At 56.5% G+C, this 57,365-nt stretch carries 50 protein-coding genes, 4 pseudogenes and 1 riboswitch; of the genes and pseudogenes, 31 read left to right on the top strand and 23 right to left on the bottom strand.

What is annotated here, in order from left to right; all coding sequences use genetic code 11:
• Positions 1-213 precede the first annotated feature (213 nt).
• The 3 genes from FHC51_RS15195 to FHC51_RS15205 all read left to right on the top strand — a co-directional run bounded on the left by FHC51_RS15195 (position 214) and on the right by FHC51_RS15205 (position 1,901).
• Complete coding sequence (locus FHC51_RS15195; RefSeq protein ID WP_220435934.1) at positions 214-978, top strand: SDR family NAD(P)-dependent oxidoreductase; 765 nt, start codon at positions 214-216, stop codon at positions 976-978.
• Between the two features lie 145 nt (positions 979-1,123).
• Positions 1,124-1,420 carry a nitroreductase gene (locus FHC51_RS15200; RefSeq protein ID WP_103179448.1) on the top strand — a complete coding sequence of 99 codons (297 nt, stop codon included), beginning with the start codon at positions 1,124-1,126 and terminating at the stop codon, positions 1,418-1,420.
• A gap of 259 nt (positions 1,421-1,679) precedes the next feature.
• On the top strand, positions 1,680-1,901 hold the full coding sequence (locus FHC51_RS15205; RefSeq protein ID WP_220435935.1) for a hypothetical protein: 222 nt from the start codon (positions 1,680-1,682) through the stop codon (positions 1,899-1,901).
• Positions 1,902-1,939: 38 nt separating this feature from the next.
• On the opposite strand, the gene rclA is transcribed toward FHC51_RS15205, so the two are convergent.
• The 4 genes from rclA to FHC51_RS15225 form a co-directional block, all read right to left on the bottom strand.
• The gene (rclA, locus tag FHC51_RS15210; RefSeq protein WP_220435936.1) at positions 1,940-3,265 is read right to left on the bottom strand and encodes a reactive chlorine resistance oxidoreductase RclA; all 1,326 of its coding nucleotides are present in this window, start codon (positions 3,263-3,265) and stop codon (positions 1,940-1,942) included.
• A gap of 44 nt (positions 3,266-3,309) precedes the next feature.
• Positions 3,310-4,326 carry an NAD(P)-dependent alcohol dehydrogenase gene (locus FHC51_RS15215; RefSeq protein ID WP_220435937.1) on the bottom strand — a complete coding sequence of 339 codons (1,017 nt, stop codon included), beginning with the start codon at positions 4,324-4,326 and terminating at the stop codon, positions 3,310-3,312.
• A gap of 79 nt (positions 4,327-4,405) precedes the next feature.
• Positions 4,406-5,428 (bottom strand): alpha/beta hydrolase, encoded by a 1,023-nt coding sequence (locus FHC51_RS15220; RefSeq protein WP_220435938.1) that lies wholly within the window; start codon positions 5,426-5,428, stop codon positions 4,406-4,408.
• Positions 5,429-5,499: 71 nt separating this feature from the next.
• Positions 5,500-6,306, bottom strand: coding sequence for an SDR family oxidoreductase (locus tag FHC51_RS15225; protein ID WP_220435939.1), 807 nt, complete (start codon positions 6,304-6,306; stop codon positions 5,500-5,502).
• A gap of 278 nt (positions 6,307-6,584) precedes the next feature.
• On the opposite strand from FHC51_RS15225, the gene FHC51_RS15230 reads away from it, so the two are divergent.
• Complete coding sequence (locus FHC51_RS15230; protein WP_103824497.1) at positions 6,585-7,535, top strand: GlxA family transcriptional regulator; 951 nt, start codon at positions 6,585-6,587, stop codon at positions 7,533-7,535.
• A gap of 3 nt (positions 7,536-7,538) precedes the next feature.
• Here the strand turns inward: FHC51_RS15230 and FHC51_RS15235 are convergent, their stop codons facing one another.
• On the bottom strand, positions 7,539-8,711 hold the full coding sequence (locus FHC51_RS15235) for an MFS transporter (RefSeq protein ID WP_220435940.1): 1,173 nt from the start codon (positions 8,709-8,711) through the stop codon (positions 7,539-7,541).
• 60 nt (positions 8,712-8,771) lie between these two features.
• Positions 8,772-9,905: an alpha/beta hydrolase gene (locus tag FHC51_RS15240; protein ID WP_220435941.1), complete on the bottom strand. Its 1,134-nt coding sequence runs from the start codon at positions 9,903-9,905 to the stop codon at positions 8,772-8,774.
• A 117-nt stretch (positions 9,906-10,022) separates the two neighbouring features.
• Here FHC51_RS15240 and FHC51_RS15245 point away from each other — a divergent pair, with 117 nt between their 5' ends.
• The 3 genes from FHC51_RS15245 (at position 10,023) to FHC51_RS15255 (ending at position 12,638) form a co-directional block, all read left to right on the top strand.
• Entirely contained in the window at positions 10,023-10,907 is an 885-nt protein-coding gene (locus FHC51_RS15245) for a LysR family transcriptional regulator (protein ID WP_220435942.1), read from the top strand.
• Between the two features lie 353 nt (positions 10,908-11,260).
• Positions 11,261-11,716, top strand: coding sequence for a hypothetical protein (locus tag FHC51_RS15250; protein ID WP_220436700.1), 456 nt, complete (start codon positions 11,261-11,263; stop codon positions 11,714-11,716).
• 448 nt (positions 11,717-12,164) lie between these two features.
• The gene (locus FHC51_RS15255) at positions 12,165-12,638 is read left to right on the top strand and encodes a hypothetical protein (protein WP_220435943.1); all 474 of its coding nucleotides are present in this window, start codon (positions 12,165-12,167) and stop codon (positions 12,636-12,638) included.
• Between the two features lie 115 nt (positions 12,639-12,753).
• Here FHC51_RS15255 and FHC51_RS15260 read toward each other — a convergent pair whose 3' ends face one another.
• From FHC51_RS15260 to FHC51_RS15295, 8 genes are all read right to left on the bottom strand, one after another.
• On the bottom strand, positions 12,754-12,993 hold the full coding sequence (locus FHC51_RS15260; protein WP_103179457.1) for a DinI family protein: 240 nt from the start codon (positions 12,991-12,993) through the stop codon (positions 12,754-12,756).
• A gap of 85 nt (positions 12,994-13,078) precedes the next feature.
• Positions 13,079-13,867, bottom strand: coding sequence for a phosphotransferase family protein (locus FHC51_RS15265; RefSeq protein ID WP_220435944.1), 789 nt, complete (start codon positions 13,865-13,867; stop codon positions 13,079-13,081).
• A gap of 97 nt (positions 13,868-13,964) precedes the next feature.
• Positions 13,965-16,154 (bottom strand): TonB-dependent siderophore receptor, encoded by a 2,190-nt coding sequence (locus FHC51_RS15270; protein ID WP_220435945.1) that lies wholly within the window; start codon positions 16,152-16,154, stop codon positions 13,965-13,967.
• Positions 16,155-16,478: 324 nt separating this feature from the next.
• The gene (locus tag FHC51_RS15275) at positions 16,479-17,681 is read right to left on the bottom strand and encodes an MFS transporter (RefSeq protein WP_220435946.1); all 1,203 of its coding nucleotides are present in this window, start codon (positions 17,679-17,681) and stop codon (positions 16,479-16,481) included.
• Between the two features lie 45 nt (positions 17,682-17,726).
• Positions 17,727-18,488: an SDR family oxidoreductase gene (locus FHC51_RS15280; protein ID WP_220435947.1), complete on the bottom strand. Its 762-nt coding sequence runs from the start codon at positions 18,486-18,488 to the stop codon at positions 17,727-17,729.
• A gap of 4 nt (positions 18,489-18,492) precedes the next feature.
• Complete coding sequence (locus tag FHC51_RS15285; RefSeq protein WP_114387145.1) at positions 18,493-18,681, bottom strand: hypothetical protein; 189 nt, start codon at positions 18,679-18,681, stop codon at positions 18,493-18,495.
• Between the two features lie 151 nt (positions 18,682-18,832).
• Complete coding sequence (locus FHC51_RS15290) at positions 18,833-19,771, bottom strand: GlxA family transcriptional regulator (RefSeq protein ID WP_220436701.1); 939 nt, start codon at positions 19,769-19,771, stop codon at positions 18,833-18,835.
• A gap of 239 nt (positions 19,772-20,010) precedes the next feature.
• A complete protein-coding gene (locus FHC51_RS15295; protein WP_220435948.1) occupies positions 20,011-20,973 on the bottom strand; it encodes a LysR family transcriptional regulator in 963 nt (320 codons plus the stop codon).
• A 127-nt stretch (positions 20,974-21,100) separates the two neighbouring features.
• Here FHC51_RS15295 and FHC51_RS15300 point away from each other — a divergent pair, with 127 nt between their 5' ends.
• Entirely contained in the window at positions 21,101-21,499 is a 399-nt protein-coding gene (locus tag FHC51_RS15300; protein ID WP_220435949.1) for a hypothetical protein, read from the top strand.
• Positions 21,500-21,511: 12 nt separating this feature from the next.
• Here FHC51_RS15300 and FHC51_RS15305 read toward each other — a convergent pair whose 3' ends face one another.
• On the bottom strand, positions 21,512-22,048 hold the full coding sequence (locus FHC51_RS15305; protein ID WP_220435950.1) for a carboxymuconolactone decarboxylase family protein: 537 nt from the start codon (positions 22,046-22,048) through the stop codon (positions 21,512-21,514).
• A gap of 396 nt (positions 22,049-22,444) precedes the next feature.
• Between FHC51_RS15305 and FHC51_RS15310 the strand changes: the two genes are divergently transcribed.
• The 8 genes from FHC51_RS15310 (at position 22,445) to atzF (ending at position 32,958) form a co-directional block, all read left to right on the top strand.
• Positions 22,445-23,035 (top strand): DUF4142 domain-containing protein, encoded by a 591-nt coding sequence (locus tag FHC51_RS15310; protein ID WP_114315103.1) that lies wholly within the window; start codon positions 22,445-22,447, stop codon positions 23,033-23,035.
• 194 nt (positions 23,036-23,229) lie between these two features.
• Positions 23,230-23,328: riboswitch (guanidine-I (ykkC/yxkD leader) on the top strand.
• A gap of 56 nt (positions 23,329-23,384) precedes the next feature.
• On the top strand, positions 23,385-24,443 hold the full coding sequence (locus FHC51_RS15315) for a putative urea ABC transporter substrate-binding protein (RefSeq protein WP_220435951.1): 1,059 nt from the start codon (positions 23,385-23,387) through the stop codon (positions 24,441-24,443).
• Between the two features lie 17 nt (positions 24,444-24,460).
• Complete coding sequence (locus FHC51_RS15320; RefSeq protein ID WP_103179469.1) at positions 24,461-25,276, top strand: ABC transporter permease; 816 nt, start codon at positions 24,461-24,463, stop codon at positions 25,274-25,276.
• On the top strand, positions 25,273-26,049 hold the full coding sequence (locus tag FHC51_RS15325) for an ABC transporter ATP-binding protein (RefSeq protein WP_220435952.1): 777 nt from the start codon (positions 25,273-25,275) through the stop codon (positions 26,047-26,049). The genes FHC51_RS15320 and FHC51_RS15325 overlap by 4 nt, the downstream gene beginning before the upstream one ends.
• A 4-nt stretch (positions 26,050-26,053) precedes the next feature.
• Positions 26,054-26,764 carry an urea amidolyase associated protein UAAP1 gene (locus FHC51_RS15330; protein WP_220435953.1) on the top strand — a complete coding sequence of 237 codons (711 nt, stop codon included), beginning with the start codon at positions 26,054-26,056 and terminating at the stop codon, positions 26,762-26,764.
• Positions 26,765-26,772: 8 nt separating this feature from the next.
• Positions 26,773-27,408, top strand: a complete 636-nt coding sequence (locus FHC51_RS15335) for an urea amidolyase associated protein UAAP2 (RefSeq protein WP_220435954.1) — start codon at positions 26,773-26,775, stop codon at positions 27,406-27,408.
• A gap of 151 nt (positions 27,409-27,559) precedes the next feature.
• Positions 27,560-31,162, top strand: a complete 3,603-nt coding sequence (gene uca / locus FHC51_RS15340; RefSeq protein WP_220435955.1) for an urea carboxylase — start codon at positions 27,560-27,562, stop codon at positions 31,160-31,162.
• Positions 31,159-32,958 (top strand): allophanate hydrolase, encoded by a 1,800-nt coding sequence (atzF, locus tag FHC51_RS15345; RefSeq protein WP_220435956.1) that lies wholly within the window; start codon positions 31,159-31,161, stop codon positions 32,956-32,958. The genes uca and atzF overlap by 4 nt, the downstream gene beginning before the upstream one ends.
• A 12-nt stretch (positions 32,959-32,970) precedes the next feature.
• Here the strand turns inward: atzF and dmsD are convergent, their stop codons facing one another.
• The gene (dmsD, locus tag FHC51_RS15350; RefSeq protein WP_220435957.1) at positions 32,971-33,585 is read right to left on the bottom strand and encodes a Tat proofreading chaperone DmsD; all 615 of its coding nucleotides are present in this window, start codon (positions 33,583-33,585) and stop codon (positions 32,971-32,973) included.
• A 35-nt stretch (positions 33,586-33,620) separates the two neighbouring features.
• Positions 33,621-34,646 (bottom strand): annotated as a pseudogene (locus FHC51_RS15355) (molybdopterin dinucleotide binding domain-containing protein); the annotation flags it as partial.
• Positions 34,647-34,712: 66 nt separating this feature from the next.
• Between FHC51_RS15355 and FHC51_RS15360 the strand changes: the two are divergent.
• From FHC51_RS15360 to FHC51_RS15380, 5 genes are all read left to right on the top strand, one after another.
• Complete coding sequence (locus FHC51_RS15360) at positions 34,713-36,305, top strand: site-specific integrase (RefSeq protein WP_220435959.1); 1,593 nt, start codon at positions 34,713-34,715, stop codon at positions 36,303-36,305.
• Between the two features lie 453 nt (positions 36,306-36,758).
• Positions 36,759-37,475: an HNH endonuclease gene (locus FHC51_RS15365; protein WP_052686864.1), complete on the top strand. Its 717-nt coding sequence runs from the start codon at positions 36,759-36,761 to the stop codon at positions 37,473-37,475.
• Between the two features lie 703 nt (positions 37,476-38,178).
• Positions 38,179-38,880, top strand: coding sequence for a Rha family transcriptional regulator (locus FHC51_RS15370; protein WP_060682233.1), 702 nt, complete (start codon positions 38,179-38,181; stop codon positions 38,878-38,880).
• Between the two features lie 314 nt (positions 38,881-39,194).
• Positions 39,195-39,686 carry a hypothetical protein gene (locus FHC51_RS15375; protein ID WP_023311542.1) on the top strand — a complete coding sequence of 164 codons (492 nt, stop codon included), beginning with the start codon at positions 39,195-39,197 and terminating at the stop codon, positions 39,684-39,686.
• Positions 39,687-39,761: 75 nt separating this feature from the next.
• Positions 39,762-40,751, top strand: a complete 990-nt coding sequence (locus FHC51_RS15380) for a hypothetical protein (RefSeq protein WP_032617955.1) — start codon at positions 39,762-39,764, stop codon at positions 40,749-40,751.
• A gap of 851 nt (positions 40,752-41,602) precedes the next feature.
• Here FHC51_RS15380 and FHC51_RS15385 read toward each other — a convergent pair.
• Both FHC51_RS15385 and FHC51_RS15390 read right to left on the bottom strand, forming a co-directional pair.
• Positions 41,603-43,018: pseudogene (locus tag FHC51_RS15385) on the bottom strand (molybdopterin-dependent oxidoreductase); the annotation flags it as partial.
• A 148-nt stretch (positions 43,019-43,166) separates the two neighbouring features.
• Positions 43,167-43,472: a DUF1161 domain-containing protein gene (locus tag FHC51_RS15390; RefSeq protein WP_103824474.1), complete on the bottom strand. Its 306-nt coding sequence runs from the start codon at positions 43,470-43,472 to the stop codon at positions 43,167-43,169.
• 105 nt (positions 43,473-43,577) lie between these two features.
• On the opposite strand from FHC51_RS15390, the gene FHC51_RS15395 reads away from it, so the two are divergent.
• Positions 43,578-44,288 carry a YnfC family lipoprotein gene (locus FHC51_RS15395; RefSeq protein WP_220435960.1) on the top strand — a complete coding sequence of 237 codons (711 nt, stop codon included), beginning with the start codon at positions 43,578-43,580 and terminating at the stop codon, positions 44,286-44,288.
• A 38-nt stretch (positions 44,289-44,326) separates the two neighbouring features.
• On the opposite strand, the gene FHC51_RS15400 is transcribed toward FHC51_RS15395, so the two are convergent.
• On the bottom strand, positions 44,327-44,656 hold the full coding sequence (locus tag FHC51_RS15400; protein ID WP_114315083.1) for a DUF1283 family protein: 330 nt from the start codon (positions 44,654-44,656) through the stop codon (positions 44,327-44,329).
• 149 nt (positions 44,657-44,805) lie between these two features.
• Between FHC51_RS15400 and FHC51_RS15405 the strand changes: the two genes are divergently transcribed.
• The 6 genes from FHC51_RS15405 to FHC51_RS15430 all read left to right on the top strand — a co-directional run bounded on the left by FHC51_RS15405 (position 44,806) and on the right by FHC51_RS15430 (position 52,278).
• Positions 44,806-45,132, top strand: a complete 327-nt coding sequence (locus FHC51_RS15405; RefSeq protein WP_103824473.1) for a YnfA family protein — start codon at positions 44,806-44,808, stop codon at positions 45,130-45,132.
• A 109-nt stretch (positions 45,133-45,241) separates the two neighbouring features.
• Complete coding sequence (gene rspA, locus FHC51_RS15410; protein ID WP_103824472.1) at positions 45,242-46,456, top strand: starvation-sensing protein RspA; 1,215 nt, start codon at positions 45,242-45,244, stop codon at positions 46,454-46,456.
• A gap of 11 nt (positions 46,457-46,467) precedes the next feature.
• Entirely contained in the window at positions 46,468-47,484 is a 1,017-nt protein-coding gene (locus tag FHC51_RS15415; protein ID WP_103824471.1) for a Zn-dependent oxidoreductase, read from the top strand.
• 56 nt (positions 47,485-47,540) lie between these two features.
• On the top strand, positions 47,541-48,920 hold the full coding sequence (locus FHC51_RS15420; RefSeq protein WP_220435961.1) for an MFS transporter: 1,380 nt from the start codon (positions 47,541-47,543) through the stop codon (positions 48,918-48,920).
• Positions 48,921-49,045: 125 nt separating this feature from the next.
• Positions 49,046-50,590, top strand: coding sequence for an MFS transporter (locus FHC51_RS15425; RefSeq protein ID WP_220435962.1), 1,545 nt, complete (start codon positions 49,046-49,048; stop codon positions 50,588-50,590).
• Between the two features lie 227 nt (positions 50,591-50,817).
• Positions 50,818-52,278 carry a mannitol dehydrogenase family protein gene (locus FHC51_RS15430; RefSeq protein ID WP_220435963.1) on the top strand — a complete coding sequence of 487 codons (1,461 nt, stop codon included), beginning with the start codon at positions 50,818-50,820 and terminating at the stop codon, positions 52,276-52,278.
• Positions 52,279-52,317: 39 nt separating this feature from the next.
• Here FHC51_RS15430 and FHC51_RS15435 read toward each other — a convergent pair whose 3' ends face one another.
• Positions 52,318-53,004, bottom strand: a complete 687-nt coding sequence (locus tag FHC51_RS15435) for a GntR family transcriptional regulator (RefSeq protein ID WP_103824467.1) — start codon at positions 53,002-53,004, stop codon at positions 52,318-52,320.
• 91 nt (positions 53,005-53,095) lie between these two features.
• Entirely contained in the window at positions 53,096-53,842 is a 747-nt protein-coding gene (gene ydfG, locus FHC51_RS15440) for a bifunctional NADP-dependent 3-hydroxy acid dehydrogenase/3-hydroxypropionate dehydrogenase YdfG (protein WP_114315029.1), read from the bottom strand.
• A gap of 153 nt (positions 53,843-53,995) precedes the next feature.
• On the opposite strand from ydfG, the gene dcp reads away from it, so the two are divergent.
• The gene (gene dcp / locus FHC51_RS15445) at positions 53,996-56,041 is read left to right on the top strand and encodes a peptidyl-dipeptidase Dcp (protein WP_220435964.1); all 2,046 of its coding nucleotides are present in this window, start codon (positions 53,996-53,998) and stop codon (positions 56,039-56,041) included.
• A gap of 140 nt (positions 56,042-56,181) precedes the next feature.
• Here the strand turns inward: dcp and FHC51_RS22965 are convergent.
• Positions 56,182-56,298: pseudogene (locus FHC51_RS22965) on the bottom strand (integrase); the annotation flags it as partial.
• On the opposite strand from FHC51_RS22965, the pseudogene FHC51_RS15450 reads away from it, so the two are divergent.
• Together FHC51_RS15450 and FHC51_RS15455 are read left to right on the top strand one after the other, a co-directional pair.
• Positions 56,296-56,757: pseudogene (locus FHC51_RS15450) on the top strand (glycoside hydrolase family 108 protein); the annotation flags it as partial. The pseudogenes FHC51_RS22965 and FHC51_RS15450 overlap by 3 nt on opposite strands.
• A complete protein-coding gene (locus FHC51_RS15455) occupies positions 56,754-57,023 on the top strand; it encodes a hypothetical protein (protein WP_220435965.1) in 270 nt (89 codons plus the stop codon). The pseudogene FHC51_RS15450 and the gene FHC51_RS15455, both read left to right, overlap by 4 nt.
• The last annotated feature ends 342 nt before the right edge of the window (positions 57,024-57,365 follow it).

The raw sequence follows: 57,365 nt of genomic DNA on the forward strand, positions 1-57,365 counted from the left end.
TTACGCACCACGCCTTCAGTAGCGGAGCAGGAAGGACATCTGATGGAAATGGAAGCCACGCAAGCACCTTAAAATCACCATCATACACTAAATCAGTAAGTTGGCAGCATTACCGACAAGCCGCAGTACGTCACTCCGGCGGTGGATAAACTCGCTGCGTTCTTCGGTAAAAATCTTTAACAGCCAGCTTAGTATTTAAACAGGAAAAATATTATGACCTATTCACTCAATAATAAAATTGCCTTAGTGACAGGAGCCGCTTCGGGTATTGGTCTCGCCACCGCCCAGGCCTATGCTGCGGCGGGTGCATCCGTCGTGCTGGCTGATATTAACGCCGGGGCGGTGACGCAGGCCGCTGAATCGCTGGTGGCTTCCGGCTATACCGCTAAAGCGGTGACCTGTAACGCGGCGGATCTGGATGACGTCGCCGCGATGGTGCAAGAGACCGTCGCGACCTTTGGCCGCCTCGATATCGCCTTCAACAACGCCGGGATCCAGAATGTACTGGCAGAGATTGCGGATGCGACAGCAGAAGATTTCGACCGCGTCACGGCGGTCAACCTGCGCGGCGTCTGGGGCTGCATGAAGTACGAACTGCAGCAGATGCGTAAGCAGGGAAGCGGCGTGATCGTGAACTGCTCATCTATCGGCGGGATTGTGGGCGGTGCAGAACGCGCTAACTACCACGCCGCCAAGCATGGCGTGCTGGGCCTGACCAAAAGTGCTGCGCTCGAGTATGCCGCGCGCAATATTCGCGTCAATGCCGTCTGCCCGGGGCTTATCTGGACACCAATGGTTGACGCCATGGTTGCCTCAGGCCAGAAAGAGGCGCTGGAGGCGATGGTGCAGGGCGTTCCTATGCAACGTCATGGCAGGGCTGAAGAAATTGCGGATGTGGTGCTTTGGCTCTCCAGCGATGCGTCATCCTACGTGACAGGCCAGTCCATATCCATTGATGGCGGCCTGACCATGCGTTAAGCCATCATCTGGCCAGATGCCAAAGCAGGCGCTGGCCGCTTCAAGCTTAAGAATGTCTTACTATTTAAGTGGTGATCTATTCATTTATTATATTTGTTGCAATATGACCGATTTTTAAAGTTTCTAACCTTCTTGAGGGACAATAATGGAAAAAAATTTCACGCCAGAACAGATAGAAATGATCAATCGTATTGTCTTTGCACATATTGATCGGATGAACGAGAAAGCTGCTGAAATTGTTGAAGAAACAGAGAGAGCAGCACACCATGAACTCCAGGAGAGCGGGATTGATATGACTGATTTCTCTCCTGCTAATAAGAGTTTTTTGATGGTTACGCTCATCCAGAACCTGATAGATCGTGTTCACGGCGGCGATATGACGGTTGCCCAAAAGTTAATAACGATGGAAGCCAAAAGGCTGAATGTCAGCGTAAATGAATAATGTCCACTTCAGGTAGATAGAGAGATGGTATGCCTGTTTCATTTAAAAAGGCATTCAATTATTCCTCTGACACCCACATGACTAAAGTGAGCACGATAGGTACTGCATCCCAGCGCACTGAGCAGCACCACATCTGCCAGAGTGGCTTGCCGGATTTATAGCATCATAAGCTCCCGTCCTGATGAAATTCACGATTCAGGCACTAGACCAAAACAGCCAGTGATAAAGTGGCAGGCAAACATATTAAAGGATTATAAATATGCAGATTATTTTTGTGCCCGCCTTAATCGTCGTCCTGATTGATAAAGAGCAGGAACTGGGGCGGGCGTTAACCCGGGAAGAGGTAGAGGCGATCCGCGATGGCGCTACGGCCATCCGGCTGCCGGACGAGGCGGCCAAGGACATGATCAGAGAGCGCGGCTACCGCGATATTGACCCAGAAAATGTCTGGCAAGAGTGGGTGGCGTATAAAGCAGGCTGACGCCATCACGTCAGGTCAGCCTGTCTGAGGGATAGCGCCTATTTCACCAGAGCAAACAGATCGTTCAGCGATTCGCTCATGGTGGGGTGGGTGAAGATCTGATCGCGCAGCACCGTGTACGGCAGCCCGGCATCCATGACCGTTTTTACGATGTTGATCACCTCATGCGAATCTGCAGCCAGTAACGACACGCCCAGTATCTGCTGAGTGTCATTATCGACCACGGCTTTCAACATTCCCCGGGTATCGTTGATAACGCGTGCCCGCGGGATCACCGCCACCGGCAGTGACACCACCTGAATATTTTTTCCCTGCTCCCGCGCCTGCGCTTCCGTTAAGCCGATACGCGACAACGTAGGGGTCATAAATACCGAATAAGGGATATTCAGCCGATCGTCCGTGGTACGCGTTCCTTCACCCAGCAGCTGATCGTACACGATGCGGTAATCATCGAGGGAGACATAGGTAAACTGCGGCCCGCCGGTGACATCACCCATCGCCCAGATGTGGTCTGTCGAGGTTTTCAGTCTCTTATCAACCTGGATGGCGCCGCGCGCGTCCGTTAAGACTCCGGCATTTTCCAGCTTCAGCGTCCCGGTGGCAGGGCGGCGGCCAGTGGCGGCCAGCAGGAGATCCATCTGGCGATCGCCCTGCGAGGTGTGCAGCGTAACGCCCTCACTGCTGCTGGTAACGGCGTCAACCACCGCGTTCAGCTCTATTTTGACACCCTGATCCTGCAGGATTGTGGCGACCGCCGCGCTGATGTCGCTGTCTTCCCGCGCCAGAAATTGCGATGCGGTTTCAAACAGCGTGACTTTGCTGCCGAAACGCGCAAACATCGACGCAAATTCAACGCCAATATAGCCGCCACCCAAAATACCCAGACGCTTTGGCAAGCTGGATAAATTCAGAATGCCGGTGCTGTCAACAATGCGTGGCCCGGCGATCAACCCTTCAATCTGCGGAAAGCGGGCTTCAGCGCCGGTATTAATGAAAATACGGTCCGCACTAAGCGTGCGGATCGCCTCTCCTGACGTGATTTTCAACGTATGAGGATCAAGAAATTCCGCCTGCCCGTCGATGACATCCACTGACTCGAGATTCGCCAGATTGAGATAATTTTTTTCACGCAGGAATTCAACCACTGATGCTTTCCGCTGCGCAGCCTCAGTAAAGTCAGTGGCGGCCTGCGCATCATGTACCAGCGCTTTGGTGGGAATACAGCCGATGTTAATGCAGGTGCCGCCATACATGGTTTTCGATTTTTCCACGATCGCCACACGCCAGCCAGCGCGGCCCAGCGCCGCCGCCAGCGTTTTGCCCGCTTTACCAAATCCGATGATTGCTGCCTGATAATGGTTCATCTTACTCTCCGCGATAGAAGCGTTAACCGGGTTTTCGCCTCTGGCTACCATTCAACAGTGATTTTCCCGAAGTGCTTTCTGCCGGCCATATGGCTGAATGCTTCACCAACAGAAGCCAGACCTTCAAAACAGTCGGAGATGACGGGACGGATGCCGGTTTGATTCAGGGCTCTGACAAACTCCTGTTGCATACGATTGCTGCCGACCACCAGCCCCTGAAGACGGGCCTGTTTTGCCATTAGCATCGCGGTCGGTATAACGCCTTCCATACCCGTCAGGACGCCAATCAAAGCAATATGGCCCCCAATGCGCACTGCTTCTATCGACTGCGCCAGCGTACCCGGCCCACCGAGTTCAATGACAACATCCGCACCGCGGCCACCCGTGATCTCCTGGACCCTTTCTCCCCACTGCGGCGTTGAGCGATAATTGATGACGTGATCGGCTCCCAGCGCTTTTACCCGCGCCAGCTTCTCATCAGAAGAAGAGGTGACAATCACGTTCGCCCCCATACTTTTGGCAATCTGTAGAGCGGTAATCGACACGCCGCCGGTCCCTAACGTCAGGACCGTATCGCCCGCCTTTAATCCTGCATCGACGACCAGGGCTCGCCATGCCGTCAGGCCAGAGGTGGTCAGCGTGGCGGCTTCAGCATGACTCCATCCGGCAGGCGCAAGGGTAAAATGCGAGGCCGGGCGCACAACATATTCCGCGGCAAATCCCTGGGCGCCATCGCCTGGGGTTTGCCCGAAGTCACCGACTGACGCTATGACATCACCTTCTGTCCACTGAGGGAAAAAGGTGGATACAACCCTGTCGCCCGGTTTGAAATCAGTGACACCTTCGCCGGTCGCGTCTACCACGCCAGCGCCGTCAGCCATCAGGATGCGCCGATCGGCGGTCGGCACCTTGCCGCTGGCGACGAGTAAGTCGTGGAAGTTTAAAGAGGTGGCATGGATTGCCACGCGGATCTGGCCCGGACCAGGTTGTCCAGGATCGGGCAAATCGGTTAATGAAATATGATCGAGCCCACCGGGGGCGTTCAGCACTATCGCCTTCATAATATCGCTCCGAACAGAAGACGGTTCAGTCACCGTCATAGCCGTAAATGAAGGCCAGCGACCCTGGCTGGCCACGGAATTACTGCAGATGGATTTTGAGCTGGGAAGCCGCCTGGTTGATTGCGGTTCTCACCGCTGGTTCTTCGCTCAGGGCATTCAACAGGCCATAGTCATGGATCAACCCGTTATAGCGCGTGACGGTAACCGGCACCCCCGCCTTATCGAGATTGCGCCCGAACGCTTCACCTTCATCACGCAGCACGTCCAGCTCGGCGGTCTGAATAAGGGTAGGCGGCAGCCCCTTAAGCTCTTCAGCCGTCGCGCGTAAAGGCGAGGCCAGAATCTTATTTCGCTCTTTATCCGAGGTGGTGTAGTTATCCCAGAACCATTTCATCATGTTCCGGGTAAGGAAATAGCCGTCAGCGAATTCATTATAGGAAGCGGTATCAAAGTGCGCGTCCGTTACCGGCCACAGCATGACGTTATAACGGATCGCTGGGGTGTTAAATTGTTTTGCCTGCAGCGCGACGGCAGCCACCATATTGCCGCCGACGCTGTTTCCTGCCAGCGCCAGGCGTTTTCCGTCAACGCCGATTTCTGCGCCATGTTCAGCCACCCATTTCGTGGCCTCATAAGCCTGCGTGATGGCAACAGGATAGTGCGATTCAGGCGAAGGATCGTAATTGACGAAAACAGCCGCCGCCCCCGAAGCGTTTACAAGATCCCGGACCAGTCGTTCATGTGTTGGATAGTCTCCCAGCACCCAGCCACCCCCGTGAAAAAACATGAACACAGGCAGCGTCTGCGTTCCGCTGTTTTCGGGTTTTACCACCGTCAGATTCAGGGGCTTGCCGAGAACGGTAATCGTTTTTTCGCTTACCTGCGCCGCTGGCAGTTTAGCCCCTTGCTGGGCTGAGACCAGCACCTGGCGCGCTTCCTGCGGGGTTAAGGCCTCCATCGGTTTTCCGCCGCTGCTGTTCAGCACCTTGAGAAATGAAGCCACCCCGGCAGTAGGTTCTGGCCTGTTTTGTACGGATGCTGCCCATGCGGCGGTGACCTGCGTCGCTAATAACAGGGCACTGACACTCAGTTTCGCTTTCATTATTTTTTCCTGGGGAATAGTTGATGGTGAATATGCGATGAAAAATACTGATCACTCTGTTTCTTCAGGCATTACACCTTTGAAGAAGGCCGATAGCGCGCCGCAGGTACATTGTGAGAGAAGTCTTCAATGATCGCCTGACGCGCCTGCTCCCACTGCTGAAGACGGTTTTCGTCATGCAGCGAAGGGATAGTGATAAGCTCCCCGCGCTGGAACCCGACCAGCGCCGCATTAACCATATCTTCGGCCTGCATAACGATATCCGGGTCGAGTTGGCTCAGCGGGAGGCCTCCGTTATCCCAGAATGGCGTCGCCGTTGCGCTGGGCAGTACAGCCTGAACCTGAATACCTTTGCCGGCTAACTCCCGGTGCAGAGAGCGGGTGAATGCCAGAACATAGGCTTTACTGCCGCCATATACGCCGTTCAGCACTTCAGGCGCGATACCCACAATGGAGCCAATATTGATGATGGCTCCCCGGCCACGCTTAACGAAGCCGGGAACCACAGCGTAAGTCAGTCGGGTAAGGGCAATGATGTTCAGGTTGATCATGCTCGTCATCTGCTCAACGTTACTGTCAACGAGCTGAGTATGGGTGCCCATTCCCGCGTTATTCACCAGCAGCGTGATGCTCGCGTCATTACGCAGTTTCTCCTCGAGGGTGGCCAGCTGCCGCGGATCGTTCAGGTCCGCCGCCACGACCTCCACGTTACGTTCGCTGTCGGCGGTGATATGGCTTGCCATCTGATTGAGCCGGTTATGATTGCGGGCAACAATGATCAGGTCGTAACCCATTCTTGCAAGCCGGGCAGCATACAGCGCGCCCATGCCGGTTGATGCACCTGTTACGACCGCCGTTCCTTTCACTGAATCACTCATTTAAATCACCTCGATAGGGTGTAAGGGATGAATTGAGATTACGTAAAGACGCCAGGGAGAAAATGACGTAAACGGGCACGATTTCGGACATTTTGCGTCGGTGTGTTTAAAATCCAGTAAAAACTGCGTCGCGCCAGGTAATTAACGTATTGCCTGATGAATCGTTTTTTTGGTAAATCTTCCGGGTGAGAAAATAATGACAACAGACGTCCAGCCAGCGGGCTGGGAGCCCACTATAGACAGGGTGATTGAGATTTTACTGAAGAAGGATTAATGACATGCATCGGGTAGGGCTCCTTATTTCCGACCAGTTCCAGTCTCTCGCATTATCGACGCTGACAATTTTTGAATTTGCTAACCTGGTATTAGGCGAACCCTTCTACCACTGCACGGTATATTCAGAAAAGGGAGGAGAGGTGGCCTCGTCTTATGGGATAAATGTCATCACCCAGCCTCTGTCTGAAGAGAGCCAGGTTGATACCTGGCTTGTGGGTGGCGTACTCACCCCCGTCGCCTTACCGGCAACCGCGGGGGTGATACATTTTTTGCAAAATCATGCGTCCGGCGCGCGCCGTATTGCCGGAATTTGTACCGGCGCCTTCGTGCTGGCTCAGGCCGGGCTATTGCAGGAGAAACGCGCCACGACACACTGGGCTTATACCCACAGCCTGAAAGTCCTTCACCCCACCATACGAACCGAAGAGGACCTGATCTACATTATCGACGATCAGATCTGGACGTCGGCTGGCATGACCGCCGGGTTTGATATGGTCCTGGCGATGGTTGAAAAAGATCAGGGTACCGATGTTGCACGCAATATTGCCCACCGTATGGTCATGAATCAGCGCCGGACGGGAGGGCAGCGCCAGCATTCAGAACTGCTTGCCATATCCCCTAAAAGCGACCGCCTGCAGCTGGCGATTGAGTATGTCCGGCAAAATCTGAGCAAAACGCTTACCGTTGAGCATCTTGCCCATGCTGTACATCTGAGTGCCCGTCAGCTCAATCGCCTGTTTTTAAATGAAACGGGTAAATCCCCGGCGCGGGTGATAGAACGATTGCGGCTTGAGGCTGCACGACTGATGATTGAGAAGAGCCGCTTACCGCTGGAGGTGATCGCCCGTGAGTCAGGCTTCCGGGACCGGCGTCATATGCGCAATGTCTTTATGCGCGGATACGGTATTCCACCGCAGTCGTTACGCACAGGGAAAGGCACGCTGGCCTCCTGATGTTCAGCGCTTACGTGCCGTGAAAAACGTCAGCACGACCGCGCTCAGCAGCAAAATAGCACTCATGCCAAAGGTGCTTTGCCAGCCAACGTTATCGAACACCATGCCGCCCGCCGTGGAGCCCAGGGCAATTGAGAGCTGGATCACCGCCACCATTAGCCCGCCACCGGCCTCTGCATCCTCGGGCAGAGTACGGGCGAGCCACGTCCACCATCCCGTTGGCGCTGCGGTTGCCAGCAGACCCCAGAGACCCAACAGCAGGGCGACGATCCAGACGCTGTGCCCGGTCAGGATCAACATTCCGGCAATGATGGCCATCAGCAGGGGAATCGCCATTAACGTCTGGTAAAAACGCGCATTTAAAAAGGCGGCGATAATCAGCGTGCCAACAAATCCCGCGATACCGATGGTAAGCAGGATTAGCGACAAGCCGGAGGCGCTGACCTGGGTGACGGTTTCCAGGAATGGGCGCACGTAGGTGAATAACGCGAACTGTCCCATAAAGAACAGGCCGCAGGCTAACAGGCCCACGCGCACCACAGGCTGGCGGAAAAGGCGCAATACCGTACCCTGTGCCGCCCGGTCATTCTCCATCTTCGGCAGGCTAAAGCACTGCCAGATGAATGCGATCGTTGCCACCGGAACCAGGCACAGGAAGGCTCCGCGCCAGCCGATGGTGGCTCCGAGATAGCTGCCGAGCGGGGCGGCTACCACCGTTGCCAGGGCATTACCGCCGTTGAAAATCGCCAGCGCACGGGAGACCTGATGTTGCGGCACCAGGCGGATGGCTGTTGCGGCAGACATGGACCAGAAGCCACCGATGGCGATCCCAATCAGGGCGCGCCCGACCATATAGACCAGGTAGCTGGAGGCAAAGGCAATAAGCAGCCCGGACGCCGCCATCAGCGCCGTCATACCCAGCAGAAGCGTTTTACGGTTCATATTCCCGGCAATACGGGTCAGGCTCAGGCTGGTCAGGACCGCCAGCGCGCCGGAGATGGCAATCCCCTGGCCGGCCAGACCCTCAGTGACCCCTAAATCGCGGGCAATGGGCGTCAGCAGGCTGACCGGCATAAACTCCGAGGCAATCAGGACAAATACGCACAGGGTCATGGCAAAAATACCGCCCCAGTACGCGCGTTCGTTACTCTGTGTGGTTTGGCTCAGTGTGGACATAATCAGATTTCACGAAGGGGGAAAACAACGCCACCTGCCAGGGACAGGTGGCGGAGAGGATTACTTCAGGCTGGTTTTGAAGAACTGCTCAAACTGCGCAAACGGGATCTTACCGGCGACGTTGTCGTAGAGATCGACATGGTTAGCGCCCGGGACAACCACCAGCTCTTTCTGCTTGCTGCCGACGGCTTTGTAGGCATCTTCAGCAAAGTAGCGCGAGTGCGCCTTTTCACCAGTGACGATAAGTGTCGGGATGGTGATCTCTTTGGCATAGCTCAACAGCGGCATGTTCATGAACGACAGTGGCATGGTCGCGGTCCATGCGCCGGTGGAGTTTACGGAGCGCTCATGGAAACCACGCGGCACCCGGTAGTAATCAAAGAACTCTTTCAGTACCGGATGCGGATCGGCAGGTAACGCTTCCGGCAGAATACGTTCAGCGGCGGTCGCTTTGCCGTTTTCGACATAAATATCATGTCCGGCATGGGCAAAGGTGCCGCTCTCTGCGTCTTTCCAGCGCTGCTCGTTCAGATACTCGAGAACAGCATGGCGATCGGCTGCCGAGTAGCGGTCTTTACCATCGCCCACGCCGTGGCCCATCGCCCGGCTCATGTCGTACATGACGCTGGTGGCGACCGCTTTCACGCGGGTGTCCATGGAGGCTGCGTTCAGCGCCATGCCGCCCCAGCCGCAGATGCCAAGGATACCGATGCGGTTACGATCCACCTCCTTTTGTAATCCGAGGAAGTCCACCGCGGCACTGAAATCTTCGGTGTTGATATCGGGAGAAGCGACGTTACGTGGCTGGCCGCCACTTTCGCCGGTGTAAGAGGGATCGAATGCCAGGGTGACAAAGCCCTTCTCCGCCAGGGTCTGGGCATAGAGGCCGCTGGACTGCTCTTTCACCGCGCCGAACGGTCCGCTGACCGCGATCGCCGCCAGCTTGCGATCGCCCCGGTCTTTCGGCAGATAGAGATCGCCCACGAGCGTAATGCCGTAGCGGGTCTGGAAGGTGACTTTACGGTGATCGACCTTTTTGCTTTCAGCAAAAGTTTTGTCCCATGTGGTGACCATCGATACCGGGGCGTTCGGATTGGTTGTCTCTGCATAACTCATGGCTGTTACTCCACTTAAAGAGGCGCATAGCAGCATTGCAGGCATGGCCGCTGACAGTTTTTGGGTGAATGTTTTCATAAGAGGTACCGGGCTGTGTTGTGATGTTGAGGCCAGTATAGTTAGCAGAAATAGTGATGATTAGAGGGCGAAAGCTGCTAGGATTCATACCATATTGTTATAAATTGGTGGAGCATGATGGCGAAGCGGGAAAATTACAACGAACTGTATCTGTTTATGCAGGTGGCGCGAGAGGGCAGCTTTACCGCTGCCGCCCAGCGGCTGGGGCTGGCGCAGTCGGGGATCAGCCGCTCAGTTCGCGAGCTGGAAGAGCGGCTGGGCGTGCAGCTGCTGGTGCGCACCACGCGCAGACTCTCCCTGACCCAGGCGGGGGAGCAGCTTTATCAGGCGACAGAATCTGCCTTCGATGCTCTGGATACCGGGCTTGCCACACTGGCGCACTACCGCGAAACGCCTTCCGGGACGGTACGCATTAACGCCAGCCAGCATGCCATTGATAAATGTCTGTTGCCAAAGCTGGCGGTATTTAAGCAGCGCTACCCGGATATCCGGCTGGAGCTGATGAATGAGAGCCGCTTCGTCGACATCATTGCCGAACGATTCGACGCCGGGGTCCGGCTTGGGCCGGAGGTGGGGCAGGGGATGGTCGCGGTGCGCATTACGCCCGACATGGAGATGGCGGTGGTTGGTACTCCCGATCATTTGCGTCGCTACGGCTTTCCGCAAACGCCTGCGGATTTAGCGGCCCACCCCTGCATTGCCTACCAGTTTGCCGACGGCAGCCTTTACCAGTGGGAACTGGTTCAGGAGGGTAAGAGCGTCAGGCATCGTCCCGAGGGGCAGTGGGCTCTGTCCGACAGCTACATGGAAGCCGAGGCCGCCCGGCTGGGCCTGGGACTGGCTTACGTGCCAGTTGAGCTGGTGGCAGATGATTTAGAACGCGGGACGCTGATTCGGGTGTTGCAGCGCTACAGCCTGCGCATGGACGGGCTCTTCCTCTATTATCCCCATCGCAACGTATCGCCCGCTTTAAGAGCGGTGATCGATACGCTGAGAATGTAGATTTCCAGGCCGGGGTTGCGAAGCGCCGCCGGCAAACCATTTCTGGAAGGCGCCTCGCAAACCCTAAATTAACCCTGAGTAATTCAGGGTTAACTCTTTTCTTCACGTAATCAGGGCCGTAAAGTCTTTGCATTGCGGCATATCCGCAACCGGGCGTAGGAACCCGTGGGCATAAAGCGATCGTGTTTTGTCGCCACAGCGCATTCCCCTTTTAAAATTATGGTGGCGCTGGCGGAGCAGCTGTATGGCTGGCCGTTTTCTATGTGGGCGGTATTCCTACCTCCGTCAGCGCTACCCCCGAGCGTAGGAACTAACGGGTGGTTAACAAAACAACATGTAGAGGAAGTTTTATGATGGCTACTGTTCCAACCCTGACTCATTTGCAGTCTGACGAAAGCGTTATTCAGCAACTTATTACCCACCCGGTGCCGGCTGATGCGGACCTTTTCGCAACCGTCGATCATTGCGCCGCCCTGGTGAGCGTGCTGCTCGAAACCGATGATACCGCGACCCGCGCTGCACTCTGTGAACGCCTGCTGCAAACCCTTCGTCAGCTGCGACACCTCAGTGATGCCGACCTTCCGCCGCACCTGATAGCCCAACTGATCGAAGGGGAAAAACTCACCTCCTGCGTGCCGGACTGCTGGCCGGAGACCGCGATCCAGGTGGATTATGCTCTGGACCTGACGCAAGCGATTATGGGTGGAACCCTTCCTGCCAGCGTCGCGAAAGGGCTGACCGGTCTGCTGCACGATCTGGTCTGGTTGCTGGCTGCGTTTGTGAAAGAGCCCTATATTACGACGCACTGATTGCAGGCATGTCTTAGGGGCTTGCCGCCCCTTTGATGACACTATTCAACACTTCCCAAACGTTTATTACTGTGTCGAGCAATAACCCTAAAGCGCAGGCAAATAACGATTATGCGCGAAGTAAAGCGCAACACCTTATGAGGTTATTGTCCAGTCATCCAGTACGGTTCTACGATGCCGGGCAGGTAGCCAATGCTGAGCATAATGCTCTGGCACATAAGCTAACTAATCAGAGCTGATATCTCCAGGGAATCGGCTATATCAGGCCGTTCATCTATAATGACTATTGCAGTTGAAATTGCACAGGAAGCTGCACCCTGGTCAACACTCAGCTGAAAGCGTTCAAATAACGTGGCCATATAAATAAGTCAGTGAGGCCGAGAGGGACTGACTTCCCCCCAATAACACTTAAGAATTAATAAAATTCTGTTTATCCGGGAGATTGATAATGAAAATAACCAGGTTTTTATATTCCGCTTTAATTGGCGTTGTCGCCAGCTGTCGTTCTATGACGCCGATGGCGGCCCTCGCAGCAGCACGCCTTGCCAGGCGCGACACACCGGGGAGCCTCATGCTGTTGGACCGTCCGTTATTCAGATTTGGCGCGTTAGCGATGGGGGTAGGTGAGCTGTTTGGCGACAAGATGAAGTCAGCGCCAGACCGCACCGTGTTTTTGGGCTTGTCAGCGCGTGTGGCCAGTGCAGGAATTGCGGGCGCCGCGTTGGCACCCAAGGGAGAAGAAAAAACCGGGGCAGCAATCGCTATCTCTGCCGCTGTGCCACTTGCCTATGCCACACTTGCGGCCCGCAAAAAAGCCATAGCAGAAATTGGGCAGACCAGAAGTGGTATAATTGAAGATACGCTCATCGTCGCTATCGGAGCAGCGGTTGTCTACTTCGCAACACGGCCAAAACGTCTTTAGACGTTCTCAATCTTAAAAGGTTTATCCCCGGCAGGTCATAATGAAGGGGCCAGTAACGGCTTCTGGCACGAAGCGGTCTCCGGCACCTGTTATGATTATGCGCGGCTTTCTGAGCTTAATCCGCAACCAGCCACATATCGGCTTCTTCAAACATCTCTTCGAGCATACGGTTCAGCTTTTCCCGATCGCTTTTACTGGCATCGCTATTCAGGCCATTCGCCTGCATCGGCTTAACCTTTACCTCGGCATCCGGAAAGATCCGATGCACTCGCTTCGTCAGTTCAGCCAGGATGATCTCTCTGGCGCCCGGAAGCCCGGCAACATTTCGTTTGTCGTACACCAGTTCAACGAACATCACATACCCCTTATAAATACTGTTTTAATGTACAGCATTTTCACCGGGGTAATGATGCCTGTCAAGGTCGCCCGTATGACTGTATTCATAATCGTCGTGCGGTATCCTCTAACCAGTCAGGGAGGTGTGATTGATACCAGGTTTGATACAAGGAGAACGCGCTCTTTTGCCGCTCGTAAAGTAACACAATGACTTCGGTGACAATCCATGCCTTAGCGATGGCAATTTCTCTCGTTAATTCATTGACACTATGGTGATAAGTTAACGTGTAGTAGCGTTCAGCGAGGTCCGTATACGCTCGCATCGTCCCCATTCCCTTTATAAGTGGGGCAAGGTCGATAGCAGGACTCCCTTTTCCAAACCGTTCCCAGTCGAACAGCACGACCTCACCATTTTCTCTTCTTCCCCAGTTACCCGCATTGCTGTCCCCTGAAATCAGACGGTGGCCGCTAAACAGCACATCACTACGCTGCTGAAATTGCTGAAGCTGCCGTGCGCTTTTCTCAAGTAACGCCAGCAGGATGAGCGCTTTTTCGAGCGTCCTCTCTGACCATGAGTGCGGGTGGTAGTGCCATGCGGTATTCACCGGATAACGGTGCAGACGTGCCAGCATCGTGAGAACCTCATCACTGGCGACATCAGACTGTTCAACCGGGTAAGGAATATACTCCATGCATAATTTGCGCAGGGTGGCATCGGCGAAAAAGAGCGCCGGGGTCGCAATGCCCGCCTCGTTAAGCGACGACGCAGCGTTCTGATAGAAACCAAACTCCACCGCGCCAACAGGAGACTTTTCAATAACGGCCTGACCGCTATGGCTGACCGTTAGCGCCACGTTGGCGGCACCCATTCTGGATAAATCCCGTGCAGGCATACACGATCCTCTCAGCAGTAGCGGGTGGGTTGCTCAGGATCCAGAGTGTAACGTAAAAGGGCCGAACTGCCGCCCGCATTGCAGGCGGCATTTACTATCAGAACAGAACCGAGTAGTTCAGGCCAAAGGTACGGCCACGGCCTTTGTAGGTATAGAGGTTTTCAGCACCGTAGGTTGGGCTGTAGAGACCCGGTGCGCGCTGGCCCCATGCGGTGGTGTAATCTTCATCCAGCAGGTTTTCGACGCTGAAGCTCAGCTTACCGACCGGCAGAAGATAACTGCCCAGGAAGTCCACGGTGTTATAACCATCGATCTTCTTACCGGCTTCATCAGACAGATCGAACGTCTGGGTGCTTTGCACACGCAACGTCCAGTCGCCCGGCGCCCAGGTGACCCATGCGCTCATTTTGGACGGGCTGGCGCTGTCTACTGTCAGCTTCTCCCATTTTCCGTCAACGCGGGTTTCCGATTTGATGACGTTGAAGTTTGTGCCGGTGCTCCACTCGCTGTCAGTGAAGAAATAGTCGATCTGGCCTTCAACACCGTAGATGCGACGTTCGTCATCTTCTACGTTGATGGTCATGTCGCTTTTATTAATGTTGATGGTTTTGTCAGACAGAGAGTAATACCCGGCAATCTGCGTGCGCAGATTATCCCCGGTGTAACGCCAGCCCAGCTCGTAGGCATCAACCTTGATCCCGTCGAGTTTTGAGTCGTTCACGTTCACGCTGTTGACCAGACGATAATGGCCGTTCACCAGCTGATAGGTGCCGGAGCCGTAATATTTCGCCAGATCCGGGATCTCAAAGCCCTGGGAGAAGTTAAACCACAGCTGCTGGCGTTCGGTCAGATGACCCAGAATACCGGCGTTAAACAGCAGGTTGTTGTAATCCGTCTTGCCGCCCGGCACGGCGTCTGCGGAGGTCGCTCTGCCTGTGGCAATGGCCTGCTGCTGCGTGTAGCCAATAAAATCATCGACCTTGTTTTCCGTGTACTGATAGCGCACGCCACCGCTCAGGGTGATCGCGGAGAAGTCGTAGCTACTTTGCAGGAATGGGGCGAGGTTAGTGATGCTGTAGCCCGGATAGCGTCCTACGTTATAGGCATTATCCAGCTTCATTCCCCCGCTGGCCGCCGCTTTGTTGAGGTCGAAAAATTGCTGGTTGGCGTCGAAAGTTTCATGCTCGGCATCCACACCCCATGTCAGCGTCAACGCCTCCACCGGCTTGCTGTTGATGGTGAGCTTGCCGCCGTAGAAATCGGTTTTTTGCTGCGACGCGCCAATGCTGGTGACCCGACCGCCGGAAAGGGTAGGGAAGGGGTAATAGGTCAGGCTCTCATCGCGGTAGTAAATCTGGGCGAGCAGATCCTGGCCCCAGAAATCGGTATTGGAATATTGCAGGTTAATCAGGTGACGTTCGGTGCCGGGAATACGGTCGGAGTCGAGATTGTTTTTGTTATAGGCGTTGCCCGCGCCCGTTACTGCCGAGAAGTTCTCGCCCAGATAAAGGCCGTGCTTACCGTCAGATTCACTTTTGTAATACTGGGTGGTGAGCTGCAACTGCTGATGATCGTCGATATTCAGCGTGCCGGTGCCCATCACGTCCAGACGGTCAGAGTATTGCAAACCGGTCTGGGTGTTATCAATGATCACCTCATCGCCATTGCCATCGTACCAGCCGCCAAAGCGCTGATAAGCCACTGAAAGACGTCCGGAAGCGTTATCGTTACCACCGCTGACCGCCGCTGCGACGTTCTCGTCATTATCGTTATGGCTGTTAAAGCCCGTTTTCAGGCCGGTCTGGAACTCCACTTCCGTTTCCGGCTGGCCCTTTTTGGTCACGATATTGATTAAGCCGCCGGTGCTGCCACCGCCGTAGAGGGAGGTGGCGCCGGAAATGACTTCGATGCGGGAAATATTAAACGGATCGATAGAATCCAGCTGGCGGCTGTCGCTGCGCGAGGAGTTTAAACGCACGCCGTCCACCATCACCATCATGGATCGACCACGCATATTCATCCCGTAGTTGGTGCGCCCCTGGCTGCTGACGTCCATGCCGGGAATTAACTGCGCCAGCACCTCTTTGAGCTCCTTACCCCCCTGAACCTGCTGTTCAATTTCAGCCTGTTCCACAACCCAGGTGGTCTGTGCCATGTCGGCGATGCTGTGATTTGTACGGCTGGCAGAGACCACCAGCGTCTCATCTTTTTGTACTTCGGCAAAGGCATTGGCGGCTAATGTCATGAATAAACATGAGCTTAGCGCGCGATAACTGTGCGATTTCATTATTGTGATCATCCTGATTTTTCAACGTGCCGGAGGCATGGACGCCCCGTAGCGCAAAAGCATCACCGCAAAGGTGATAGTGATTATCAAGATGATATGAATAATCATTTCAATGTAAACAGGTAATGTTAAAAATTGTTTCTATAATGGCATGATATTTATGGGGTTTTTGTGGGTGAATGGAAGCCCGAACCCCTGCTTAAGTGGGCAATATCAGAGGTTGACCCACGCGTGTCGCCGTCGTCACGACAGTAACCGCTTCCTATGGTGATGAATCATCCCCGCCATTATCTGGAAGGGATCTCAGCATCGCTGATCCTGCGCTCAGGCTTCATTTTTACAGGGCTCAGCGATTACCACAGGTTTTCTGAGCTTTTCTGACAGCCGCAGGCTCATCAGCGCCAGCAAAATAAAGGAGATTGATATGCCGACCAGCCCGTAAAACCCCGCCAGGGGATAAACCCACGAAGCTACTGCCGAGCCAAAGCCGATGCCGCCGAACATAAAGGCGCTGGTCAGCGCCAGAGCGATACCACGGTGTCGGACAGACGACAGTTCAACGATCCTGCGTTGCTGACTGGGCCAGAGCAGATCGGTGGCAAAGGCCCAGACAACGAGCATCACCAGCAATACGCCCAGCATTTTCGGCAGCAGGGTAATCAGCACGGTGTCTACAACCAGCAGCGTCATGCCCGCCATCAACAACCTTTCAGACGTAAAGCGCGCGGCGGCTCGGGTGACCCAGAGGTTGCCCAGCACGCCAGCGATGCCCAGTACCGCAAGCGCTGCGGAGAGAGCCTGCGTCCCGCCGGTGTAGGTATCGCGTATAAGCGGGGCGATAAACGAATAAAAGCTGTAAACGCCGGAGGTAATGAAAAACACCACCAGGAATGCCGTCAGGTATTTGCCTTGTGACAGGACGCTGACCATTTCAGTGAGTCGGATGCGCGACCCTGCGCTCTCATCCGGCACTGTCAGGAGAATATTCAGCCCGCTCAGCAGGCTTACCACACCCACCAGGGCAAAAAGCGCTTTTGCTCCCCACAGGCTGGCAATCCACGCGGCGAGGGGAATACCGGCGAGGCTCGCCATCGATACCCCAAGCAGCACCATCCCGATCGCGCGACCGCGTTGCTCTTCATGAACCAGCTCTGAACCCAGCGCAACCAGCACCGGGCCGATAAATCCTGCCCCTGCGCCCATCAGTATGCGGGAGGCGAGGAGCACATCGTAAGAGGGTGACAGCGCAAACGCGAAGGCGCCAGAGCCAAAAAGCCCGATGCCCGTGAGCACCAGCTGACGGCGGTGCCAGTGACCAAACATCACCTGAACCAGCGGGGCGGCCAGGGCAAAGGTCAGGCCGAAAATACTCAGTAAGCGTGCGCTCTGTGCATCGGTCAGCTGCCAGGCGGCGGAAATAGCGGGCAGGCTGCCCGCGACAGAGAGCGCACCGGTCGCCTGGACAAAATAGGCGATGCTCAGCGCGCGCAGGGCGCGGCGCTGGGAAGCGGTGATAACAGCGTTCATGATCCATCTCCGGAAAAGAACAGGGGCGCGAGGCCCCTGCAGAGCTTACTGAACAGGGATTGGGTTATCCGCGACTGACTGGTTGAACTGGTTCACCAGAGCATGTTCGTTTGCACCCGGGTTATCGCGCACAGGCAGCACACGATCGACGATAGCTTCAATGGTGTCTGTGCCGAGCTTGTCAAACGTCTCGCTGATGAATGCATCCAGCGGCATGGCGCGCGGGTCACCGCTCTTGTAAATCAGATCCGTATCCACCCACGGCGGGGAAATTTCGATGACCTGCACGCTGGTGTCGCGCAGCAGGAAGCGCTGGGAAAGGGTGTAGGAGTGAATCGCGGCTTTCGTCGCCGAATAGAGCGCGTTGGTGGCCAGCGGCAGGAAGGCCAGCACCGAGCTGTTGTTGATCAATACGGCGTCCGGCTGCTGTTTGAGGTGCTCAATAAACGCCGCACTGACGCGCACCGGCCCCAGAATATTGGTGTTCAGCAGCGTAACCGCCTGGGCGTCATCCAGCTCGCCTGCCGCGTTGTCAAACGGCATGATACCGGCATTATTGATGACCACGTTCAGGGCCGGATAGCGCTTCAGCACCTGCTCTGCGGCGGCCTGAATCCTGTCGGCGCGGGTCACATCCAGCACCACATAATCCATGCCCGGACTGGCGGCGGTGACATCTTTCAGCAGCGCCTCCCGGCGCCCGGAGATGATCACCTGGTTACCCAGCTGATGGAATTTTTCTGCCATCGCGCGGCCAATGCCCGAGGTACCGCCGGTAATGAAGATAGTGTTATTGGTCAGTTTCATGGTCTTACTCCTTCGCAGAATCGTTAAGGGACGGAATGGTCATGCGTGGGTCGCGAGCAAATCCGATGAGTGCCGCGTCAACCATATGCCGGGCGCTCATGACGATATTTGGATCGCGCGGGTCAACCGACAGACCGCCATTGTCACAGCACGGCGTGGCGGTGGCGCGGACCAGGTGGGTGTGCTGCGTCATGTTGTTCACCTTGTCAGTTATCGGGTTGGTGAATACATAGTACGCAGTCAGATGCTGGCGCGGCTGACGAGAAAGGTCGTGATTTCGGACATCATGATGGCCGGGGATCGGCCATCATGCGTGGTGAGGGAGAGGAGTCAAAAGAAGACGATCAGGCTTTGCCGGTACGCAGCGACTGGGGCGGAATGCCGTAACCCCGGATGAAGACCTCGCGCATATGACGGCGATCGCGGAAGCCGGACTCACGGGCAATGACCTCCATCGACAGCTTGCTCTGCTCGATCAGCAGTCGGGCATTTTCCAGCCGTAGCCCTTCAATTGCTTTGGCTGGCGATTTTCCCGTTTCAGTGCGGAACAGGCGGCTGAGCTGCCGCGCGCTGACGTGGACCGCATCCGCAATGCTCTCGATGGTCAGGGGTTTGCTGAGGTTGTTGCGCGCATACTCCAGGGCTGACTGCAGACGGTCGCTGCGGGGGGCGAGCATCAGCATCTCAGAGTGCTGCGTCTGCCCGCCGGAGCGACGGTGGTGCATAACCAGTAGGTGTGCCACGGAGCGGGCCACTTCGGCACCGAGATCTTTCTCAACCATGCCCAGCGCCATATCCAGCCCGGCGGTAAGCCCCGCTGATGTCCAGATTGCATCGTCAATAATAAAGATGCGGTCCTCTTCGACGCGGGTAGTGGGATGCAGGGTCTTGAGACTCTGCGCATGCATCCAGTGGGTAGTGGCGCGACGGTCAGATAACAGGCCCGCCTGACCCAGCACGAATGCCCCGGTACAGATCCCTGCCATCCGACGCGCCCGGGGAGCGTGCTTCTGCAGAAACTCAACGATACCCGGTGACGCGGGCAGCTCCAGGGGCGTCAACACGCCCGCCACCAGCCAGGTGTCAATCTCCATGTTGGTAGTGACTGGCTGGCTGTCAACGCCGAAGCCGTAAGAGGTTTTCACAGAACCGCCGCGCTCTGAATAAACGTTACAATCATAAAAAGGTTCGCCAGCCACCTGATTGGCAAACTCAAAGATACTCAGCGTGGACAACCCCAGAACCTGAAAATGATCGGAAATCAGTAAGCCTACCCGGTGCATCATTGTCTCCTGATACTTCTTTGACCAATACGCATCTGCGGTCAGTCTGGACGAAACCAGGATGAACACAGACGTTGACTGCGTGTTTCTGGATGATGCGGAAGCACACATTGCCCGCCAGGCACAGCGGGCAGGGCCGAATATAAAATCACCGCAAGCGATAGCGGCAATCAGGTTGATATGACCGCAACGCTGTCAAAATAAGCCCGGTAAGGCCATTTCCCTGAAATGGCCTTTTATCAGGCGCTGTCCGCGGGTTGCGCATCCTGAGCACCTGGCAAAAAAGCAGGATGAGTGTGCATCAGCGCCGTGACAGCTTTGAGTTTTTCACGCAGCTGCGCATGTAGCTCGCGTATCGCAGGCGAGAACTGTTTACGGTGAGGGCAGATAAGGTTAAGTGGCACCCCCTCCCCAGGCTGTTCCGGCAGCAACACCTCAAGCCGGCCTGCCAGCACGTCTGCGCTGACATCGATCCATGATTTATAGGCAATACCCATTCCTGCCACGGCCCAGCGACGGGCAAGATCCGCATCGTCACACAGCATCCGGCTGCTCACCGTCAGCTGGCGTCTGCCGCCCTTTTCCGGGAAGGTCCATCTGTCATAAACGTGACCGTTCAGCGTATAAAGCAGACAGTGATGCAGAGCCAGATCGTCGAGCTGTCGTGGGCGGCCCTTCTTATTCAGATAGGCGGGAGAGGCGACCAGCACGCGCCGGTTATCTTCCGCCAGAGGCAAAGCAACGTAGCTGCTGTTTTCCAGAACCCCGTAGCGGATAGCCACGTCCACCGGATCGCGAAACACATCGCTGACGTTATCGGACATGAATATGCGCAGCGATACTCCGGGATGCTTCTCGCAGAACGCGGTGATCACCGGCAGTAAAACGTTACGCCCGAGATCTGAGGGGACGGAAATTTTTAGCTCACCCTGGATTTCATTTTCTCCGCTCTGAAGTCGCTCCGCGCCCGCCTGCAGAATATTCAGCATCTCCTGCGCATAGGGCAGCCAGGCTTCCCCTTCGGCGGTGAGACGCAGGCTGCGGGTTGAGCGGGCAAACAGCCGTTTATTCAGATCCCGCTCAAGGCGATTGACCGCCGCGCTGACCTGGCCGGGGAGAATATCGGCCTCACGGGCGGCGCTGGAAAAACTGCCCAGCGCGGCGGAACGGACGAACAAGGTCACATCTTCAAGACGTATCATGCAGGCTCCAGAGTAGGAAAGGTTTTCTGTTTCACGCTGACAGAGGGCTTATCGTTAGCGGGCAGGGTAGACCAGATAATGTCAGCCATCACGTCGCGGTTCTCTCCGGCGTCCTCTTCAGGAATGTTTGCGCCACAACTGCGCTGCGGAAGTTGCGCACAAGGGTCAGCGCTTCGACAGGCTCGCGGGAGGCGTTAACCAGAAAACAGCCGTCAAAGGCGGAATTGTTGAAGGGCGCTGCCCTCAATATTGTCCCAGCCATGCGGTTGTTTTTGCAGCAAAAACCAATCGTTTTAATATGCGTTCTGCGCGTCAAAAAAGCCAGACTGCGGAAAATAAAAAAACCGATCGGTTTAAAATGCCTTGCTTGTTGAGCAAGGCCGCGCCGGGCCTGGCAAAACCTGTTGCAGGGGGCGCACCCGCCGCATCTTCGTTAACGAATAAAGGCCCGGCGCTTCACGCACCGGGCCCGTTAAAAAGTAAAAAATCAGGAGAGGCGCGGGGTTACGCTCTCCAGCGTCGCTGACGTTATGAAACCTCAGCTCACTTTGGGAAAATCGACAACGGTGTCGTTCACGCGGTTAATCATATTGGTAAACAGGATGGCGCTAACGGCACCGATAGTTTCCACGACCTGCTGGTCGCTGAACCCCGCCTGACGGAAGGTCTCGACGTGCTCAGCCGCCACGGTACCGCGGGATGAAACCAGATACTGAACAAACTTCACCAGCGCATCAATGTGCGCATCCTCGCTGAAGCGGGCTTCGCGTAATTCATGCGTCTGATCGTCAGTGTATCCGGCCTTTTTTGCCATCAGCGTATGGGCGGAGAGACAATAGTCACAGCCAGACTCTTCGCTTACCGCCAGGTTAATGGCTTCCAGTTCACGCGCACTGAGACTCCCCTTATGCAAGGTGGCGTTCAGTTGCAGCATCTGGCCCAGTATTTCCGGGGAATGCGTGCCAATGGTCAGATAAGCATTCGGTACTTTACCCATGCTGCCTTTGATAGCGCTGAACAGCTGTGCGGTTTTACCGGTTGCTTCGCCTTCGGTGATGGCATGTAAGCGGCTCATCATTGCTCCTGATTTCATTGCGATAAGTGTCAGGTGACAGAACGCGAATTGTTTTGTCACGCCGGGTTCAGGAGCACACTACTGCGCCAGAAGAAGAGGAAAAAGACCGCAGCCGAATTAAGACTTTCTCTCGAGGAGGTTAAATGGAGCTGATTACAGCGTCATAAGCATTACGTTGCATCTTATCGTACACCGTCAGTAAGACCCCAGGCAGCTTGAGCCAGCAGCGTAATCGTTGCTATACACCCGTAAACCCGGCTGCGGTAAATATTCCCATTAAATCAGGGGGAGGAGAATCATCCCCTATACTGACAACTGCGGTTGTCATTTCCACAGGAGGCGACGCGCGGTTAATGACCTGACATCAATCTTACCTATGACCATCAGGAGAACTGTATGCAGAAACGTAATAACCTGAAAATGCTGCTGACCGCATCGGCAGTAGCCGCGATGTTCTGCACCGTCGGTGTGCAGGCCCAGTCGACAAGCGCCGCCCAGAGCAGCGCCACAAGCCAGACTGCAGCGGGCGAAAAGCTCAGCTCGGGTGACGAAAAAGCGTTGAAGGATATGGCCCAGGCCAATATCAATGAGGTTGCCGCCGCTAAAATCGCGCTAAGCAAGGCGCAGAGCAGCGACGTTAAAGCCTTCGCCCAGAAGATGGTCGACGACCACGGTAATGCCCTGACTAAAGTGCAGGGGGTCGCCGAGAAAAAAGGTGTGACCCTGCCGACCGAGCCTGACGCGCAACATAAGGCGATGGCGGATAAGCTGGAAAAAGCGAGCGGCGATGACTTTGACAAGATGTATATGGAAAACGCCGGCACCAAGGATCATAAGATGGTGCTCTCTAAGCTGCAAAGTGACGCCAAAAACATCAAGGATCCCGATGTGAAGGCCCTGGCCGACGAGCACACCCCGGTGGTGGAGCAGCACCTTAAGTCAGCCGAACAAATGATGATGGACTCCGATAAGAAAGATAACAAGTAACCCGATTGTCCGGAGGGCGCGGCTATCCAGCGCCCTCCAGGGCACCACCACAGTGCACCATCCCCGTACGTCCTCCCCAAAACGGTGAAGCCTGAGGCTTACAAAACGCCAACCTGTTAATAAACCTCATAAAAAATTTCTGGCACACCCTTTGCTTTAACCAATGTGAAAGGGCAGTGCACCACACAAACTGAAAAATAGCTGGCTAGGGTTCCGGTTCACGTAAGTGGATGACTGGTCCAAGAGCTGGCGACCTCTGAGAGGTTACACGGCGGGACAAAAGCCCGGGAGACAGCAGCACCCACGGTGTCGCGCTGCCCCCTAATTTTGTGCCACTCAGAGGTCAAGCATGAAGAAAACGCCATTACTCCGCACCCTTGTATTGTCGCTGGTGATGCTGGTCAGTCTCCCCACCTTTGCCGCCGTCAAAAAAGAGTTCAATGTCTGCTGGACCATCTACGCCGGGTGGATGCCCTGGGGCACTATCAGTACCAGCAAAATCATCGATAAATGGGCCGATAAATACGGCATCAAGATCAACGTCGTACAGCTCAACGACTACATCGAATCCATCAACCAGTACACCGCCGGCCAGTTTGACGGCTGCACCATGACCAATATGGACGCCCTGACCATTCCTGCTGCGGGCGGGGTCGATACCACGGCGCTGATCCTCGGCAGCTACTCGGAAGGCAACGATGGCGTGGTGATGAAAGGCGAGGGCAAAACCCTTAATGACCTGAAAGGGATGAAAATCTACCTGCCGGAACTCTCCGTTTCCCACTATCTGCTGGTGCGCGGGCTGGAGAAGGCCGGGCTGGCAGAGAAAGATGTCACCGTGGTCAACACCTCGGATGCGGATATCGTCTCCGCCTTCGGCACCGACAGCGTAAAGGCCGCCGTCGCCTGGAATCCGCAGCTCTCTGTTATCAAAGGTACGCCAAAAACCACCGAGGTGTTTAGCTCCTCCCAGGTGCCGGGTGAGCTGATTGACATGATGGTGGTTAACAGCGAAACCCTGAAGGACAACCCGGCGCTGGGCAAAGCCCTTACCGGGGCGTGGTACGAGATGATGGGGTTGATGAAAGCCCAGGATGCGAACGCCCTGAATGCGATGGCGGCGGCGTCCGGTACCGATCTGACGGGCTATCAGGCGCAGCTTAAAACCACCCACCTGTTCTACACCCCGCAGGAGAACCTGGCGTTTGTCACCTCACCGGATCTGGCAAAAACCATGCAGCGCGTGGCGGCGTTCTCCTTTGATAAAGGGCTGCTGGGTGAGGGGGCACAGAGCGCCGATTTCATCGGCATGCGTTTCCCGGGGGACGTTACTCAGGGCGATGCGGGCAACGTAAAGCTGCGCTTTGATGACAGCTTCGTGAAAATGGCCGCCGCAGGCCAGCTGTGATGACAGACGGAGTCTCCATGCGACAGATTAATCGTCATCCCACCTCTGGCATGCGGCTGATGCTTGTGATGTTGCCGTTTGTCCTGCTGCTGGCGGCCTACTTTTTTGGCTCGGCGGTGCGGCTGGACGCCAACCCACACGACAAGCTGCTGCCCGGCCTGCAACAGATGCTGGATGCGATCTCCCGGATGGCCTTCACCCCGGACAAGCGCAGCGGCGAGTACCTGTTCTGGGTCGATACCCTGGTGAGTCTGGCCCGGCTGCTGGTGGGGCTGGCGATTGCGTCGCTTATTGGCCTCTGCATTGGCGTGACCGCCGGAGTCTTCCCCATGTGGCGCGCCTCGCTCTCGCCGCTAATGACGGTGCTGTCGATGATCCCGCCTCTGGCGATTTTGCCGGTGCTGTTTATCGTCTTCGGCCTGGATGAGCTGTCGAAAATAATGCTGATTGTGATCGGCATTACCCCGATGCTGGCCCGGGATCTGGAGCACCGCGCCTGTGAAATCCCCCCGGAAATTCTGATCAAAGCCCAGACGCTGGGGGCCAACAGCTGGACCCTGGTGCTGCGGGTAGTACTGCCGCAGCTGCTCTCGCGCCTGCTCACCTCCCTGCGCCTGCTCCTCGGTTCCGCGTGGTTATTCCTTATCTCAGCGGAGGCCATCTCTTCGACTGCCGGGCTGGGATACCGCATTTTCCTCGTGCGCCGCTATATGGCCATGGATGTGATTATCCCTTACGTCCTGTGGATCACGCTGCTGGCCTGGCTGATGGATCTGGCCCTGCGCCAGCTGCACAAGCGCTGTTTCCCGTGGGCAGAAGGAGGCAAAGCATGAGTTTTATCACTATCGACAATATCTGGCAGGAGTATGGCGACCACGTGGTGCTGGAGCGCCTGAATCTGCAGATCAAAGAGGGCGAGTTCTGCTCGATGGTCGGCGCGTCCGGCTGCGGGAAATCGACTTTTCTGCGCCTGCTCCTCGGTCAGGAAAAACCGAGCCGGGGCACTATCACCCTCGACGGTAAACGCCTGGTCGCCGAGCCGGACAGTCACCGGGGTGTGGTGTTCCAGCGTTACTCCGTCTTTCCGCACCTCAGCGTACTGGATAACGTCGCCATCGGCCTCGAACTGCCGCAATCTCCGCTACTCGGACGGCTGTTTGGTGCGAAAAAACGCGCTGCGCGGGAACAGGCGGCAGAGATGCTGAAAAAAGTGGGGCTTGGCCATGCGCTGGATAAATACCCGGCGCAGCTCTCCGGCGGGATGCAGCAGCGCCTCGCCATCGCCCAGGCCTTCATCATGCAGCCCCGCGTCCTGCTGCTGGATGAGCCCTTTGGCGCGCTGGATCCCGGCATCCGCAAAGAGATGCATGCGCTGCTGCTGCAGCTGTGGGGCGAAACCCGCATGACGGTCTTCATGGTCACCCACGATCTCTCCGAAGGTTTCAACCTCGGCACCCGTCTGCTGGTGTTCGACAAAGTGCGCCTCGATCCGCAGGCCCCGAACGCCTACGGGGCGCGCATTACCTACGACATTCCGCTCAACGAGACACGACTCTCCAGCCTGAGCGGAACGACTCCCGACAACGTTTATGCCTTAAGGGGTTAACGCTATGACGACGACTTTACGTGAAGAGATCCTGCCGGGCGGCGGCCACCTCTCCTTTGTGCTTAAGCGCGGGCAGATCCTGCGCATGACCGACCTCGACGGCGGGGCGAACGTCAGCCTGATGATGCTCAACGCCCATGAGAAGAGCGAGCGCCTGAACCTGCCGGATACCCTGAAAGGCCAGCATACCGCGCGCCTGACCGCCGGACACTGCTTCTACTCCGACATGGGCCGCGTCCTGGCGGGCATCATTGCCGATACCTGCGGCTGGCACGACCCGTTTGGCGGCGTACTCAACGCCGCCGAAGCCACCGAGAAATATGGCCAGGGGCGCTATCAGGAGCTGCGCAACGGCTTCTTCCGCAACGGCACCGACAACCTGCTGGTGGAGATGGGCAAGTGGGATCTCAACCTCGAAGATCTGCTGATGGTGGTCAACTTCTTCAGCAAAGTGACGGTGGACGACCACGGCCAGTTCAGCTTCCACAGCGGCCATTCACAGCCAGGCAGCTACGTGGAGCTGTTCGCCCCGATGGACACCCTGGTGGTGATGACTGCGCTGCAACATCCGATGGACCCGTCCAGAGAGTACGCTCCGCGTCCGGTGCAGCTGAGCTGGCGACAGGCGGAAGATGAAGAAGCGGCGATAAATGCGCTGCTGACGCGTCCGGAAAACGGCCGCGCCATCACCAACACCCAACTTTTCGCCCTGTAAGGAGCCTGATGATGACCGTAGCCAGCGAAAAAGAGGCGCAACATGCCAGCTTCCGCCATGTGATCCCGGCGGGGGAGCCCTACCTGTTTGAAGTGAAAAAAGGCCAGACCCTGCGCCTGCTGGATCTGGAGGGCAATCAGGCGGTGGATACGCTGTTCTATAACGCCGATAACCCGCGGGAGCGCTACGACGCCCAGCGCACCCTGCGGCGGCAGAACAACGCCTATCTGACCAGCGGGAGCGTGCTCTACTCCAACCTCGGCAACCCGCTGCTGACCATCGTGGCGGATACCTGCGGACGGCACGACACCCTCGGCGGCGCCTGCGCCCAGGAGAGCAATACCGTGCGTTACTCCCTCGACAAGCGCCATATGCACAGCTGCCGGGATAACTTCCTCTGTGCCTGTCTGCACGATGGCCGCCTGCAAAAGCGCGATATCGGGGCCAACATCAACTTCTTTATGAACGTGCCGGTAACCCCCGAGGGCGGGCTGACCTTTGCCGACGGCATCTCCGCGCCGGGGAAATATGTTGAGCTGAAGGCAGAGTGCAACGTCATCGTGCTGATCTCCAACTGCCCGCAGCTGAACAACCCCTGCAATGGCTGGAACCCGACCCCTGCGGAGGTGCTGATATGGAACTGACGCCGACACGCTGGCAGCGCCTGCGCCAGACGATCTATCGCCTGTTTGAACTGCGTGCCGGACGGATCCTGCCGTAAATCTTTTTCCCCGTGGACGACCATGCGGTGAGCCAGTTTCCGGCGGGACGACCCGCCACCATTGAGTCTTTACTATGTTGACGAAACTCCTGATTGCCAACCGCGGGGCGATTGCCTGCCGCATCCTGCGCACGCTGCGCGCCATGAAGATCGGCGGCGTGGCGGTCTATTCCGAGGCGGATATCAGCAGCCTGCATATCCGCGAGGCCGACGAAGCCCTGAGCCTCGGCGATGGCCCGGCGGCCAATACCTATCTGGTCAGCGAAAAAATCATCGCCGCGGCGAAAGCGACCGGTGCCCAGGCGATTCACCCGGGCTACGGTTTTCTCTCAGAGAACGCCGCCTTTGCCGAGGCCTGCGAAGCGGCGGGCATTGCTTTTGTCGGCCCTACGCCGGAGCAGCTGCGCCTCTTTGGTCTGAAACATACTGCCCGCGCCCTGGCGAAAGAACACGGCGTACCGATGCTGGAAGGCACCGGACTGCTGGCGGATGTGAACGCGGCGCTGGAGGCGGCGGAGCAGGTCGGCTACCCGGTGATGCTGAAAAGCACCGCCGGCGGAGGCGGGATAGGGATGCGTGTCTGCTATACCCCGGCGGAACTCTTTGAGGCCTTCGACGCGGTGGTGCGGCTGGGGAAAAACAACTTCAGCGATGCAGGCGTCTTTATCGAGAAATACATTGAGCGGGCGCGTCATCTCGAAGTCCAGCTCTTCGGCGACGGCAAGGGGGAGGTGATCGCCCTCGGCGTGCGCGACTGCTCCGTACAGCGGCGTAACCAGAAGGTGCTGGAGGAGACCCCGGCGCCCAATCTGCCGGAGGGCATGGCGGATGCGCTGTGTGAGGCGGCGATTAAGCTGGGCAAAGCGGTCAACTACCGCAGCGCGGGCACGGTGGAGTTCGTCTACGACAGCGACGCCGCCCGGTTCTACTTCCTTGAAGTGAATACCCGGCTGCAGGTGGAGCATGGCGTCACCGAGCAGGTGTGGGGTGTGGATCTGGTGCGCTGGATGATTGAACTGGCGGCAGGAATTCTGCCTCCGCTGGCGGCCCTGCGCGACAGCCTGACCCCGGCGGGCCATGCCATCCAGGCGCGGGTTTATGCCGAAGATCCGGGCCGTCAGTTCCAGCCATCGCCCGGCCTGCTTACCGAGGTGGTTTTTCCGGAAGATAACCGCCGCACGCTGCGCATCGACAGCTGGGTGGAATCGGGCTGCGAAGTCCCGCCCTTTTTTGACCCGATGCTGGCAAAAATTATCGCCTGGCAGCCAACACGCGAGGCGGCGATTCAGACTCTCCACGCGGCGCTGGGTGAGACGCGTCTGTATGGGGTGGAAACCAACCGTAGCTACCTGCAGCAGATTTTAACCTTCACACCGTTCGCCTGCGGCGAGCCCTGGACCCGCTGCCTGGAAGGGCTGGACTACCACGCCGCCACGCTTGAGGTACTCAGCGCCGGGACGCAAACCACGGTGCAGGACTATCCGGGGCGCACCGGCTACTGGGCGGTAGGGGTACCGCCATCAGGGCCGATGGACAGTCGCGCGCTGCGTCTTGGCAACCGGCTGCTCGGCAACGACGAAGGGGCCGCCGGGCTGGAGATCACCCTCAGCGGCCCGACGCTGAAATTCAACTGCGATGCGCAGCTGGCGGTGACCGGGGCGGAGATCGCCTTTACTCTGGATGGCGAACCCCTTGAGACCAACCGGGTCTACCGGGTGCAGAGCGGCATGACCCTGCGGATGGGGGAGATTCGCGGCGATGGCGTCCGCAGCTATCTCTGCCTGCGCGGTGGATTTAACGTACCGGACTATCTCGGTAGCAAAAGCACCTTTACCCTGGGACAGTTTGGCGGCCACGCCGGGCGGGCGCTGCGTACCGGCGATGTGCTGCACATTTCGCCCTTAACCGCCCCATGCCCGGCGCAGACGCTTCCCCCGGCGCTCTGCACCACGCTTGAGCCTGTGCGTACGCTGCGGGTGATCTACGGCCCGCACGGCGCGCCGGAGTATTTCACCCCGGCTTACATGACCACCTTCTTCGCCACCGACTGGGAAGTGCACTTCAACTCCAGCCGCACCGGGGTGCGCCTGATCGGGCCTAAGCCTGAGTGGGTGCGCGAGAGCGGCGGCGAGGCGGGACTGCATCCGTCGAACATCCACGACAACCCCTATGCTATCGGCGCGGTGGACTTTACCGGGGATATGCCGGTGATCCTCGGCCCGGATGGCCCAAGCCTGGGCGGGTTTGTCTGCCCGGTCACCATCATCGAAGCCGATCTGCACGCCATCGGGCAGCTGAAAGCGGGGGATAAGGTGCGCTTTGTTCCCGTGGATATCGCCACCGCCCGGCAGCTTGCCCAGGCACAGGCCGCCCAGATCGCCAGCCTGCATCCGCTGGACGTGGCGTGGCAGCCGACCGAACCCGCCTCGCCGGTGGTGCTGGAGCAGGGGCAGGCTGATAAACGGCTGGTGGCGCGGCTCTCCGGTGATACACACCTGCTGCTGGAGATTGGCGATCCGGAGCTGGATCTGGTCCTGCGTTTTCGCGCCCACGCCCTGATGCAGGCTCTGGAGGCGCGGGCGCTGGATGGGGTTATCGACCTGACGCCAGGCATCCGCTCCCTGCAAATTCACTACCAGCCGGAGGCGCTGAGCCTGGCGAGCCTGTTGGATACCGTGGCCGGGCTGTGGCAGGCGGTGTGCGAGCAGGATGCGCTTGAAGTGCCGTCGCGCATCGTCTGGCTGCCGCTCTCCTGGGACGATCCGGCCTGTCAGAAAGCCATCGACAAATACATGACCACCGTGCGCCGGGATGCGCCCTGGTGTCCAAGTAACCTGGAGTTTATCCGCCGCATTAACGACCTGGCGAACGTCGATGAGGTCTATAAAACGGTATTCGACGCCAGCTATCTGGTGATGGGGCTGGGAGATGTCTATCTCGGCGCCCCGGTGGCGACCCCGCTCGATCCGCGTCATCGTCTGGTCACCACCAAGTACAACCCGGCCCGCACCTGGACGGCGGAAAACTCGGTGGGGATCGGCGGGGCCTATCTCTGCGTCTACGGCATGGAGGGGCCGGGCGGGTATCAGTTTGTCGGGCGCACCTTGCAGATGTGGAGCCGTTATCACGCCGTCGAGGATTTCGGCGGCAAGCCCTGGCTGCTGCGCTTCTTCGACCAGATTCGCTTCTATCCGGTCTCTGCCGACGAGCTGCTCACCATCCGGCGCGATTTCCCGCTGGGGCGCTATCCGCTGCGCATCGAGCACACCAGCCTGAAGCTGGCGGAGTATCAGCAGTTTCTCGTCGACGAAGCGCAAGAAATTGACGCGTTTCGCGCCCATCAGCAGGAAGCCTTTAACGCCGAGCGCGAGCGCTGGATTGCCAACGGCCAGGCGCATTTCGACAGCAGCGATGTGCTGGCGGATGAGGGTGATGATGCCCCGCTGCAGCCGGGTCAGGCGGGCATCGACAGCCCGGTTTCCGGCAACCTGTGGCAGGTGAGCGTGGAGGTGGGCAAAGCTGTCCGCGAGGGGGATGTGCTGGTGGTGCTGGAGTCGATGAAGATGGAAATCCCGCTGCTTGCCACCCAGGACGGGATTGTCAGTCAGGTGCGCGTTCAGCCGGGCTCCCCGGTACGGGCGGGTCAGTGTGTGGTGGTCCTGGAGAAAACAGTATGAAGCATCCCTTTGATTTACGTTTCGATGTACTGACGCAGGCCTACCGCGAAGGTCGCCTCACCCCGCGGGAGGTGATTAACACCCTGCGCGAGCGGGCGCTGGCGCTAAACCCTGAGTTCAACGCCTTTATTTATCTGCTCACATCCGAGGAGCTGGAGCCATATCTGGCGGCGCTTGAGGATCAATCCCCGCAGACGCTGCCCCTCTACGGCGTGCCGTTTGCTATTAAAGACAATATCGATCTGGCGGGCATCGTCACCACCGCCGCCTGCCCGGCGTTTGCATACCGGGCTGAGCAGGATGCCACTATCGTCGGCCAGCTGATCGCCATGGGGGCAATCCCGCTGGGGAAAACCAACCTCGACCAGTTCGCTACCGGCTTAAACGGCACACGCTCGCCGTATGGCGCCTGTCGTAACAGCGTCAATGCGGATTATCCATCCGGGGGCTCCAGCGCGGGGTCGTCGCTGGCGGTGGCGCTGGGGCTGGCGAGTTTTGCTCTCGGCACCGACACCGCCGGGAGCGGGCGCGTTCCGGCATCGCTCAACAACCTGGTCGGGCTTAAGGCCACCAAAGGGTTAATTTCCACCGCCGGAGTGGTGCCTGCCTGCCGCACCCTGGACTGCGTGACCTTCTTTACCGCCACGGCGGAAGAGGCGAGCCAGCTGCTGGCACTGACGGCGGTGAAAGATCCGCGCGACGACTACAGCCGCGCCAATCCAGCCTGGAACGGCGCCCAGGCGTTTGGTCTGCCTGAGGCCGGGTTCCGCTTCGGCGTACCGGATCGGCTGGAATTCCTTGGTTGCTCCGAGAGCGAAGCGCTTTATCACGCCGCAAAAGCGCGGTTGATCGCCCTCGGCGGCGTACCGGTGACCATCGACTTTTCGCCGTTTCTGGCGGCAGCGACGCTGCTCTATAACGGCCCGTGGGTGGCGGAGCGCTATCACGTTGCGGGGGCGCTGATTGAGCAGCAACCGGATGCAGTACTGCCGGTGATCCGCGATGTGCTGAGCAAAGCGCCCGGTACCGATGCGGTCGCGGCCTTTGACGCGCAGTATCAGCTTCAGCATTTTAAACGCCGGTGCGATGAGGTCATGGCGACGCTTGACTGCGTGCTCACGCCCACCTATCCACGCCCGGTGACGCTGGCCGAGCTGGCGGAGGAGCCGGTAAAGCGCAATTCCGAGCTGGGGGTTTATACCAACTTTATGAACCTGCTGGACTATGCCGCCGTGGCGGTGCCTGCCGGGTTCATGGCGAATGGCCTGCCGTCAGGCGTGACGCTGTTTGGCCGGGCCTTTACCGACCAGTATCTGCTTAGCCTTGCCGGGGCGTTACAACGTCACCAGAATCTGCCGCTACCCGGCGATCGTGCGTTACAGGCGACGGCACCCCTGACCACGGCCAGCCACGATCGCCTGCCAGTGGTGGTTTGCGGGGCACATCTGGACGGGCTGGCGCTGAATCACCAGCTTCGCCAGCGCGGGGCAACCTTACGTGAAACCACCCGCAGCGCGCCGCACTATCGCCTGTTTGCCCTCGCCGACGGGAAACGGCCCGGCATGGTGCGCGACCGCGAACAGGGGGCAGCGATTGCTGTGGAAGTGTGGGATCTGCCCCATGCCGAGGTGGGATCGTTTCTGGCGGGCATTCCGGCGCCACTGGGACTGGGGAAAGTAGAGCTGGAGGACGGGCGCTGGTTAACCGGGTTTATCTGTGAGGAGTACGGCCTGCAGGGGGCACAGGATATTACCGCTTTCGGCGGCTGGAGAGCCTGGCTTACTCATCAGAAGTAAGCCAGGAGAGGGTTAACGGTAGAGCGGCTTTTCGGCGACCGGGGTCAGCAAGCCGGATTGCCACTCTGCCAGCGTCAGCTGTGCCAGTTTGCCCAGCGCGCGGTAGAACGGGTGGCCTGCGTTTTCGACAAACACGGAAAGAAAGCGCGTGCTCCAGGGTAACAGATGCCAGGCCAGCAGCTGGTCGCGCTCTGCATCCCGGCCCGTTTCTGCCAGCCATGCCGCCATCAGCAGCAGGGTGCCAATGTGATCTTCCGGCTCGTTGTTCGCCATCTCAAACACAATGCCGTTTTCTCGCATCCACTGGCGCAGCGCCAGGGTGGAATCCCCGAACAGCACGCTCTCGCGATCCAGCCAGACCGAGCCCCACGGCGGCGCGGGCAGCGCCCACGGACCCAGAAACAGCCGCTGCCAGGCGGTACGCAAGGGTTCATCGGCTGGCTGGCGAAGCTCGTCGGCAATGGGGGCCAACAGGGACTCATCCAGCGGCCAGTCCTGCTGCCAGTCGTTGTGGGTTAAGGCCGTGACCAGCGGCGCGGCTGCGGGGCTATCCGGAGCGTAGTAAAACAGCGCGCCCAACACACGGGCAGTAAAGGCAAACGACTCTCTCATGACTTCATCCTTCATTTGCGCGGGTTGCCCCGCGCTGAAACATTAATTGGCTACGCCTTTTCAATTTGCACCAGATTGGTGTGCTGCGGATTGCCCTTCGCCAGAGGAGACGGACGATGGGTGGTCAGCGTATTGATGCAGGAGCCGTGGTCAATGCGATCCCCGGTCATGTTGGCATCGTGCCAGGCTCCCTGGCCCATCGCGCTGACGCCCGGCATAATGCGCGGCGTCACTTTCGCCGGAATGCGCAACTCACCGCGGGCATTATAAACCCGCACCATGTCGCCGTTTTTGATCCCGCGCGATGCAGCGTCTACCGGATTGAGCCACACCTCCTGACGGCAGGCGGCCTGTAGCACATCGACGTTGCCATAGCTGGAGTGGGTGCGGGCCTTGAAGTGGAAGCCAAACAGCTGCAGCGGAAACTGGCTGCGGTCAGGATCGTCCCAGCCTTCGAAGGTGGAGGCGTAGACCGGCAGCGGGCTGATGGTTTCATCCTTCTCCAGCTGCCAGGTGCGGGCAATATCGGCCAGCCTGCTGGAGTAGATCTCGATTTTGCCTGACGGTGTTTTAAGCGGATTAGCGACCGGATCGTCGCGGAATTTTTTGTAGGCAACGAAATGCCCGTTCTGATCTTTACGCTTGTAGATGCCCATCGCTTTTAATTCCTCGTAAGAGGGAAGCTGCGGATCTTTCGCCACCATCTTCGCGTAGAGGTACTGCAACCATTCGGCCTGGGTCCGGCCTTCGGTAAAGCGCTGATAGACGTTCGGGCCGAGGCGCTTCGCCACCTCGCTCATGATCCAGTAGATGGGCTTGCGTTCGAATTTTGGCGCGGTCACCGGCTGGAGGAAGATGAGATAACCCATGTTCCCGGCATAGTCGTTGGGAATGATGTCCTCCTGCTCGACGGTCATCAGATCCGGCAGCAGCAGATCGGCATATTTCGCCGAAGAGGTCATAAAATTGTCAATCACCACAATCATTTCGCATTTACTTTCGTCCTGCAAAATGTCGTGGGTTTTATTGATGTCCGAATGCTGGTTAATGAGGGTGTTACCGGCATAGTTCCAGATGGACTCCATTGTCAGACGGATGGATGGACTTGAAGTAGTTGACTCAATGCTACTTAAGGTCCTGATATGACTGACATTAATCATGATAATACTGTGTATTCATCCAGTTCTTTCTCTGGGTCTCCCTATCTGTATCAGCAAGTCTACACCTCAAGTCCTGACACAAGGCTGACACAAATCAATCTACTCGGCGTAGCTAAGCCTCAGTTAGTCCGTAGAGCCAATGGTCGATATACTATCCGCTTCAGACTCAAGGGACAGACCACACCGTTTCTTTCAGTATCGACCCGCAGCACACACAGGAGAGTAGCCAAAATGCGTCAGAGAGAGCTTGCAGCCACAGCTAAGGCCTTCATGTTGGATAGACCTGAAGTCTCGCTACAGGAGCTTACGGACCACCTCCGGTGTATGGCTGAGCAGTTCCTGACAGACGCTAGTGATGACTACTGGAATGGACTTGAGGTCGCTACTCTGGTGGACGAGAAGTCGAACCTGAAGGAGCTAGCAGCTACGCAGGCTCTGAGTCTGGACCAGCAGAAGGGCATAAGGTTAGCGCTTGAAGTCCTGACCGCAGCACAGCAGAGGGTAGACACTGGTGATACCTCTGGCCTGATTGATATTGTGATGAATAACCCTACGGATTACTCAACTATATGCGACTCTATGGCAATTCTGAGTAACGAGCAGGGAGTCAGCCCAGAAGTATTCACGCAGGAGCGCCAACCTGAGGTCGCTATCTGTAGTTTTTCTGAGCTTGTGTCCTCACTGCTGGCTGAGAAGGTCCAGACCCTGAAGTCCTCCAGCTACAAGGACCTCTCGTCCTCACTAAATACTGTCTCCCGGTTCCTGCCTGAAGACATGGACCTGATGTCTCGCTCTGAGTGGCTGGCTGTCAGGGACGCTATGCTGGCTTCTGAGGTGAGACCATCGACAATCAACAAGCTGCTGACCAAAGCGAAGATGTGTCTCGATTATGGCCTGATGAATGGGCAACTTGAGGGCCGCAACCCTATTGAACGGATGAAGCTGACCAAGGATATCGACTCCAAGCGTAGAGCATTCACTGACGAGGAGCTGGAGAGACTTCTTGTCCGGGTAGAGGCTGAGTATCAGTTCACACGACATACCGCTCACACGACCTCTGAGGCTCGCAGGTGGGCGACTCTGGTCTCTGTGGTCACTGGTGCTCGGTCTGCTGAGGTCTGCCACCTGACTAAACGTGACATTGTAACCTTGGACAATGGACTGGTCTGTATCGACATTAATGAAGATGGGGACGGGAAGTCCGTAAAGAACAAGCATTCAGTCCGACTTGTACCGCTGACCGATGGCGCTTATGGGTTTGACCTGACGTCCTTCCTGTCGTGGGTAGACGCTCAGCCTGATGATGGTCCTCTCTTCGGGATGACACCGAGCGCCTACTCTAACTGGTTTAACTCAAGGGTCCTGACTGAGGCCCTGCCAGACGCTGATAACGTCTCGCTTCATAGTCTGAGGCATTGGCTGGCGACCCGTATGAAAGAGCGTGGAGTCAATCTGGTGGACGCTCAAGGCATCTTAGGTCATAGCTCGCAGTCAATCACTTACGACCTGTACGGGAAGGGACACGCGGTAGGACGTCTGGCTGATGCGCTGGCTGTAGCGTTGTCGACCCCGTAGTCCTTGAGTGGGCGGTAAGCGATGGGTCGTTAAGGTGGGCGACCCTTAGTCCCTAGCGGTAAGCTCACTTTTCAGCTTTTCATTTTCTGCTGATAACCGCCAGTTGTTCCATTCCAGCTTTTCTATTCTTTTTGTCTGGGACCATATATGCCCAAGTAACGCTAGCAGGATGACACCCAGCCCAATTATTGTCGCCATGTTGAACTCGCTTAGTGTTTGAAATAAAAGTCATCTTAGGTCTCTCTACATGATTTATATGCTTTTGTCAAGGGAATCTATAAGGAGGGGCTTAACTATCACAGTAGGATGGATTACATCCTCACTATCAGGAGATTAACGTTAGCTGCTCGCCAGCTCACAGCCTCGCCTCTGGTCCTTTGCGGAGCGTCCATGCGGGAAGTCTTCCACACTTAATCTAATCACATCGTTAACCTTTCCACGGAGGGACATCACATGTCTAAACGCTACGAGTCCGACACTTTCCGCACTCGCCTGTACGACTATCTAACTTTCGACTCAACCATACCGGAGCTACTCCGAGTTAAGAAACCTTACGGCAAATCCAGGCGTGCAACCGGAGAGCCTGTGAGTTTCGCTGTAAGTGAGCAAGGCTACGCCAATGTGAATGTACTGGGTAAGACCTATCGTCGCTCCAGAGTCATCTACAGCCTGTGTAAAGGCCGCATCCCTGACGGGTACGTGGTAGACCACATCGACGGTAATCGTCTCAATGACCATCCTGACAACCTACGGGTCTGCACGTATCAGGAGAACCGATGGAACGCAGATAGTCACGGCGGTAAGCGTCAGAACTATTTGCCTAAGGGCATTAGCTACTACGCCAAAGCTGACCAATATCGGGCTATGCTTCGTCTTAGCGGTCGACACTACACGCGGTTGTCGCCTTCAGTCTCCGACCTGATTCTCTTCCTTCAGGAGCTGCGTCAAGAACATCACAAGGAGTTTGCTTTTGATGGTTGGACCGAGTGGACGGAGAAGGACCAGAAGGCTGCGGACATCAAGTACCAGACTGGACCTGTCCTCGGTAAGGTATTGACTGGCGGTAAGCCAGCTCACGTCCGACTAAACCGCGCTACTGGTCAAATGTACAGGCAAACAGCCGATGGTAAGCGACATTCGGTAGCTGAGTCTGACCTTATTCAACTGTGAGTCATTAGGCTGAGAGCGGCGCCTGCTCTGGCCTGTAATAAACTCTCACTAGTAGGAAGAACGGGCAGACACTGAGACCAGACCAACCAGCGATGGGGGTAGGGGGGCAGACCAATAGATGCCGACTTAAGGTTAGACTTAAGTTAAGACCTAAGGAGGCAGACTGAAGTTAGTACCTTAGGCTCATCCAAAGTCATTATTATGATTGTGGTAACACAATTCCTATTACTACCTACAGCCCAGACTTCAAGCATCGGGACCCTGTATACATTGGGTCGTTGCTTGCGGTTGCGTATGTATGTATGACCAGTGGTAGGGCTTAACTATCACTGTTAGAAAGATTACACCCTCACTATCGGGAGACCATACATTCCGCCTCTGGTCTTGATGCGTCAAGTTATGCGGAAGCTCTCCCGACATTAAGTCTTTCTCCATACCAAGGCTAGCAAGACAGCCTCTGTCAGACTCCCAGCCCGTTAGCGTTCTCGTGTCTTCATTATGACTTGGGTCTATCGCCGCTCACCATCTGGACGTCGGACATGCTGTCTTGCACCTTTATCACTACTGGTCATCGCAGACCACATCACAATTACCTCAAGTCATTCTGTTTGCGTCCTGTTGCCTGCTGGTCTCCCTTTACGTGGGGGCTTGAGTAGGTCAGTGGGGTGCGACTTCAGGGTGCAAACAAAAGGAGTACACGTAAATGTCCCAACAAGAAATCAGCATCATTAACCTCGACCAGCTTGTGTCCATGACCTCAGTTGAAATTGCGGAGCTGACAGGCAAGGAGCACCGAAATGTCCTGCGCGATATTCGCAATATGGCTGAGGAGCTTAACGCGCTCAAAACTGAGCTGGTTGGCGAGGAAGTATACAAGGACGCTAAAGGCGAGAGCCGGGTAATGTACCGTCTCGACCGTAAGCATACTTTTATTCTGGTCGCTGGCTATTCCGTTCACCTCCGCGCCAAGTGTTACGACCATATTCAGACGTTAGAGCGTCGAGTCCTTCAACTGGAAGACCAGAAGAAGCGAGCAGCCATTCAGTCTGCTAACCGTCGAGGCGTGACTTGGGGCGACTACTGCAAAACCTATGGTCTACCTGCTCAGAAGCTAATGACCGCACTTCTTCAGCATCGTGGTCTCTTTCGTAAGAATCCAATCAGTAACGAGTGGTCTGTAAATCCAAAGTATTCCGACTGCTTCCGTATCATTAAGCCGTCAGACCAGAAGTTCTCAGCAGGTGGTTATAACTTTCGCTTCAACGCTAAGGGATTGGAGGTCTTCGGTAAGCCTGCGATAGTCGATAAACTGCGAGGCATCCTTATTGCCTTCACTGGCACCGACCAGCAGAAGCAAGAGCATCTCCTGAAGCAGGCCCAATCCGGCAAGCTGGAGGGACTCTAAGATGATTGACCCGCGCACACCTGAGGGCCGCATGACTCTCCGTTACCGTGGCTACCAGACTGAAGTCATCTTGAAAGAGCTTGGTCTAGACCCGGAAGATGAGACCCGCCAGCACCAATCACGAGACGAGCTGATAGCGCAACTGGTCGCTATGAAACTGCCGTCAGCTAGCAAGCTAGCGCCTAACCGTTAGCAGCTCACCTACTTAATACCTAATTTTAAACCTTTTGAGATGACCGATGCGGGGAGACGCCGCAGGACTAAACACGCCTGTGGTCGACCGATAGTCTCAACTCTCAAGAGGAGTATTCATTATGTTGTTCAATAACCAAGACTGGAAACTGTCTGTCACCGACATCAATCTCTACGAAAACACTGTGAGTCTGGACGGTCAGTCCTACCCACTGTCCTTCGCTATTAAGACCCTGATTCCGGGCTACCTGTCAGGACTGCCTGCCACCAGCCGCGAGTCCATGGAATTACTGGAAGCTCTGGCTGAAGCTGGCGTGACCATTGGAAACTTCTTCAGCAATGACCTGATGACCGCCTACCAACGTCGCCAGCAGAACAAGCGAGCCGAGGCTGAGCGTATCGCTAAAGAGCAGCGCATTCAGGCTGAGCGTATGCGTGAAGAGAACATGACCGATGCAGAGTGGCAGAAAGAGCTACAGCGCCGCGAACAGGTCAAAGCTGAGCGCCGGACCTATGGTGAGAACCTCCGCAGTGCTACCCATTCCGCTGGTCGCTCCCGTGCCGCTATTGTCGCTGACATTGAGTCAGGCGGTAACTGGATGGACAGCCTCTAAGACACAGACACACAAGTGGTCCTGACCCGATGTCGGGACCCACAGTATCCAAACTAATTTAGGAGATTGATTATTATGACTATGACTAAAGACGCTTTCCAGTTCGGCATTGAGCCTGTTCGTATCACCGACACCGACAACATTCAGGTCAATGAAGGTCTGCCGACTAACGCTGACCCGCAGGTCTATGCCCTCCAGTTAGCTAAGACGGTTAAGGCTATGCTGAACGGTGTACTTAAAGACGCTCAAGAGAACATCCCGTTCCCTGTAGAAGTCCTGCCTACCCGCAATAGCCTGCCTACCCCAATCATCGCCCACACTCTGTCTGACCGCTCTGTGGTCGTCCCTGTACGCGGTGGTGAGCGACCTGAAGTCGTGACCGTTCCGTCTGGTCAGGAGATTGTCGTCGAACCTATCGAACAGGCAATCCTCATCTCGGAGCAAACTAAACTGTGGGACGCCAAGTCCTCCACTGGTTTCACTCATGGCACACTCCAGCAGGACGCTATGAACATCTGTGAGAATGTGGTCCGTACCATCAACGCTCGCATGGTTGACGTTCTGGAGTCCTCCAAGCTGCTGAAGACCGTAGAGCTGCCAGTCCTGACTGGAAGCCTGACCACTAAGGCAGACGCTATCATGGACGCTCTGTTTGAGAACACCGAGTCCTCTTTCGGCTCTGAAGTGTCTGATTACGGCATCATCGCCCATGAGTCCCAACTGAAAGCGCTGTCCCGTCTGGCTGCTAAACAGGGCTTCTCTGGTGAAGACGCTATCGTGGATATGCTGGGTACCGACATCGCGTATTACAACGGTGAGGACAAAGGTGTGTTCATGCTGGCTAAACGCTTCACGGCCCTGAGCTTCGGCTGCTTCCGTCACGACGGTGAGAATATTACGGTCGTCCTTTCACGTGATGGCGACTCTCAGTCCCACGACTTGGAAATCCTCGGTAAAGTGTTCGTTGTCGCTGAAGCTGCTACGACCGTCAAGATGGGCACTGGCTCAGCTACTGCCGTCCTGCCTGTAGTCAAACGCCTGAAGTTCACCAAGACCGAAGCGTAAGACCAATGGGTAAGAGCATTAGTAAAGGCTTCAGGTCCATCGCCAAGGGCCTGACAGGTGGTGGTGGGACTCAAGGTGGGGCTTCGGTCCCGCCTCCTGTAGCTCCTCCTGTAGCTCCTCCAGATGACGCTCAGCAAGCTGTAGTCGATACCCAAGGTCAGGAGACCGAGGGAGGTAAGACCATGAGCAGGGGTAAGTCTGGACTGAATATCAGCAGGACTTCAGGTGGTGGGTTATCACTGTGATTAAGACATCCATACAGCCTGTGGAGGGTGGACGATATCAAGCAACAATCTGGATGACACGCAGAGTCTATAAGCGGCTATGCTGGTCACTGGCTGAAGCTGAACAATGGGTGAGACGTAAAGTGCCTACCGTTCAATCATTCCAATCATCATGATAACTGTGGTCTGGACCTGAGGGTCTGGACCTCATTACTGGTATGGTAGTATACAGTATGTCTATGACTTCCGCAGACCTGAAGTCCCTCCTGACTCTGGTCTATAAACTCGTGTTCCTCTCTGTGGGTCTCTACATGGTCCTCTCTGGTCGACTCGGTGTGGATGTGTTCGACACTCTGTCTAAGGCTGTGGGTGGACTTCTAGGTCCTTAGGTTTGGACTCACAGTGGGACCGATGGTTTCTGACAGAAAAATGTGAATGACCATCTAATACATTAAGCCAGCAGACTTCCCCCCATAGGCCCACCTCAAGTCCAGACCGAGGCCACCGGGGGTCCTGACCAGCCGTCTAGACATCCCGTCTAATGACACAAGTCTGGCACAAAGAATGACACAAGGTCTTGACTCAATGCAGGACCTCAGGCCTACTAAGGGTCCGCTTCAAGTCCTTGAAGTTCCAGATGAACTTGATCGGCACGTCGAGCTTATCCTTGCCGCGCACCCCGTCGCGGGTGGCGGTCATCTCCGGCCCGCGGGCAATGGCGTCGGTCCAGCTGAAGCAGGAGATCTGGGTTTTGACTGGGTTCTCCGGCAGCGGCATCCGCTCAATGGTGATGGTGTAAGTGGATTCACGCGCGCCGCTGTTGCCGCCATTAATACCGACGTTGCCGGTCAGGATAGGGAGCATGGCGATGGCGCGGGAGGTCAGCTCGCCGTTGGCCTGGCGCTGCGGCCCCCAGCCCTGGCAGATGTAGGCCGGTTTCGCGGTGCCAATTTCCCGGGCCAGCTTAATGATGCGATCGGCGGGAATGCCGGTGATGCGCGAGGCCCACTCCGGGGTTTTGGCGGTGGCATCATCACCCTGGCCCAGAATATAAGCCTTGTAATGACCATTCGCGGGCGCGCCTTCCGGCAGCGTGGTTTCGTCGTAACCGACGCAATATTTATCGAGGAAGGGCTGGTCGACGAGGTTTTCGTTAATCAGCACCCAGGCGATGCCCGCCACCAGCGCGGCATCCGTTCCCGGCCGAATCGGGATCCACTCATCTTCACGCCCGGCGGCGGTGTCGGTGTAACGAGGATCGATGACGATCATGCGCGCATTCGAGCGTTCGCGCGCCTGTTCAAGGTAATAGGTGATCCCGCCGCCGCTCATGCGCGTTTCCGCCGGGTTATTACCAAACATCACCACCAGCTTGCTGTTTTCGATATCCGAGGTGCTGTTGCCCTCGTTGCTGCCGTAGGTGTAGGGCATCGCGCAGGCGATCTGCGCGGTGCTGTAAGTCCCGTAATGGCTCAAAAAGCCGCCGTAGCAGTTCATCAATCGGGCCACAAGCGAGGCGTAAGGTGATGAGCGGGTAATGTTACCGCCAACAATACCGGAAGAGTAATTAATGTAGACCGCTTCGTTGCCGTATTTACCCACCACGTTACGCAGGCTGGTGGTGAGCAGATCCAGGGCTTCATCCCAGGAGATGCGTTCAAACTTCCCTTCACCGCGTTTGCCCACGCGTTTCATGGGGTAGTTCAGGCGATCGGGATGGTTGATGCGTCGACGAATCGAGCGTCCGCGCAGGCAGGCGCGCACCTGATGGTTGCCATAGGTGTCGTCGCCGGTGTTGTCTGTTTCAACCCAGTACACTTCATCGTCACGCACGTGCAGCCGCAGCGCGCAGCGGCTGCCGCAGTTGACTGAACAGGCGCCCCAGACCACTTTATCTGCGCGTGCCTGCTGCACTGCCGCGGCTGCGGGACGTAAACCAAAGGGTAATGACAGGCCGCCCGCGGCAAGCGCAAGGGATCCGATGGCGGTCGATTTGACGAGGGTACGGCGGCTGATCCCGCCGCTATGCTCACTATCTGACATGACTCACTCCATTACGTTCGTCGTTTGAAAACTGATTTCAGCCGTGATGACGATCGGGCTAATGGAGGGGAGTGTTACCCATTAAGTAGGGGGTGGTATTAATGTATATCAAAACAAACGAAATTCCCCCGCGCTAACGGGGGAATATTCACTGCGGCTCGCGAGGTGCAGGGGCCTGATTGCCGCCTCCGCTTACCGGGTAGTTGCCGCTGCTGGTGCGGGTATAGAGGATTTTGAGGGTGTCATTGGCGCAGTGGCCTACCACTTCGGCGTCGGGTTTGTCGGCCTGATCGTTCGGCACGATGTTCAGCATAAAGCCGCTCTCCGGCACGCCGTTATTGATGATCCGCTGCTGAATATCGCTTTTGATGCGCTCGCAATTATCGGGTGCCGCCAGCGCGGCCGGGGCAATGCCCGCCAGCAAAAGTGCAGTAATCCAGGGTAACCGTTTCATATCTGCCTCCTTACGACTGTGTATGACTATAATAGTAGCAGGGATAGTGTAAACGTTTGTATTTGCTACACTGCCCGGGATCCTTTTCTGCTATTGGTAGGTCATGTGAATAAACGCGCGCTTATGTTTGTCCTGGCGGCTCTGTTGACGGGGTGTGATAACTCCGCCGCGCCGCTGTCGTTTACGCCAGAGATGGCCAGTTTTTCTAACGAATTTGATTTTGATCCCCTGCGCGGGCCGGTGAAAGATTTCAGCCAGACGCTGTTCAATGATAAAGGGGAAGTGGCCAAGCGCGTCAGCGGCACGCTCTCTACGGAGGGCTGCTTCGACAGCCTGGAGCTGCACGATCTGGAGGCGAACACCGGCATCGCCCTGGTGCTGGACGCCAACTACTATCTGGATGCGCAAACCCAGCAGAAAAAGCTGCGGCTACAGGGAAAATGCCAGCTGGCGGAACTGCCCGCATCGGGGATTTCATGGGATACCGATGACAACGGTTTTATCGTCAGCGCCCACGGCAAAGATATGGAAGTGAACTATCGCTACGATGCAGATGGCTATCCACTCGGTAAAACCACCGTCTCCGGGGAGCAACAGCTCTCCATTACGGCCACACCGGCGGCAGACAAGCGTAAGAAACTGGACTACACCTCGGTCAGCCAGCTTAACGATAAGCGGCTGGGTAAGGTGAAGCAGACCTGCGATTACGATCGCCACGACAACCCGGTGGCGTGCGAGCTGGTGGTGACCGATGAGAGCGTTAAGCCGGCGGTGTCGCGCAAGTACACCATCAAAAATACGATTGAGTACTACTAAGCACCGCGCAGGAGCCTGCGCGGTGCGTACGGGAACAATCAGGGGGCCAGGGCACGGCCAGTGCGGCGGTCAAGGCAGCGCAGGGTGTTGGGCTCCCAGTAGGCGTTCATATTGGCGCTCTGCTGGCATTTATCCCGGGCGTCAAAAGCGACGTCTTCTTTATCCCACTCTTTTTCCACGCGGCTGTTCACCTTATGGCGCAGGCTGCGGGTATCGTTCCACTGCTCTTTATCCATGGCGGCATTTTGACGGCTCTGGGCGCTGTCGCCAGATTCAATAATCAGTTTGCTGGTGTTGGCGGATACTGGCGCGATGAAAACAGCAGCCAGCAGGGCAGCCAGGCAGAGGCGTGTGCTCATTTTACGCATAGCGATTTCCTTGTAGACGGTGGACATTCGATAATTCCACCGGAGTTGTTACATCAGTCCATTTTGAGGGCATACCCACATCAGGCGTGTGGAAGGGTTCCTTTCACATTCAGGTATGATACCTCATCACACATCAGACAACGTTAAATATGTTTAAAACAACTTTGCTCTTTTTTGCCACCGCCCTGTGCGAAATTCTCGGCTGTTTTCTGCCCTGGCTCTGGCTGAAGAAAGGCGCTTCGATACTGTTGTTGATTCCCGCGGGCGTGGCACTGGCGCTGTTTGTCTGGCTGCTCACGCTACATCCCGCGGCAAGCGGGCGCGTCTATGCCGCTTATGGCGGGGTCTATGTCTGCACGGCGCTGTTGTGGTTGCGGGTGGTCGATGGCGTGAAGCTAAGCCTCTACGACTGGGCCGGAGCACTGGTGGCGCTGTGCGGCATGCTCATTATCGTGGCAGGTTGGGGGCGCGCCTGAGCGCCCAATCTGTGATCCAGCGAAGACTTTTTAAACTTTATACTTGTATGGTAGTAGGGTAATTGCGTAGATTTCCGGCATCACAGTAAAAGATGTAAGGAACCGGAAAATGAAGATTGTAGGGGCTGAAGTATTTGTCACCTGTCCAGGGCGTAACTTTGTCACACTGAAAATCACTACCGACGAGGGAATTGTCGGTCTGGGTGACGCCACCCTTAATGGCCGCGAGCTTTCCGTCGCGTCATACCTGAAAGATCATCTCTGCCCGCAGCTGATTGGCCGTGATGCCCACCGTATCGAAGATATCTGGCAGTTCTTCTATAAAGGCGCCTACTGGCGTCGCGGTCCGGTCACCATGTCGGCGATCTCAGCTATCGACATGGCGTTGTGGGACATCAAAGCCAAAGCCGCCAACATGCCGCTGTACCAGCTGCTGGGTGGCGCCTCCCGTGAAGGGGTGATGGTCTACTGCCACACCACCGGTCACACCATTGACGATGTGCTGGAAGATTACGCCCGCCATAAAGAGATGGGATTCAAGGCCATCCGCGTACAGTGCGGTGTGCCGGGAATGAAAACCACCTACGGCATGTCTAAAGGGAAAGGGCTGGCCTATGAGCCTGCCACCAAAGGCAACTGGCCGGAAGAGCAGCTCTGGTCAACGGAAAAGTACCTCGATTTTACGCCAAAACTGTTTGACGCCGTGCGTAACAAATTTGGTTTCAATGAACACCTGCTGCACGACATGCACCACCGCCTGACGCCGATCGAAGCCGCGCGTTTCGGTAAGAGCATTGAGCAGTACCGCATGTTCTGGATGGAAGACCCGACCCCGGCAGAGAACCAGGAGTGCTTCCGTCTGATCCGTCAGCACACCGTCACCCCGATTGCGGTGGGCGAAGTGTTCAACAGCATCTGGGATTGCAAACAGCTGATCGAAGAGCAGCTGATCGACTACATCCGCACCACCATCACCCACGCGGGCGGCATTACCGGAATGCGTCGGATCGCCGATTTCGCCTCTCTCTACCAGGTACGCACCGGCTCACACGGCCCGTCGGATCTGTCGCCAGTTTGCCACGCGGCTGCGCTGCACTTTGACCTGTGGGTACCAAACTTTGGTGTACAGGAGTACATGGGCTATTCCGAGCAGATGCTGGAGGTCTTCAACATCAACTGGACCTTTGAAGATGGCTACATGCATCCGGGCGATAAGCCGGGCCTGGGCATCGAGTTTGATGAAAAACTGGCGGCGAAATATCCCTACGATCCCGCTTACCTGCCTGTTGCACGTCTCGAAGACGGCACGCTGTGGAACTGGTAAAGGAGCAAAAAATGAAAAGTATCGTTATTCAACAACCGAATTCGCTGGTGATCGAAGAGCGTTCGCTACCCGCGCCTGCACCAGGCGAAGTGCGCGTCAAAGTGAAGCTGGCCGGGATCTGCGGTTCCGACAGCCATATCTATCGCGGCCACAACCCGTTCGCCAAATATCCCCGTGTGATCGGCCATGAGTTCTTTGGCGTCATCGATGCCGTCGGTGAGGGCGTCGACACCGCCCGCCTCGGCCAGCGCGTCTCGGTTGACCCGGTGATCAGCTGCGGCCACTGCTACCCGTGCTCGGTCGGCAAACCGAACGTCTGCACCTCGCTGGTGGTGCTGGGCGTGCATCGTGACGGCGGCTTCAGCGAATACGCCGTGGTCCCCGCAAAAAATGCCTGGGTCATTCCGGATGCCGTCAGCGATGAACATGCGGTGATGGTTGAGCCATTCACCATCGCGGCCAACGTCACCGGCCACGCCAGCCCGACAGAGCAGGATGTGGCGCTCATTTACGGCGCTGGCCCGATGGGGCTGGTCACCGTCCAGGCGCTGAAGGGCGTCTACAAGGTGAAACAGGTCATTGTGGTCGATCGCATCGACGAGCGTCTGGCGATGGCCCAGCGCAGCGGGGCGGACTGGGTCATCAACAATGGCAATCAGTCTCTGCAGGCGGTGCTGGAAGAGAAGGGCGTCAAACCGACGCTGATTATTGATGCGGCCTGTCACCCTTCTATTTTGCAGGAGGCTGTCAATCTGGCTTCGCCGGGCGGGCGCATTGTGCTCATGGGCTTCTCCAGCGAACCGAGCCAGGTTGCGCAGCAGGGGATCACCGGTAAAGAGCTTTCCATTTTCTCGTCACGTCTGAACGCCAATAAATTCCCGGTGGTCATCGACTGGCTGGAGAAAGGGCTTATCGACCCTGACAAACTGATTACTCATCGTTTTGAGTATCAAGACGTTAAAGACGCTATTGAACTGTTTGAGAAAGACCAGCGGCAGTGCTGCAAGGTATTACTGACGTTCTCTTAATAATAATACTGAATGCGGTTTAGCGGTACGCATCTTACCCTTTCGAGATAGCCAATATGACTCAACTACAACATGAAAGATCCACATCTGACCTGATAAAAGCCGCCGTATCCGGTTGGCTGGGTACCGCGTTAGAGTTCATGGACTTCCAGCTTTATTCGCTGGGCGCGGCATTAGTCTTTCACGAAATCTTCTTCCCGGAACAGTCGGCGGCGATGGCGCTGATTCTGGCGATGGGTACCTATGGGGCGGGCTATATTGCCCGTATCGTTGGCGCCTTTGTCTTCGGCAAAATGGGTGACCGCGTCGGACGCAAGAAGGTACTGTTTATCACCATCACCATGATGGGGATCTGCACCACGCTGATTGGTGTGCTGCCGACCTATGCACAAATTGGCATTTTCGCGCCGGTGCTGCTGGTGACGCTGCGTATTATCCAGGGGCTGGGCGCAGGGGCGGAGATCTCCGGTGCGGGCACGATGCTGGCGGAATATGCGCCGAAAGGGAAACGCGGCATCATCTCTTCACTGGTGGCGATGGGCACTAACTGCGGCACCCTGAGCGCCACGGCGATCTGGGCAGTGATGTTCTTTGCCCTCGACCGCGAACAGCTGCTGGCCTGGGGATGGCGCGTGCCGTTCCTGGCAAGCGTGGTGGTGATGATCTTTGCCATCTGGCTGCGTATGAACCTCAAGGAGAGCCCGGTATTTGAGCAGGTTAATACCGACGATGCGCCTGTTCAGGCTGCGGTTGAAGAAAATACCCTGGGTGGGATGCTGAAAAGCAAATCCTTCTGGCTGGCGACCGGTCTGCGCTTCGGCCAGGCGGGTAACTCCGGCCTGATCCAGACGTTCCTCGCCGGGTATCTGGTCCAGACGCTGCTGTTTGATAAGGCTATTCCGACCGACGCCCTGATGATCAGCTCTATTCTCGGCTTTATTACTATCCCGCTGTTGGGCTGGTTGTCCGATAAATATGGTCGTCGTCTGCCTTACATTCTGCTGAGCCTTTCCGCCATTATTCTGGCCTACCCAATGCTGTCGATTATTGTCGACAAGTCGTACAGCCCTGGCGTGATCATGACCTCGATTATTGTTATCCATAACTTCGCGGTGCTGGGACTGTTCGCCCTGGAAAACATCACCATGGCCGAGATGTTTGGTTCCCGTAACCGTTTCACCCGGATGGCAATTTCAAAAGAGGCGGGTGGTCTGATTGCGGTTGGTTTTGGTCCGGTACTGGCAGGGATTTTCTGCAACATGACCGGCTCCTGGTGGCCAATCGTGGCGATGGTGGTGGTTTACTCCTTCATCGGCCTGATCTCAGCCCTGCTGATGCCAGAGGTATGTGACCGCGATCTGAGCACGCTGGAAGATGCTGCAGACGATAAAGCTTCCGCGCTAAAGATTCACGGTAAACATCGCGCCATCTCGTAATGACTGATGACTCCTCTGTAAACGCAGGGGAGTCTTTTTTTATGCCTCTCGATAATCAACGCTAATAAAAAAACTTCACAGAAGCATCGGGTATTAACTGGATTTTTTTCAGGTAAGGAAACTGTATGTCTCGTGCAAAGAAAAACGTCACCATTCCGGTGAGTATTGGATATGGCCTGACCGATATTATGGGTGGCGGCGCGTTTACCGTAATTGGCGCATGGCTGTTATTTTTCTACACCACCTTTGTTGGCTTATCGCCAATTGAAGCGGCCTCGATCGTCGCCATTGCCCGTATTGTTGATGCGGTGGTCAGTTTATTTATGGGCAGCTTAACGGACCACTTTTATAAAAACTATTTTGGCAAGAAATTTGGCCGTCGGCGGTTTTTCCTGCTGATTGGTGCGCCGTTGATGCTGGTCTATGCCTTACTGTGGCTCGATGGCATGAGTTACGCCTTTTATCTGGCGGTCTATCTCGCCTTTGAGATCATCGCCGCAATGGTCCTCATCCCCTGGGAAACCTTGCCTTCCGAAATGACCAAAGAGTTTAATGGCCGCACTAAACTCTCAACCTGCCGGATGTTTATGTCGGCGTCCGGCACCTTTCTGGCGACCTTTATTCCTGGACTGCTGATTGGCTATTTTGGCGAGCAGAACGCCAGCGCCTATCTGATTAATGGCGTGATTTTCGCCGTGCTGTTTATGATCTGCGTCTTTATCTCATGGAAAGTAACATGGGAGCGGGAGCTCACCCCGCAGATGCAGGCGGAACTGGAAAAGTCAGCTATGCCTGGCAGCCTGTCTGATAAACTGCGCGCCATTATCGACCTGTTTAAATCCTACGCCTCGACGCTGAAAATCCGCGCCTTCAGAAAGCATCTGGCGATTTATCTCCTGTCGTTTACCGGCAAAGATGTCTATAACACCGTGTTCGTCTTCTTCTGCGTCTACTGCCTTAACGTCTCGTCATCGCTGGCGGGAAGTCTGCTGTCGATGAGTATCGTGGGCTTGCCGGTAACGCTTATTGCAGGGCTTGGGATCATCAAATATGGCCCGGCCCGGCTCTATGTCTTCGCCTATGCCCTGATGATGCTCTGTCTGGCCGGTTTCCTGGCGGTCTATCAGATCCCGTCGCTGAATACCGTTGCCACGCTCTTCATCCTCGCCGGACTCTATCAGGTGGGCCGCTGTGTGCTGGAGTTCACCCCGTGGAACGTGTTCCCGTTCATTCCTGATATTGACGAAATGGTCAGCCGCCAGCGCCGGGAAGGGCTGTTCGCTGCCGTCATGACTTTCTCCCGTAAAACCACTGTGGCCATCGCCACCTTTGTGGTCGGCTTGCTGCTGCAAAGCGGTGGTTTCGTGAAGGGGAGCCAGGTTCAGCCGCCGGAAGCGATTCATACGATCGCCATGCTGATGTTTATCGGTACCGCCGGGCTGCTGATGCTGGCCCTCTGGCAGGCGCTGACGTTCCGTCTGAATAAACAGACACACCAGATCTTCGTGGAAGAGGTCGAACGCCTTCGCGCCAACGGCGCCAAAACGGCGGTTGATCCTGATGTTCGACGTATCGTGGAAGATCTGACGGGCTATGACTATGACAGCCTCTGGACGGAAGCGGCTCCAGCATCAGTGATGCCAAAAGAGAGAGCCACAACCGTGGGTTGAGTGGTTCACAACCTTGCGGTTTATAGAGAATGTTGTCACACAACTTTGTATTGATGTCACACCAGATGGTGAAAAGTTAACGTAAATCAATATCGATGTATCAACAATCAGTATGGTTAACGGCAGAGAATTTTTATGCCACCTACCATTCTAGTTGGGTTAGTAAGCCGGGTCAGGGAGTCAAGCCGGCCCGGATTCATCGCTTAATCACATTAACGAGTACTATCATGAATAATCCGTTATTACAGGCGCAAGCTACGATTCCTCACTACAACCGGGATAACCTGCAATCACGCATCGTGCACCTGGGATTTGGTGCCTTCCACCGCGCGCATCAGGCGGTTTATAGCGATATCCTCGCCGCCGAACACGGCAGTGACTGGGGCTATTGCGAAGTCAATCTGATCGGCGGTGAGCAGCAGATAGCCGATCTGAAAGCCCAGGATAATCTCTATACCGTTGCTGAAATGTCCGCGGATGCATGGACAGCGCGGGTCGTTGGCGTGGTGAAAAAGGCGCTGCATGCGCAGGTGGATGGTCTTGAAGCGGTGCTGTCCGCCCTGTGTGAACCGCAGGTGGCGATCGTCTCATTAACCATCACCGAAAAAGGGTACTGCCACGCCCCGGCGACCGGGCAGCTGATGCTGGATCATCCAATGATCGCCGCCGATCTGCAGAATCCTCATCAACCTGTTTCCGCTGTAGGCGTGGTGGTGGAAGCGCTGGCGCGACGTAAAAACGCCGGGCTGCCAGCCTTCACCGTGATGTCCTGCGACAATATGCCGGAGAACGGCCACGTCATGCGCAACGTTACCTGCGCCTATGCCCGCGCGGTCAACGCTGAGCTGGCGGAGTGGATCGAAGCCAACGTCACTTTCCCGTCAACCATGGTCGACCGTATTGTGCCTGCCGTGACTGCCGATACTCTGAACAAAATCGAAGAGATTACCGGCGTACGCGATCCGGCGGGTGTGGCCTGCGAGCCGTTCCGCCAGTGGGTGATTGAAGACAACTTTGTTGCGGGTCGTCCGGCGTGGGAAAAAGCCGGGGCCGAGCTGGTGGCGGATGTTATTCCGTTTGAAGAGATGAAGCTGCGCATGCTGAACGGCAGCCACTCCTTCCTGGCGTATCTGGGCTATCTGGTGGGTTATCAACACATCAACGACTGCATGGAAGACGCGAACTACAAGCGCGCCGCCCATGCGCTGATGTTAAACGAGCAGGCGCCGACGCTGAAAGTGACTGGTGTGGATCTGGGGCGTTATGCCGATCTGCTGATCGACCGTTATAGCAACCCGGCGCTGCGCCACCGGACCTGGCAGATCGCGATGGATGGCAGTCAGAAGCTGCCGCAGCGTATACTCGACTCCGTGCGCTGGCACCGGGTGCATCAGAAGCCATTCCCGTTACTGGCGCTGGGGATTGCGGGCTGGATGCGTTATGTCGGCGGCGTGGATGAGCGCTGCGAGGCCATCGAGGTATGCGATCCGCTGCTGTCGGTGATCCAGTCGGCGGTAAACGGCAGTGCTGAAGGGGCATCCCGCGTGAAGGCACTGATGGGTATCGAGGCGATCTTTGGTAAGGAACTGCCGCAGGATGCGACCTTTGTCGAGGCGGTAACCGCGGCGTATCAAATGTTGCTGGAGAAGGGGGCGAAAGCCGCGGTGGCCCACTATATCGCGGGATAACTCTGCCGAATGCCGCCGCCATGGCGGCATTCATTTTGGCTACTCTTCGCTAAACCAGTCACTATTTTCCTGACGAATTAACTGTACTGACTCGCCAATTTCCTGCAGATGCAGGGTCATCGCTTTTTCTACCGCATCGGCGTCACGCTTTTCCAGGGCATGGAAAATATCCAGATGCTGGCGCAGCAGCATCTCTGGCGGCGATACGTGATTAAGGCTCATGTAACGCACCCGGTCCATGGTCGCCTTGATGTTCTCAATAGTGTCCCACGCCAGCTGACAGCCAGCAATTTGCGCCAGCTTCTGATGAAATTCATCGTCGAGCAGGAAGAAGTCATTCAGCTGTTTACGCTCAATGGCGATACGCTGCTGATGCAGATTCTGCTCCAGCTGATAGCACTGATGATCGTCGACCAGGCTTGCCGCGCGACGGACGACGGCGCACTCGATGGCCTGGCGGACAAAACAGCCGTTTTGCACCTGACTGAGGGAGATCTTATTGACGTAGCTGCCGCGCTGGGGGCGGATCTGAATCAGGCCATTTTCCGCCAGCTTGATAAAGGCTTCGCGAACCGGCTGCCGGGAGACATCAAAACGTACCGACACCTCTTTTTCTGATAAAGGGGTTCCCGGCGGGATCAGACAATGCACGATGTCGCTGCGCAAAATACGATAAATTTGCTGATTTACGGGTTGTGTCGGATTAAGTTGCGATTCAGCGGCCATTCGATGTGATTTCTCAGAGGGTTAACCCGGAAATACTACCATTCTTTTACCCGGTATCCCAGACCCGGCCCGCAGGCCGGGCGGGGAAAGATCATCCGCGATGGACGCTCAGGCCAGCAAAGCTCTGCGTCACTGGCATCATCTCAACGGTGTTGATGTTGACGTGCTTCGGCAGCGTGGCTACCCACCAGACAGCTTCGGTGACATCATCCGGGGTCAGCGCAGTGGTGTTCTCATAGGTTTTGTCCGCTTTCGCATCATCGCCCTTAAAGCGAACATTGGAGAACTCTGTACCGCCCACCAGACCCGGCTCGATATCCGTTACGCGGATAGCGGTGCCGTGCAGATCGGTGCGCAGGTTCAGGCTGAACTGGCGTACAAAGGCTTTGGTCGCGCCATAGACGTTGCCGCCGGCATAGGGCCAGCTACCGGCGGTCGAGCCGATATTGATCACATGACCGCGGTTGCGCTCCACCATGCCGGGCAGTACGGCGCGGGTCATATAGACCAGGCCTTTGTTGTTGGTGTCGATCATCGTTTCCCAGTCTTCCACACTGGCTTTGTGTGCGGGCTCAAGACCCAGCGCCAGCCCGGCGTTGTTGACCAGCACGTCGATGTCACGCCATTCCGCTGGCAGATTGGCAATCATCTCTTCAATGGATGCGCGGTTACGCACGTCCAGCTGGGCGGTCAGAATGCTGTCGCCGAGCTCCTCTTTCAGCTCCTGCAGACGCTCCTGACGGCGGCCTGTTGCAATCACTTTATGGCCGTTTGCGACGAAGCGACGCGTAATGCTTTCACCAAATCCAGCTGTCGCCCCGGTAACTAAAATAATCATGTCACTGTTCCTCAACGCTTTTTGTGTAGTACTACCATAGCATGTGATCTGACGCAGAGTAAGGCGACTTTTTAGCCCCTTCAGGTGACAGAGATTGCAGTGGCTGCCGGGCTGGCCTACTCTGGTGAAATTTACCGTATTCAGGAGTCTGATATGTCTGGCACCAACCCGTTTTTCACAAGCAGCACGCTGCCGTACCAGGCACCGCATTTTGATTTGATCCGCGACGAACATTATCGTCCGGCCTTTGACGAAGCCATTCGCCAGAAGCGCAAGGAGATCGCGGCGATAGCTGGCTCCGCGGATGCGCCTGATTTTGCCAATACCGTCCTGGCGCTGGAGAAAAGCGGCGAGCTGCTGAGCCGGGTGAGCAACGTCTTCTTTGCCATGACCTCGGCGCACACCAATGACTACCTGCAGCAGCTGGAAGAGGCGATTTCCACCGAACTGGCGGCGCTCTCTAACGATATCTGGCTGAATGACGCGCTCTTCGCCCGGGTGGACGCCATATACAATGACCGCCAGACGATGGCGCCGGATGCCGAGTCCCTGCGGCTGATTGAGGAGCTGCATCAGCGCTTTATTCTGGCTGGTGCCCGGCTGGGCGAGGCGGAAAAGCAGGCCCTGAAAGCGCTTAATACCGAATCCGCCGCGCTAACCAGCCAGTTTAACCAGCGTCTGCTGGCGGCAGACAAGGCGGGTGGGCTGCTGGTGGATTATCAGCATCAACTGGATGGCCTGAGCCCGGCGGAACAGGCCGCGGCTGCCGAGGCCGCAGCGGAGAAGGGTCTCAACGAGCGCTGGCTCATTCCGCTGCTGAACACCACGCAACAGCCGGCCCTGCAACAGCTACGCGATCGTCAGACCAGGGAAAACCTCTTCAAAGCGGGTTGGCTGCGCACGCAAAAAAACGATGCCAACGATACCCGTGAGGTGGTCGCACGTCTGGTGGCGCTCCGTGCGCGTCAGGCTGAACTGCTGGGCTATGACAGCTACGCCAGCTGGAAAATTGCCGATCAGATGGCGAAAACCCCCGACGCTGCGCTGCAGTTTATGCGGGGTATCGTTCCTGCTGCGCGCGGTCGCGCCCTGCAGGAGCAGGCTGACATTCAGAAAGTGATCGATGAAGAGCAGGGCCATTTTCAGGTTCAGGCCTGGGACTGGGCCTTTTACGCTGAACGCGTGCGTCTGGCGAAGTACGCTCTGGATGAATCACAGGTTAAACCCTATTTTGCTCTCGACAGGGTGCTGACCGACGGCGTCTTCTGGGCGGCGACTCAGCTTTTCGGCATTACGTTTGCCGAGCGCAAGGATATCCCTGTCTACCACCCTGATGTGCGAGTCTGGGAGATTTTCGATCATCACGGAGAAGGGATGGCGCTCTTTTACGGTGACTTCTTCGCCCGCGACTCCAAAGGCGGCGGGGCGTGGATGGGTAACTTTATCGAGCAATCCCATGAAGCCGGGACGCGGCCAGTGATCTACAACGTCTGCAACTATCAAAAACCGGCTGAAGGCCAGCCAGCGCTAATCTCGTGGGATGATGTGATCACCCTGTTCCACGAATTTGGCCATACCCTGCACGGCCTGTTTGCCAGCCAGCGTTACGCCACGCTCTCTGGCACCAACACGCCGCGGGATTTCGTGGAGTTCCCGTCACAAATCAATGAACACTGGGCCAGCCATCCCGAGGTCTTTGCCCATTATGCCCGCCATTACGAAACCGGGGAGCCGATGCCCGACGCGCTGCGCGAGAAAATGCTCAGTGCCACCCAGTTTAATAAAGGCTATGACATGACCGAGCTGCTCAGCGCCGCACTGCTGGATATGAACTGGCACGGAATAACCGCCAGCGAAGCGCCAGTAAACGTGGAGGCGTTCGAAGCCGCGGCGCTGGAACGCGAACAGCTGGATCTCCCTGCCGTACCACCGCGCTATCGCAGCAGCTACTTCGCCCATATCTTCGGTGGCGGTTACGCAGCAGGCTATTACGCCTATCTCTGGACGCAAATGCTGGCCGACGACGGCTATCAGTGGTTTGTGGAAGAGGGCGGGCTGACCCGCGAAAACGGGGATAAATTCCGTGAGGCGATTTTGTCGCGCGGGAATAGCACTGATTTAGCTGAACTTTATCGTCAATGGCGCGGGCACGATCCACAGATTGAGCCGATGCTGGTGAACCGCGGATTGAGCGCGTAAGGGCATTTTCAGGCTGGAAAAAGAACCGGGCGTGATACCCGGTTTTTTGCCCGATTTTTTCTTCCCCAAAACTCCTCCCCAAAATGAATCCTTAAATTCTGCGAAATTTGCAGGGGGATACGGCCCAATTATTCACGTAGCTACACCTTCGCTTTCACCCAGTCGAGGCCGCGATCGTTATGATACTGCGCTGTCATCCTGTCTGATGAGTGACCCAGGAGCTGCTGGGTGTTGATGCCTTGTTCCTCATACAGACGAACTGGGGCGTTACCCAGGCGACGGCCCGTGCCCATGGTTATACCGGTGACATGCGCAACCTGACCCGCGAGCAGACTCTGGAAATCCTCGAGGCTGATTACTGGGATGGCCCACGCTTCGACCAGGTTGAAGCTATATCCCCAGTCATCGCCGCCGAACTCTGCGACACCGGCGTGAACATGGAGCCATCGGTACAGGTTAAATGGTTCCAGCGCTGGTTGAACGTATTCAACAATTAACAGCAGTTCTATCCCGACCTGATCGCCGACGGCCGGATTGGCCCGCGCAGCATCAGCGCGCTGAAATCTTTGCTGGCGAAATGCGGCAGTGAAGGGAAGATGGTATTACTCCGGGCACTGAACTGCAGCCAGGGTCAGCGTTATCTCGAGTTGGCAGAGCAGCGCCCAGCTAACGAGTCATTCGCCTATGGCTTGATCCGGGAGCGCGTAAGCCTATGACCAAAATGAAAGCCATCCTGGCTTTTATCGTCACTGCTGCGCTGGTGGCTTTGGGTGCTTTTGGCTTGGGACGCATGCGTGGCCGGGAGAAGGCGGAAGCCAAAGCGGATAAGCAGCGAATCGACGAGAACGCCGCAGCAACTAAAGCAGCTGCAGAACGTCGGGTTGAAGTAACCAAAGAGGCCCGCAATGTTCAGCAGACAGTTAGCCATATGCCTGATGATGTCGATCGTGAGCTACGCGCAAACTGGACCCGCAAAGGTTGAGATAATCGACACCGGCTGTGACTGGGTGAAGCCGATATCGCCACTGAGCATGACTGGGATGTGCTGGATCGGAAGACGAAGAAAGATGTGCTGGCGCATAGCAAAGCATGGCAGGCTAACTGCCATAAGGAGCAATAAAGATGAAGTAGCGAAGCGGATAGCCCGTAGCCGAAAGCCAATGCAGCAGTCATGATGCTGTCCTGAGTCGCCAATGAGCGAGCCTGTGTAGTGACGGGTCAAGATTCTTATATCAAAAAAGCTCCGGTAGAGCAGCGCGAACGCCAGACGTGCACCGGTTATCAGCGGCGATGAAGCGACAGCAATTCAAGGGCATGAACGTGG

The sequence above is a fragment of the Leclercia sp. EC_58 genome (assembly GCF_019584355.1).
In the GTDB taxonomy this organism is placed as follows: Bacteria; Pseudomonadota; Gammaproteobacteria; order Enterobacterales; family Enterobacteriaceae; genus Enterobacter.

What these genes read in the sequence shown, in the direction of transcription:
- FHC51_RS15195 (WP_220435934.1), top strand. Translation starts at nt 214, where the DNA reads ATGACCTATTCACTCAATAATAAAATTGCCTTAGTGACAGGAGCCGCT.
- FHC51_RS15200 (WP_103179448.1), top strand. Translation starts at nt 1,124, where the DNA reads ATGGAAAAAAATTTCACGCCAGAACAGATAGAAATGATCAATCGTATT.
- FHC51_RS15205 (WP_220435935.1), top strand. Translation starts at nt 1,680, where the DNA reads ATGCAGATTATTTTTGTGCCCGCCTTAATCGTCGTCCTGATTGATAAA.
- rclA (WP_220435936.1), bottom strand. Translation starts at nt 3,265, where the DNA reads ATGAACCATTATCAGGCAGCAATCATCGGATTTGGTAAAGCGGGCAAA.
- FHC51_RS15215 (WP_220435937.1), bottom strand. Translation starts at nt 4,326, where the DNA reads ATGAAGGCGATAGTGCTGAACGCCCCCGGTGGGCTCGATCATATTTCA.
- FHC51_RS15220 (WP_220435938.1), bottom strand. Translation starts at nt 5,428, where the DNA reads ATGAAAGCGAAACTGAGTGTCAGTGCCCTGTTATTAGCGACGCAGGTC.
- FHC51_RS15225 (WP_220435939.1), bottom strand. Translation starts at nt 6,306, where the DNA reads ATGAGTGATTCAGTGAAAGGAACGGCGGTCGTAACAGGTGCATCAACC.
- FHC51_RS15230 (WP_103824497.1), top strand. Translation starts at nt 6,585, where the DNA reads ATGCATCGGGTAGGGCTCCTTATTTCCGACCAGTTCCAGTCTCTCGCA.
- FHC51_RS15235 (WP_220435940.1), bottom strand. Translation starts at nt 8,711, where the DNA reads ATGTCCACACTGAGCCAAACCACACAGAGTAACGAACGCGCGTACTGG.
- FHC51_RS15240 (WP_220435941.1), bottom strand. Translation starts at nt 9,905, where the DNA reads ATGAAAACATTCACCCAAAAACTGTCAGCGGCCATGCCTGCAATGCTG.
- FHC51_RS15245 (WP_220435942.1), top strand. Translation starts at nt 10,023, where the DNA reads ATGGCGAAGCGGGAAAATTACAACGAACTGTATCTGTTTATGCAGGTG.
- FHC51_RS15250 (WP_220436700.1), top strand. Translation starts at nt 11,261, where the DNA reads ATGGCTACTGTTCCAACCCTGACTCATTTGCAGTCTGACGAAAGCGTT.
- FHC51_RS15255 (WP_220435943.1), top strand. Translation starts at nt 12,165, where the DNA reads ATGAAAATAACCAGGTTTTTATATTCCGCTTTAATTGGCGTTGTCGCC.
- FHC51_RS15260 (WP_103179457.1), bottom strand. Translation starts at nt 12,993, where the DNA reads ATGTTCGTTGAACTGGTGTACGACAAACGAAATGTTGCCGGGCTTCCG.
- FHC51_RS15265 (WP_220435944.1), bottom strand. Translation starts at nt 13,867, where the DNA reads ATGCCTGCACGGGATTTATCCAGAATGGGTGCCGCCAACGTGGCGCTA.
- FHC51_RS15270 (WP_220435945.1), bottom strand. Translation starts at nt 16,154, where the DNA reads ATGAAATCGCACAGTTATCGCGCGCTAAGCTCATGTTTATTCATGACA.
- FHC51_RS15275 (WP_220435946.1), bottom strand. Translation starts at nt 17,681, where the DNA reads ATGAACGCTGTTATCACCGCTTCCCAGCGCCGCGCCCTGCGCGCGCTG.
- FHC51_RS15280 (WP_220435947.1), bottom strand. Translation starts at nt 18,488, where the DNA reads ATGAAACTGACCAATAACACTATCTTCATTACCGGCGGTACCTCGGGC.
- FHC51_RS15285 (WP_114387145.1), bottom strand. Translation starts at nt 18,681, where the DNA reads ATGACGCAGCACACCCACCTGGTCCGCGCCACCGCCACGCCGTGCTGT.
- FHC51_RS15290 (WP_220436701.1), bottom strand. Translation starts at nt 19,771, where the DNA reads ATGCACCGGGTAGGCTTACTGATTTCCGATCATTTTCAGGTTCTGGGG.
- FHC51_RS15295 (WP_220435948.1), bottom strand. Translation starts at nt 20,973, where the DNA reads ATGATACGTCTTGAAGATGTGACCTTGTTCGTCCGTTCCGCCGCGCTG.
- FHC51_RS15305 (WP_220435950.1), bottom strand. Translation starts at nt 22,048, where the DNA reads ATGAGCCGCTTACATGCCATCACCGAAGGCGAAGCAACCGGTAAAACC.
- FHC51_RS15310 (WP_114315103.1), top strand. Translation starts at nt 22,445, where the DNA reads ATGCAGAAACGTAATAACCTGAAAATGCTGCTGACCGCATCGGCAGTA.
- FHC51_RS15315 (WP_220435951.1), top strand. Translation starts at nt 23,385, where the DNA reads ATGAAGAAAACGCCATTACTCCGCACCCTTGTATTGTCGCTGGTGATG.
- FHC51_RS15320 (WP_103179469.1), top strand. Translation starts at nt 24,461, where the DNA reads ATGCGACAGATTAATCGTCATCCCACCTCTGGCATGCGGCTGATGCTT.
- FHC51_RS15325 (WP_220435952.1), top strand. Translation starts at nt 25,273, where the DNA reads ATGAGTTTTATCACTATCGACAATATCTGGCAGGAGTATGGCGACCAC.
- FHC51_RS15330 (WP_220435953.1), top strand. Translation starts at nt 26,054, where the DNA reads ATGACGACGACTTTACGTGAAGAGATCCTGCCGGGCGGCGGCCACCTC.
- FHC51_RS15335 (WP_220435954.1), top strand. Translation starts at nt 26,773, where the DNA reads ATGATGACCGTAGCCAGCGAAAAAGAGGCGCAACATGCCAGCTTCCGC.
- uca (WP_220435955.1), top strand. Translation starts at nt 27,560, where the DNA reads ATGTTGACGAAACTCCTGATTGCCAACCGCGGGGCGATTGCCTGCCGC.
- atzF (WP_220435956.1), top strand. Translation starts at nt 31,159, where the DNA reads ATGAAGCATCCCTTTGATTTACGTTTCGATGTACTGACGCAGGCCTAC.
- dmsD (WP_220435957.1), bottom strand. Translation starts at nt 33,585, where the DNA reads ATGAAGGATGAAGTCATGAGAGAGTCGTTTGCCTTTACTGCCCGTGTG.
- FHC51_RS15360 (WP_220435959.1), top strand. Translation starts at nt 34,713, where the DNA reads ATGACTGACATTAATCATGATAATACTGTGTATTCATCCAGTTCTTTC.
- FHC51_RS15365 (WP_052686864.1), top strand. Translation starts at nt 36,759, where the DNA reads ATGTCTAAACGCTACGAGTCCGACACTTTCCGCACTCGCCTGTACGAC.
- FHC51_RS15370 (WP_060682233.1), top strand. Translation starts at nt 38,179, where the DNA reads ATGTCCCAACAAGAAATCAGCATCATTAACCTCGACCAGCTTGTGTCC.
- FHC51_RS15375 (WP_023311542.1), top strand. Translation starts at nt 39,195, where the DNA reads ATGTTGTTCAATAACCAAGACTGGAAACTGTCTGTCACCGACATCAAT.
- FHC51_RS15380 (WP_032617955.1), top strand. Translation starts at nt 39,762, where the DNA reads ATGACTATGACTAAAGACGCTTTCCAGTTCGGCATTGAGCCTGTTCGT.
- FHC51_RS15390 (WP_103824474.1), bottom strand. Translation starts at nt 43,472, where the DNA reads ATGAAACGGTTACCCTGGATTACTGCACTTTTGCTGGCGGGCATTGCC.
- FHC51_RS15400 (WP_114315083.1), bottom strand. Translation starts at nt 44,656, where the DNA reads ATGCGTAAAATGAGCACACGCCTCTGCCTGGCTGCCCTGCTGGCTGCT.
- FHC51_RS15405 (WP_103824473.1), top strand. Translation starts at nt 44,806, where the DNA reads ATGTTTAAAACAACTTTGCTCTTTTTTGCCACCGCCCTGTGCGAAATT.
- rspA (WP_103824472.1), top strand. Translation starts at nt 45,242, where the DNA reads ATGAAGATTGTAGGGGCTGAAGTATTTGTCACCTGTCCAGGGCGTAAC.
- FHC51_RS15415 (WP_103824471.1), top strand. Translation starts at nt 46,468, where the DNA reads ATGAAAAGTATCGTTATTCAACAACCGAATTCGCTGGTGATCGAAGAG.
- FHC51_RS15420 (WP_220435961.1), top strand. Translation starts at nt 47,541, where the DNA reads ATGACTCAACTACAACATGAAAGATCCACATCTGACCTGATAAAAGCC.
- FHC51_RS15425 (WP_220435962.1), top strand. Translation starts at nt 49,046, where the DNA reads ATGTCTCGTGCAAAGAAAAACGTCACCATTCCGGTGAGTATTGGATAT.
- FHC51_RS15430 (WP_220435963.1), top strand. Translation starts at nt 50,818, where the DNA reads ATGAATAATCCGTTATTACAGGCGCAAGCTACGATTCCTCACTACAAC.
- FHC51_RS15435 (WP_103824467.1), bottom strand. Translation starts at nt 53,004, where the DNA reads ATGGCCGCTGAATCGCAACTTAATCCGACACAACCCGTAAATCAGCAA.
- ydfG (WP_114315029.1), bottom strand. Translation starts at nt 53,842, where the DNA reads ATGATTATTTTAGTTACCGGGGCGACAGCTGGATTTGGTGAAAGCATT.
- dcp (WP_220435964.1), top strand. Translation starts at nt 53,996, where the DNA reads ATGTCTGGCACCAACCCGTTTTTCACAAGCAGCACGCTGCCGTACCAG.
- FHC51_RS15455 (WP_220435965.1), top strand. Translation starts at nt 56,754, where the DNA reads ATGACCAAAATGAAAGCCATCCTGGCTTTTATCGTCACTGCTGCGCTG.